Source organism: Candidatus Pelagibacter sp. HIMB1709 (genome assembly GCF_052047635.1).
GTDB lineage: Bacteria > Pseudomonadota > Alphaproteobacteria > Pelagibacterales > Pelagibacteraceae > Pelagibacter.
This window is the reverse complement of the sequence record NZ_JBNAJW010000001.1, coordinates 112,566-168,422: the sequence shown is the minus strand read 5'-3', so window position 1 is coordinate 168,422 and position 55,857 is coordinate 112,566. Positions and strand designations below refer to the sequence as shown.

Annotated in this window: 67 protein-coding genes, 1 tRNA gene and 1 riboswitch (2 of these 69 running past the window's edge); of the genes, 23 read left to right on the top strand and 45 right to left on the bottom strand. The window is 27.7% G+C overall.

Going from position 1 to position 55,857, the window contains the following annotated elements; genetic code table 11:
• Positions 1-795, bottom strand: partial view of a hypothetical protein gene (locus tag ACTTAR_RS00995; protein WP_440697454.1) — the 5' portion only. Its footprint begins 174 nt before the window's first position; 795 of the gene's 969 nt are visible here — the first part of the coding sequence; the start codon lies at positions 793-795; its stop codon lies beyond the left edge, outside the window.
• 25 nt (positions 796-820) lie between these two features.
• Between ACTTAR_RS00995 and ACTTAR_RS00990 the strand changes: the two genes are divergently transcribed.
• From ACTTAR_RS00990 to ACTTAR_RS00960, 7 genes are read left to right on the top strand one after another with little or no spacing between them, the layout of a single operon-like run.
• Positions 821-1,090 (top strand): GIY-YIG nuclease family protein, encoded by a 270-nt coding sequence (locus ACTTAR_RS00990; RefSeq protein WP_440680868.1) that lies wholly within the window; start codon positions 821-823, stop codon positions 1,088-1,090.
• The gene (locus ACTTAR_RS00985) at positions 1,077-2,117 is read left to right on the top strand and encodes a glycosyltransferase family protein (protein WP_440697453.1); all 1,041 of its coding nucleotides are present in this window, start codon (positions 1,077-1,079) and stop codon (positions 2,115-2,117) included. The genes ACTTAR_RS00990 and ACTTAR_RS00985 overlap by 14 nt, the downstream gene beginning before the upstream one ends.
• Complete coding sequence (locus ACTTAR_RS00980; RefSeq protein WP_440697452.1) at positions 2,110-3,102, top strand: glycosyltransferase family 9 protein; 993 nt, start codon at positions 2,110-2,112, stop codon at positions 3,100-3,102. Before ACTTAR_RS00985 ends, ACTTAR_RS00980 begins: the two co-directional genes overlap by 8 nt.
• Before the next feature lie 16 nt (positions 3,103-3,118).
• Complete coding sequence (locus tag ACTTAR_RS00975) at positions 3,119-4,117, top strand: glycosyltransferase (protein ID WP_440697451.1); 999 nt, start codon at positions 3,119-3,121, stop codon at positions 4,115-4,117.
• Positions 4,107-5,297: an HAD-IIIA family hydrolase gene (locus ACTTAR_RS00970; protein WP_440697450.1), complete on the top strand. Its 1,191-nt coding sequence runs from the start codon at positions 4,107-4,109 to the stop codon at positions 5,295-5,297. The genes ACTTAR_RS00975 and ACTTAR_RS00970 overlap by 11 nt, the downstream gene beginning before the upstream one ends.
• The gene (locus tag ACTTAR_RS00965; RefSeq protein ID WP_440697449.1) at positions 5,294-5,875 is read left to right on the top strand and encodes a D-sedoheptulose-7-phosphate isomerase; all 582 of its coding nucleotides are present in this window, start codon (positions 5,294-5,296) and stop codon (positions 5,873-5,875) included. Before ACTTAR_RS00970 ends, ACTTAR_RS00965 begins: the two co-directional genes overlap by 4 nt.
• Positions 5,875-6,855 carry a GHMP family kinase ATP-binding protein gene (locus ACTTAR_RS00960; protein ID WP_440680862.1) on the top strand — a complete coding sequence of 327 codons (981 nt, stop codon included), beginning with the start codon at positions 5,875-5,877 and terminating at the stop codon, positions 6,853-6,855. The genes ACTTAR_RS00965 and ACTTAR_RS00960 overlap by 1 nt, the downstream gene beginning before the upstream one ends.
• On the opposite strand, the gene ACTTAR_RS00955 is transcribed toward ACTTAR_RS00960, so the two are convergent.
• The gene (locus ACTTAR_RS00955; protein ID WP_440680861.1) at positions 6,852-7,766 is read right to left on the bottom strand and encodes a site-specific integrase; all 915 of its coding nucleotides are present in this window, start codon (positions 7,764-7,766) and stop codon (positions 6,852-6,854) included. The genes ACTTAR_RS00960 and ACTTAR_RS00955 overlap by 4 nt on opposite strands.
• 77 nt (positions 7,767-7,843) lie before the next feature.
• Here ACTTAR_RS00955 and ACTTAR_RS00950 point away from each other — a divergent pair, with 77 nt between their 5' ends.
• Genes ACTTAR_RS00950 through ACTTAR_RS00940 form a run of 3 tightly spaced genes read left to right on the top strand, consistent with a single transcriptional unit; the run spans position 7,844 to position 8,773 of the window.
• Entirely contained in the window at positions 7,844-8,044 is a 201-nt protein-coding gene (locus ACTTAR_RS00950) for a DUF6356 family protein (RefSeq protein ID WP_440680860.1), read from the top strand.
• 35 nt (positions 8,045-8,079) lie between these two features.
• Complete coding sequence (locus tag ACTTAR_RS00945) at positions 8,080-8,517, top strand: N-acetyltransferase family protein (RefSeq protein ID WP_440697448.1); 438 nt, start codon at positions 8,080-8,082, stop codon at positions 8,515-8,517.
• Positions 8,498-8,773: a methylated-DNA--[protein]-cysteine S-methyltransferase gene (locus ACTTAR_RS00940; RefSeq protein ID WP_440680858.1), complete on the top strand. Its 276-nt coding sequence runs from the start codon at positions 8,498-8,500 to the stop codon at positions 8,771-8,773. The genes ACTTAR_RS00945 and ACTTAR_RS00940 overlap by 20 nt, the downstream gene beginning before the upstream one ends.
• Before the next feature lie 534 nt (positions 8,774-9,307).
• Here ACTTAR_RS00940 and ACTTAR_RS00935 read toward each other — a convergent pair.
• From ACTTAR_RS00935 to rplM, 7 genes are read right to left on the bottom strand one after another with little or no spacing between them, the layout of a single operon-like run.
• Positions 9,308-10,159, bottom strand: a complete 852-nt coding sequence (locus ACTTAR_RS00935; RefSeq protein WP_440697447.1) for a DMT family transporter — start codon at positions 10,157-10,159, stop codon at positions 9,308-9,310.
• 16 nt (positions 10,160-10,175) lie between these two features.
• Positions 10,176-11,075 carry an AEC family transporter gene (locus ACTTAR_RS00930; protein WP_440697446.1) on the bottom strand — a complete coding sequence of 300 codons (900 nt, stop codon included), beginning with the start codon at positions 11,073-11,075 and terminating at the stop codon, positions 10,176-10,178.
• The gene (locus ACTTAR_RS00925) at positions 11,075-12,367 is read right to left on the bottom strand and encodes a homoserine dehydrogenase (protein ID WP_440697445.1); all 1,293 of its coding nucleotides are present in this window, start codon (positions 12,365-12,367) and stop codon (positions 11,075-11,077) included. The genes ACTTAR_RS00930 and ACTTAR_RS00925 overlap by 1 nt, the downstream gene beginning before the upstream one ends.
• The gene (locus ACTTAR_RS00920; protein WP_440697444.1) at positions 12,364-12,588 is read right to left on the bottom strand and encodes a hypothetical protein; all 225 of its coding nucleotides are present in this window, start codon (positions 12,586-12,588) and stop codon (positions 12,364-12,366) included. Before ACTTAR_RS00920 ends, ACTTAR_RS00925 begins: the two co-directional genes overlap by 4 nt.
• Positions 12,585-13,607, bottom strand: coding sequence for an N-acetyl-gamma-glutamyl-phosphate reductase (gene argC / locus ACTTAR_RS00915; protein WP_440680763.1), 1,023 nt, complete (start codon positions 13,605-13,607; stop codon positions 12,585-12,587). Before argC ends, ACTTAR_RS00920 begins: the two co-directional genes overlap by 4 nt.
• Before the next feature lie 33 nt (positions 13,608-13,640).
• The gene (rpsI, locus tag ACTTAR_RS00910) at positions 13,641-14,078 is read right to left on the bottom strand and encodes a 30S ribosomal protein S9 (RefSeq protein WP_440633395.1); all 438 of its coding nucleotides are present in this window, start codon (positions 14,076-14,078) and stop codon (positions 13,641-13,643) included.
• A 1-nt stretch (position 14,079) separates the two neighbouring features.
• Positions 14,080-14,538 (bottom strand): 50S ribosomal protein L13, encoded by a 459-nt coding sequence (gene rplM / locus ACTTAR_RS00905; protein WP_440680762.1) that lies wholly within the window; start codon positions 14,536-14,538, stop codon positions 14,080-14,082.
• A 142-nt stretch (positions 14,539-14,680) separates the two neighbouring features.
• Positions 14,681-14,747, top strand: a riboswitch (SAM riboswitch).
• Between the two features lie 2 nt (positions 14,748-14,749).
• Here rplM and ACTTAR_RS00900 point away from each other — a divergent pair.
• Positions 14,750-16,078, top strand: coding sequence for an O-acetylhomoserine aminocarboxypropyltransferase/cysteine synthase family protein (locus ACTTAR_RS00900; RefSeq protein WP_440697443.1), 1,329 nt, complete (start codon positions 14,750-14,752; stop codon positions 16,076-16,078).
• A gap of 36 nt (positions 16,079-16,114) precedes the next feature.
• Here the strand turns inward: ACTTAR_RS00900 and ACTTAR_RS00895 are convergent, their stop codons facing one another.
• A complete protein-coding gene (locus ACTTAR_RS00895; protein ID WP_440697442.1) occupies positions 16,115-17,086 on the bottom strand; it encodes a COX15/CtaA family protein in 972 nt (323 codons plus the stop codon).
• Positions 17,087-17,174: 88 nt separating this feature from the next.
• Here ACTTAR_RS00895 and ACTTAR_RS00890 point away from each other — a divergent pair, with 88 nt between their 5' ends.
• Positions 17,175-17,465: a chorismate mutase gene (locus ACTTAR_RS00890; RefSeq protein ID WP_440697441.1), complete on the top strand. Its 291-nt coding sequence runs from the start codon at positions 17,175-17,177 to the stop codon at positions 17,463-17,465.
• On the opposite strand, the gene ACTTAR_RS00885 is transcribed toward ACTTAR_RS00890, so the two are convergent.
• Genes ACTTAR_RS00885 through ACTTAR_RS00860 form a run of 6 tightly spaced genes read right to left on the bottom strand, consistent with a single transcriptional unit; the run spans position 17,466 to position 19,979 of the window.
• Entirely contained in the window at positions 17,466-17,657 is a 192-nt protein-coding gene (locus ACTTAR_RS00885) for a 50S ribosomal protein L33 (protein ID WP_029454666.1), read from the bottom strand.
• On the bottom strand, positions 17,658-18,020 hold the full coding sequence (locus ACTTAR_RS00880) for a MerR family transcriptional regulator (protein WP_440680758.1): 363 nt from the start codon (positions 18,018-18,020) through the stop codon (positions 17,658-17,660). It abuts the gene before it with no gap.
• Positions 18,013-18,312 (bottom strand): integration host factor subunit alpha, encoded by a 300-nt coding sequence (locus ACTTAR_RS00875; RefSeq protein ID WP_440680757.1) that lies wholly within the window; start codon positions 18,310-18,312, stop codon positions 18,013-18,015. The genes ACTTAR_RS00880 and ACTTAR_RS00875 overlap by 8 nt, the downstream gene beginning before the upstream one ends.
• Entirely contained in the window at positions 18,309-19,313 is a 1,005-nt protein-coding gene (plsX, locus tag ACTTAR_RS00870; protein WP_440680756.1) for a phosphate acyltransferase PlsX, read from the bottom strand. Before plsX ends, ACTTAR_RS00875 begins: the two co-directional genes overlap by 4 nt.
• Positions 19,314-19,326: 13 nt before the next feature.
• Positions 19,327-19,509: a 50S ribosomal protein L32 gene (gene rpmF / locus ACTTAR_RS00865; RefSeq protein ID WP_023853776.1), complete on the bottom strand. Its 183-nt coding sequence runs from the start codon at positions 19,507-19,509 to the stop codon at positions 19,327-19,329.
• Between the two features lie 2 nt (positions 19,510-19,511).
• Positions 19,512-19,979 carry a ubiquinol-cytochrome C chaperone family protein gene (locus ACTTAR_RS00860; RefSeq protein WP_440680755.1) on the bottom strand — a complete coding sequence of 156 codons (468 nt, stop codon included), beginning with the start codon at positions 19,977-19,979 and terminating at the stop codon, positions 19,512-19,514.
• On the opposite strand from ACTTAR_RS00860, the gene bamE reads away from it, so the two are divergent.
• Positions 19,978-20,463 carry an outer membrane protein assembly factor BamE domain-containing protein gene (gene bamE / locus ACTTAR_RS00855; protein WP_440697440.1) on the top strand — a complete coding sequence of 162 codons (486 nt, stop codon included), beginning with the start codon at positions 19,978-19,980 and terminating at the stop codon, positions 20,461-20,463. The two genes, ACTTAR_RS00860 and bamE, sit on opposite strands and share 2 nt — an antisense overlap.
• Here the strand turns inward: bamE and ACTTAR_RS00850 are convergent.
• From ACTTAR_RS00850 to ACTTAR_RS00800, 11 genes are all read right to left on the bottom strand, one after another.
• Positions 20,450-22,555: a sodium-translocating pyrophosphatase gene (locus ACTTAR_RS00850; protein ID WP_440697439.1), complete on the bottom strand. Its 2,106-nt coding sequence runs from the start codon at positions 22,553-22,555 to the stop codon at positions 20,450-20,452. The genes bamE and ACTTAR_RS00850 overlap by 14 nt on opposite strands.
• Positions 22,556-22,632: 77 nt before the next feature.
• Positions 22,633-23,592 (bottom strand): thiamine-phosphate kinase, encoded by a 960-nt coding sequence (gene thiL, locus ACTTAR_RS00845; RefSeq protein WP_440680752.1) that lies wholly within the window; start codon positions 23,590-23,592, stop codon positions 22,633-22,635.
• Positions 23,585-23,986 (bottom strand): transcription antitermination factor NusB, encoded by a 402-nt coding sequence (locus ACTTAR_RS00840; RefSeq protein WP_440680751.1) that lies wholly within the window; start codon positions 23,984-23,986, stop codon positions 23,585-23,587. Before ACTTAR_RS00840 ends, thiL begins: the two co-directional genes overlap by 8 nt.
• A complete protein-coding gene (ribH, locus tag ACTTAR_RS00835; protein WP_440680750.1) occupies positions 23,983-24,372 on the bottom strand; it encodes a 6,7-dimethyl-8-ribityllumazine synthase in 390 nt (129 codons plus the stop codon). The genes ACTTAR_RS00840 and ribH overlap by 4 nt, the downstream gene beginning before the upstream one ends.
• Positions 24,372-25,472 (bottom strand): 3,4-dihydroxy-2-butanone-4-phosphate synthase, encoded by a 1,101-nt coding sequence (gene ribB / locus ACTTAR_RS00830; protein WP_440697438.1) that lies wholly within the window; start codon positions 25,470-25,472, stop codon positions 24,372-24,374. The genes ribH and ribB overlap by 1 nt, the downstream gene beginning before the upstream one ends.
• Positions 25,459-26,052 carry a riboflavin synthase gene (locus ACTTAR_RS00825; RefSeq protein ID WP_440680748.1) on the bottom strand — a complete coding sequence of 198 codons (594 nt, stop codon included), beginning with the start codon at positions 26,050-26,052 and terminating at the stop codon, positions 25,459-25,461. Before ACTTAR_RS00825 ends, ribB begins: the two co-directional genes overlap by 14 nt.
• Positions 26,045-27,157, bottom strand: coding sequence for a bifunctional diaminohydroxyphosphoribosylaminopyrimidine deaminase/5-amino-6-(5-phosphoribosylamino)uracil reductase RibD (ribD, locus tag ACTTAR_RS00820; protein ID WP_440680747.1), 1,113 nt, complete (start codon positions 27,155-27,157; stop codon positions 26,045-26,047). The genes ACTTAR_RS00825 and ribD overlap by 8 nt, the downstream gene beginning before the upstream one ends.
• Positions 27,138-27,596, bottom strand: a complete 459-nt coding sequence (nrdR, locus tag ACTTAR_RS00815) for a transcriptional regulator NrdR (protein WP_440680746.1) — start codon at positions 27,594-27,596, stop codon at positions 27,138-27,140. Before nrdR ends, ribD begins: the two co-directional genes overlap by 20 nt.
• A gap of 3 nt (positions 27,597-27,599) precedes the next feature.
• The gene (gene glyA, locus ACTTAR_RS00810; protein ID WP_440697437.1) at positions 27,600-28,907 is read right to left on the bottom strand and encodes a serine hydroxymethyltransferase; all 1,308 of its coding nucleotides are present in this window, start codon (positions 28,905-28,907) and stop codon (positions 27,600-27,602) included.
• Positions 28,908-28,913: 6 nt separating this feature from the next.
• A complete protein-coding gene (gene rpiB, locus ACTTAR_RS00805) occupies positions 28,914-29,339 on the bottom strand; it encodes a ribose 5-phosphate isomerase B (RefSeq protein ID WP_075506748.1) in 426 nt (141 codons plus the stop codon).
• A gap of 1 nt (position 29,340) precedes the next feature.
• Positions 29,341-29,979: an aspartyl/asparaginyl beta-hydroxylase domain-containing protein gene (locus tag ACTTAR_RS00800; RefSeq protein ID WP_440680744.1), complete on the bottom strand. Its 639-nt coding sequence runs from the start codon at positions 29,977-29,979 to the stop codon at positions 29,341-29,343.
• 73 nt (positions 29,980-30,052) lie between these two features.
• Here ACTTAR_RS00800 and hemB point away from each other — a divergent pair, with 73 nt between their 5' ends.
• A complete protein-coding gene (hemB, locus tag ACTTAR_RS00795; protein ID WP_440680743.1) occupies positions 30,053-31,042 on the top strand; it encodes a porphobilinogen synthase in 990 nt (329 codons plus the stop codon).
• On the opposite strand, the gene recO is transcribed toward hemB, so the two are convergent.
• From recO to dapA, 10 genes are read right to left on the bottom strand one after another with little or no spacing between them, the layout of a single operon-like run.
• Positions 31,043-31,723 (bottom strand): DNA repair protein RecO, encoded by a 681-nt coding sequence (recO, locus tag ACTTAR_RS00790; protein WP_440680742.1) that lies wholly within the window; start codon positions 31,721-31,723, stop codon positions 31,043-31,045.
• Position 31,724: 1 nt separating this feature from the next.
• Positions 31,725-32,390: a ribonuclease III gene (rnc, locus tag ACTTAR_RS00785; protein ID WP_440680741.1), complete on the bottom strand. Its 666-nt coding sequence runs from the start codon at positions 32,388-32,390 to the stop codon at positions 31,725-31,727.
• A complete protein-coding gene (gene lepB / locus ACTTAR_RS00780) occupies positions 32,390-33,127 on the bottom strand; it encodes a signal peptidase I (RefSeq protein ID WP_440680740.1) in 738 nt (245 codons plus the stop codon). Before lepB ends, rnc begins: the two co-directional genes overlap by 1 nt.
• Positions 33,127-33,510 carry a holo-ACP synthase gene (gene acpS, locus ACTTAR_RS00775; protein ID WP_440680739.1) on the bottom strand — a complete coding sequence of 128 codons (384 nt, stop codon included), beginning with the start codon at positions 33,508-33,510 and terminating at the stop codon, positions 33,127-33,129. Before acpS ends, lepB begins: the two co-directional genes overlap by 1 nt.
• Positions 33,510-34,229 (bottom strand): pyridoxine 5'-phosphate synthase, encoded by a 720-nt coding sequence (locus ACTTAR_RS00770; RefSeq protein ID WP_440680738.1) that lies wholly within the window; start codon positions 34,227-34,229, stop codon positions 33,510-33,512. The genes acpS and ACTTAR_RS00770 overlap by 1 nt, the downstream gene beginning before the upstream one ends.
• Complete coding sequence (gene pyrE / locus ACTTAR_RS00765; RefSeq protein ID WP_440648546.1) at positions 34,226-34,813, bottom strand: orotate phosphoribosyltransferase; 588 nt, start codon at positions 34,811-34,813, stop codon at positions 34,226-34,228. Before pyrE ends, ACTTAR_RS00770 begins: the two co-directional genes overlap by 4 nt.
• Entirely contained in the window at positions 34,770-36,515 is a 1,746-nt protein-coding gene (locus ACTTAR_RS00760; RefSeq protein WP_440697436.1) for a RelA/SpoT family protein, read from the bottom strand. Before ACTTAR_RS00760 ends, pyrE begins: the two co-directional genes overlap by 44 nt.
• 20 nt (positions 36,516-36,535) lie before the next feature.
• A complete protein-coding gene (gene folK, locus ACTTAR_RS00755; RefSeq protein ID WP_440697435.1) occupies positions 36,536-37,054 on the bottom strand; it encodes a 2-amino-4-hydroxy-6-hydroxymethyldihydropteridine diphosphokinase in 519 nt (172 codons plus the stop codon).
• Positions 37,020-37,490: an SsrA-binding protein SmpB gene (gene smpB, locus ACTTAR_RS00750; protein ID WP_262589143.1), complete on the bottom strand. Its 471-nt coding sequence runs from the start codon at positions 37,488-37,490 to the stop codon at positions 37,020-37,022. The genes folK and smpB overlap by 35 nt, the downstream gene beginning before the upstream one ends.
• On the bottom strand, positions 37,490-38,365 hold the full coding sequence (dapA, locus tag ACTTAR_RS00745) for a 4-hydroxy-tetrahydrodipicolinate synthase (RefSeq protein WP_440680735.1): 876 nt from the start codon (positions 38,363-38,365) through the stop codon (positions 37,490-37,492). Before dapA ends, smpB begins: the two co-directional genes overlap by 1 nt.
• A gap of 43 nt (positions 38,366-38,408) precedes the next feature.
• On the opposite strand from dapA, the gene ACTTAR_RS00740 reads away from it, so the two are divergent.
• Entirely contained in the window at positions 38,409-40,595 is a 2,187-nt protein-coding gene (locus ACTTAR_RS00740; protein WP_440697434.1) for a lytic transglycosylase domain-containing protein, read from the top strand.
• Here the strand turns inward: ACTTAR_RS00740 and ACTTAR_RS00735 are convergent.
• Positions 40,596-40,687: transfer RNA gene (locus ACTTAR_RS00735), tRNA-Ser, on the bottom strand.
• A 67-nt stretch (positions 40,688-40,754) separates the two neighbouring features.
• On the opposite strand from ACTTAR_RS00735, the gene ACTTAR_RS00730 reads away from it, so the two are divergent.
• Genes ACTTAR_RS00730 through ACTTAR_RS00715 form a run of 4 tightly spaced genes read left to right on the top strand, consistent with a single transcriptional unit; the run spans position 40,755 to position 45,850 of the window.
• Complete coding sequence (locus ACTTAR_RS00730) at positions 40,755-42,008, top strand: sarcosine oxidase subunit beta family protein (protein ID WP_440680733.1); 1,254 nt, start codon at positions 40,755-40,757, stop codon at positions 42,006-42,008.
• Positions 42,008-42,283: a sarcosine oxidase subunit delta gene (locus ACTTAR_RS00725; RefSeq protein WP_075506763.1), complete on the top strand. Its 276-nt coding sequence runs from the start codon at positions 42,008-42,010 to the stop codon at positions 42,281-42,283. The genes ACTTAR_RS00730 and ACTTAR_RS00725 overlap by 1 nt, the downstream gene beginning before the upstream one ends.
• Positions 42,284-42,288: 5 nt before the next feature.
• On the top strand, positions 42,289-45,294 hold the full coding sequence (locus ACTTAR_RS00720) for a sarcosine oxidase subunit alpha family protein (protein WP_440697433.1): 3,006 nt from the start codon (positions 42,289-42,291) through the stop codon (positions 45,292-45,294).
• Entirely contained in the window at positions 45,287-45,850 is a 564-nt protein-coding gene (locus ACTTAR_RS00715; RefSeq protein ID WP_440697432.1) for a sarcosine oxidase subunit gamma, read from the top strand. Before ACTTAR_RS00720 ends, ACTTAR_RS00715 begins: the two co-directional genes overlap by 8 nt.
• A gap of 3 nt (positions 45,851-45,853) precedes the next feature.
• Here ACTTAR_RS00715 and ACTTAR_RS00710 read toward each other — a convergent pair whose 3' ends face one another.
• Genes ACTTAR_RS00710 through gatC form a run of 7 tightly spaced genes read right to left on the bottom strand, consistent with a single transcriptional unit; the run spans position 45,854 to position 52,503 of the window.
• Positions 45,854-46,381: a thermonuclease family protein gene (locus ACTTAR_RS00710; RefSeq protein WP_440697431.1), complete on the bottom strand. Its 528-nt coding sequence runs from the start codon at positions 46,379-46,381 to the stop codon at positions 45,854-45,856.
• On the bottom strand, positions 46,381-47,718 hold the full coding sequence (locus ACTTAR_RS00705; protein WP_440697430.1) for an MATE family efflux transporter: 1,338 nt from the start codon (positions 47,716-47,718) through the stop codon (positions 46,381-46,383). The genes ACTTAR_RS00710 and ACTTAR_RS00705 overlap by 1 nt, the downstream gene beginning before the upstream one ends.
• A 20-nt stretch (positions 47,719-47,738) precedes the next feature.
• Entirely contained in the window at positions 47,739-48,644 is a 906-nt protein-coding gene (trhO, locus tag ACTTAR_RS00700; protein ID WP_440697429.1) for an oxygen-dependent tRNA uridine(34) hydroxylase TrhO, read from the bottom strand.
• A complete protein-coding gene (locus ACTTAR_RS00695) occupies positions 48,644-49,294 on the bottom strand; it encodes an O-methyltransferase (protein ID WP_440697428.1) in 651 nt (216 codons plus the stop codon). The genes trhO and ACTTAR_RS00695 overlap by 1 nt, the downstream gene beginning before the upstream one ends.
• 4 nt (positions 49,295-49,298) lie before the next feature.
• On the bottom strand, positions 49,299-50,762 hold the full coding sequence (gene gatB / locus ACTTAR_RS00690; protein ID WP_440697427.1) for an Asp-tRNA(Asn)/Glu-tRNA(Gln) amidotransferase subunit GatB: 1,464 nt from the start codon (positions 50,760-50,762) through the stop codon (positions 49,299-49,301).
• Positions 50,759-52,216: an Asp-tRNA(Asn)/Glu-tRNA(Gln) amidotransferase subunit GatA gene (gene gatA, locus ACTTAR_RS00685; protein ID WP_440680722.1), complete on the bottom strand. Its 1,458-nt coding sequence runs from the start codon at positions 52,214-52,216 to the stop codon at positions 50,759-50,761. Before gatA ends, gatB begins: the two co-directional genes overlap by 4 nt.
• Positions 52,216-52,503 (bottom strand): Asp-tRNA(Asn)/Glu-tRNA(Gln) amidotransferase subunit GatC, encoded by a 288-nt coding sequence (gene gatC, locus ACTTAR_RS00680; RefSeq protein WP_075506772.1) that lies wholly within the window; start codon positions 52,501-52,503, stop codon positions 52,216-52,218. The genes gatA and gatC overlap by 1 nt, the downstream gene beginning before the upstream one ends.
• Positions 52,504-52,553: 50 nt before the next feature.
• On the opposite strand from gatC, the gene ruvX reads away from it, so the two are divergent.
• The 4 genes in view from ruvX to plsY are tightly spaced (at most 42 nt apart) and all read left to right on the top strand, a layout consistent with a single transcriptional unit that may run on beyond the window.
• Positions 52,554-53,009 (top strand): Holliday junction resolvase RuvX, encoded by a 456-nt coding sequence (gene ruvX / locus ACTTAR_RS00675; protein ID WP_440680720.1) that lies wholly within the window; start codon positions 52,554-52,556, stop codon positions 53,007-53,009.
• Positions 53,010-53,051: 42 nt separating this feature from the next.
• Positions 53,052-53,990: an aspartate carbamoyltransferase catalytic subunit gene (locus ACTTAR_RS00670; protein ID WP_262589128.1), complete on the top strand. Its 939-nt coding sequence runs from the start codon at positions 53,052-53,054 to the stop codon at positions 53,988-53,990.
• Complete coding sequence (pyrC, locus tag ACTTAR_RS00665; RefSeq protein ID WP_440697426.1) at positions 53,991-55,277, top strand: dihydroorotase; 1,287 nt, start codon at positions 53,991-53,993, stop codon at positions 55,275-55,277.
• Between the two features lie 2 nt (positions 55,278-55,279).
• Positions 55,280-55,857, top strand: partial view of a glycerol-3-phosphate 1-O-acyltransferase PlsY gene (gene plsY / locus ACTTAR_RS00660; RefSeq protein WP_440697425.1) — the 5' portion only. 1 nt of this gene lie beyond the right edge of the window; only the first 578 of its 579 coding nucleotides appear in the window; the start codon lies at positions 55,280-55,282; its stop codon straddles the right edge of the window (only 2 of its three bases are visible, at positions 55,856-55,857).

Below are 55,857 nucleotides of genomic sequence, written 5' to 3'. Positions count from 1 at the left end.
TCCTACAGATCTAATTTTGTCTCTATGTATATTAAGTATTTTTTTTGAAAAAATAAAAGTTAATAGTGTCTCTTTTACAATTCTCCATCTATAATTTTTTCCAATAAAAATTGAAGTGATATAATCTCTATCATAATAAAAAACATAATCTGATGGAGTCATAAATATATCTCTATCTGTTTGCGTGGTAATTCTAGAATAAGAGTAAAGGAGTTCTTCAATTGAGTCTATTTTAAATATATAATCATCCTCTACAAAAAAAATTAAATCTTCTGATTTTTCTGCTTGATCACAGCATTCAAGATATGTGCCTCTATTACCATTTATTTTACTCTTGATGATATTGGTTTCAAACTTATCATTTAACAAAATTTTTTTTAATTGATTATTAAATTCATTAGAGGATTTGTCATATATTAGGTTTAAAGAAATGTTTAAATTATTATATTTTAAAAAATTTAAAATTGATTTTTTTAAACTAATTAAAGATACTTTAATCAAAATTTCCTTATTTATATTTGGAATAATCCTTTTCCATTTTCCTGGTGAATTCCAAAGAGCTACATCAGGGGAAAATCTATAATAAATATCTAATTTTTTAATCTTTCTAGAAAAATCTAAATAACCTGATGAAAGTAAAATTGATTTATTATTAAATTTAAAATAGTTTTCAGCTTTTTGATTTAGTTTTGGATTAATCAATTCAAAAGTTTCTTTATCCAAAGCATAGATGTTTAATAATTTTAATAATAATCTTTTTAATTTATTTTGTTTTAATAATTTTCGTTTAAACATGTATTTTTAATAATAAAATAATATTATGAATTTTTATGTATATTTAATTTGCACTAAAAACAACAATAATTCATTGATAAGCTACGTAGGTTATACCAATGATATAAAAAAAAGAATTAATCTTCATAACTCATCTAAAGGAGCAAAATTCACTAGGGGAAGAAAATGGAAACTAATATATAAAAAAAAATTTAAAAACAAGGTTGAGGCTATGAAATATGAGTATATTCTTAAAAGAAATTATAATCTTAGAAAAAACTTAAAACAGCTTTTTTTAAAAAATGAAAAAAATTAAAATTTTACATATAACTGATTTTCATTTTAGACATAATGGTAGATTATTTTATTCTTCAGGAAAAAAAATTAATAACGGATTAATTTTAAATGGTCATAACGTTTTAAATATTTCGGATAGAGACATTACAAATCAAAGAAAATCAATTTTTGATATTGGCAGTAAGAAACATCTATTTAATTTAATTGTTGAAAATATAAAAAATTTTAGACCTAATATGATATTATTTGGTCATGTTGATAGATTAAGTTATTTAGACTTTATTGAATTAAAAAATAGATTTAAGCAAATAAAATTTGGGCAATGGTTTTTAGACCCACTTATTAAAACAGGGCCAGATTTTGAAAAAAACAAATCTAGATTTTTTTTAAAGTATCAATTTTGTGATGCTAATTTTGTTACTACATCACCAAGTTCATTAAATTTTGTAAATAATGATAGAACATTTTTTATTCCAAACCCAATAGATCCATCTATTGATGTTTATAAAAATCATTTATTTAAAAATGAAATTGATGTTTTCATTGCAATAAGTCATGGACAACATAGGGGAATTTTAAAAGATGGTTATAAGGATAAAAGAACCAAATTTATTGATAAATTAACAAAAAAAGCAACCTACAATATCTTCGGATATAACAAAAATCCAATTTGGGGACAAAAATTTTTTGATGAACTTAATAAATGTTCAATGGCAATTAATTTAAGTAGAGGTAAACCAATCAAATATTATTCAAGTGATAGAATATCAGCTTTACTAGGAAATGGTTTATTAACATTTATAGATGAAAAATATCAATATCAAAAACTTTTTACAAAAAATGAAATTGTAACTTTCAAAAATATAAATGATCTTAATAAAAAAATTTTATTTTATAAAAAATTCAAAAAATTACAAAAAAAAATAGCATCAAATGGATATAGAAAAGCACATAAGATTTTTAATAATAAATTAATATCAAATTTTATTGTTAACAAAACAATGGGGTATGAAATAAAAAAAAAATATAGTTGGATGGATGACTAGATATTTGATTTTTAGAACTGACAGAATAGGTGATTTTATTTTTTCACGTATAATAACTGATGCAATTAAAAAACAAAATTCATCGAATAAAATTGATTTTGTATGCTCAAAATATAATTCTAATTATGCGAAAAATTATAAAGATATAAACAAAATTTATATTCTTGATAAAAGTAATTTAAAAATTATGCTTAAAAACCTACTGGAAATTAACTCAATTAAATATGACAAAATATTAGTACTAGATGGAAAGAGAAGATCAATATTATTTTCAATTTTTTTAAATTCAAAATTCAAGCTTGCTGTAATCAAAGATTGGCGACCTTTATTGATTTTAAAATTATTTTTTAATAAATTTTTAATCAATTCAGAAATAAAAAGTCAGTTTGATAACTTTGTGTCTGTAGCAAACATAATTGATTTAAAAGTTAATAAAAAAATTGATTATTATCATAGCTATAAATTCAAAAAAAATAATAAAAAATGTTTAAAACCTAATTATACATTATTGCATCTGGATGAAAAATGGTTTGAAAATTATTATTATAAAGACTTTGATTATATGAATTTAAATGAAAAAAATTTTAAGTTATTTGTTGATACAATTTTTAAAAAATTTAAAAAAAACATTTTAATAACAACTGGTTCAATAAAAATACCATTGCTTGAAAAAATATTAAAAAAATATTTTAAAAAAATAGATGATAATGAATTTATCTCAATTAAACATAAAAATAAATTAAGATTTATTAACAACACAGATTTCCAAGATCTAGAAAATATAGTTAAAAAAGCTAATAATTTAATTTGTTGTGAGGGAGCAATTAGTCACGTTTCACACGCTCTTGGTATTAATACAATTGCATTAGTTAACTATACTGGAATTAATACTGGAGTTTTCTGGACAAGTCATATGAATAAAATTAAATTATTATATAGAAATGATATAAAAATTGTTTGTAAATTAATAAGCAAAATTAAGTAAAATTAATATTAATTAAATGCAAACAAAAATTTATTTTATTGAATCTTCCTCAAATTTTGATTTCACTGATTTAAATTCTCCACATATTGCGGGATCTGAAAAAACTCTCATAAATATTTCTCTTGAACTGTCTAAAAATAAAAACTTGCTTATTAAAGTCTTTAATAAAAGTGAAAATCTTAGAAATTTAGAAAATTTAATTTGGTCAAATATCAATAATATTAATTCTTTAGATGTTCCAGATTATTTAATAGCTATGTCTGATGCTAATTTGTTATCAAAAATCAATTGTAAAAAAAAATTTTTATGGTCTCATAGTGTTCAACCAATTGAAAAATTTATTAGAAAAAAGCAACTTTTTCCATTCTTAATTAATAAACCAATTTTATTACTTGAAGGAATGTATCACTTTAAAACTAGAAGTTTTTTAACATCAATTTTTGGAAAAAAAATCCTACCAATTGCTACAGATTATGATTTTATAAACACAAATGTTAACAAAGATTTTATACCTTTCAAAAGAGCAATTTTTACAACTAGATCAGATCGTAACTTAAATTTCTTACTAGAATGCTGGAAAGAAATTAAAAAAAAATCTCCAGATGCTGAATTATATATAAATCCTCCTTATGATTTATCTATGGAGGACAAAAAAAATAATATTTTTTTAAGAAACAAAGGTAATAAAAATGATTTAATTCAAGATCTACTAAACTCTAGAGTAATGTTAAATCCTGGCCATAAAGGGGAGGTATTTTGTTTGGCTGCAGAAGAGGCAAGAGAATTGTGTTTGCCCTTAATTACTATGGGGTATGGAAGTTTATATGAAAGAGTAGAGCATGATATAACTGGTTATTTGGCAAAAAATAAAGAGGAATTTATAAACTACGCTTCACAAATTTTAAATGATGATACAATTTATTTAAACTTAAAAAAAAAATTATATCAAAAAAGAAATTTCAGATCCTATAAAAATGTTGCAGTGGATTTATTAAAGATTTTAAATGAAAGTTAAAGATATCGTAATACTTGTTGGGGGTAAGGGTTCAAGAATTAGTAGATTTACAAATAAAATCCCTAAACCATTAATTAAAATAGGATCTAAACCTTTCCTTGATCAATTAATTTTAAAACTTATAAAATATAATTTTAATAATATTTATTTACTTTGCTCATATAAAAAAAAAATTTTTTTTTCAAAATATCATAAAAAAAAAATACATAACTCTTTAATTACATGTATTGATGAAGGAACTCAAAAAGGTACTGCGGGAGCACTTTACAAATTAAGAAATAAATTAAAAAATAATTTTATTTTAATGAATGGTGACACTTATTTCGATATTGATTTAAATGTAATTATGAAAATGAATATAATTAATCAAATTGGTGTGATGGCCCTTACATACTCAAAAAATTTAATAAATAATAATAAAATCAACAGGATTAGTTTAAATAAAAATGAAACAGTAGAATATACGAAAAATAAATCTAGATTATCTAATGGAGGAATATATCTTTTTAAAAAACAGATATTTGAATTCATAAAAAATAAAGAACAATCATTAGAAAATGAAGTTTTAAATGAACTAATTAATAAAAAAAAAATTAAAGGTATTTTATTTTCAGAAAAAATTATAGATATTGGTTCTTATCAAAATTTAAAAATAATAAAAAAACAATATAAACTTTTAAAAAATAAAGCTTTTTTTTTAGATAGAGATGGTGTTCTAAATAAAGATAATGGATATATATTAAATTTTTCTAAATTTAAATTTTTATCTGGTGTTAAAAAAGCTATTCATTATTTAAATGAAAAAAAATTTTTAGTTATTATTTTAACTAATCAAGCTGCAGTAGGGAAAGGGTTGATTACTGAAAAAAAATTAAAAGATATTCATCTAAAAATGTCGAAAGAAATTAATAATTACAATGAAGCTAAAATAGATGATATTTATTATGCACCTTATTATAAGCATTCAAGACATATAAAATATCGAAATAATTCTAGGGATAGAAAACCAAATATTGGAATGTTTGAAAAAGCGATAAAGAAATGGAATATTGATACTAAAAAAAGTTATTTTATAGGAGATAAAATAACTGATAGATTGGCATCAAAAAAAGCTTCTGTTAGATTTTACTACAAAAATAAAATTTCTTTGTATAAACAGATAAAAGATATCATAAAATGAATCGTAATATAAAAAATCACTATAAAGAAAGTTTAAGAGTATACAAATTATTAAGTAAAGAATTAAACAGGATAGAAGAAATTTCTAATTTTTTAACAAACATTATAAGAAAAAAAAATAAAATTTATGTTTATGGTAATGGTGGTTCATTTGCTGATGGCTCTCATTTTGTTGGAGAATTAACAGCAACTTATGAAAATAGAAAAAGAAAACCTCTTCCTTTCTATTTACTAGGTTCAAATACAGCAGCCATTACAGCGTGGTCAAATGATTTTAATTTTAACGATTATATTGAAAGAGAGTTTTCTGGATATGCGAAAAAAGGTGATTGTCTGTTTCTGCTATCCACAAGTGGTGGAAATATAAAAAATAATCAATCTTTAAACCTAATAAAATTAGCTAAATATTGTAAAAAAAATAAAATTTATTTAATTTCTCTTCTTGGAAAAGGGGGAGGGGAATTAAAAAAATACTCTAATAAATCTATTATCATTCCATCAAATAAAACGGGATCAATTCAAGAAGCTCACAAAATGATACTCCATTCTATTTGTGCTTTCTTGGATAATTTATTTTAATGATAATTTGCAAAACCCCTTTTAGAGTATCATTGTTTGGCGGTGGTACTGATTTTCCTGAGTATTATTCTAAATTTGGTGGATGTGTTATAGGGGGAACTATTGATAAATTTTCTTACGTTACTGTAAGATATTTACCAAATGTTTTTAATTACAAACATAGAATTGTTTGGTCTAAAAATGAGACTGTTAATAATAGTGATGAAATAATTCATCCTATGGTAAAAGCTGTTTTTAAAGATTTAAAAATCAAAAAAGGATTAGAAATTCACTACCAAGGTGATTTACAAAAAAATTCTGGTCTTGGAACTAGCTCATCTTTTTGTGTTGGATTAATAAATGCGATACAAAATTTACAAAATAAACATATCTCTAAAAAAAAATTAGCTAAAAAAGCTATTTTTATTGAACAAAATAAACTTAATGAAAATTGTGGCTCACAAGATCAAGTGTGGGCTTCATATGGTGGTTTTAATTTTATTAATTTTAAAAAAGATGGAAACTTTCAAGTTGATAATTTATCAATTTCCAAAAAAAATTTATTTTTATTAAACAATAATTTTTTTTTAATTTACACCGGTTTGCATAGATATTCTAATGATGTAGAAAAAGATAAAGTAAAATCTCTAGATAAAAATTTAATTACACTAGATAAAATCAAAAAAATTACTTTAAACTTTAAAGATGTTTTAAATCAAAATAATTCTATAGATATTGTCGGTGAAATGTTAAATGAATATTGGAATTTTAAAAAATCATTATCAAACAAAGTAACTAATAAAAATATAGATGAGATTTATAACTTGGCCATTAAATGTGGAGCTTCAGGTGGTAAAGTTATTGGATCAGGAGGGGGTGGTTTTGTTTTGGTTTATTGTAAAAAAAAATATCAAAAAAAATTATTTAAAAATTTTAATAAACTACCAATTATAAAGTTTAAATTTGTAAATAAAGGTAGTGAAATAATTTTTAAAAGTTAGAATTTAACTTTATTTAATGCGTTATTTTTAAATAAATTAGCTTCTTTTATGTATCTTCTAACCATTTCTGTTGATTTATGACCTGTCATATTCATTATACTTCTTTCTTCGGCACCAGCTTCGGCTGCAGATGTAGCAAATCCTGACCTCAAACTGTGACCTGCATATTTATTGCCATCCAAACCAGCTAAATTTGAGTATTTTTTGATTATTAAGGCTATAGTTTTATCTGAGACATTAAAAATTTTACCAGTTTTAATTTTTTGTTCATTCAACCAATTTTTTAAAGTTTTTACTGGACAATAAATTTCCTTATCGAAATATGGTATTGCTTTTATTGATCCTTCTCCAGATTGATCAGTTTTTGATCTTTTAATAAAAATTTTGACACCTTCATTAACGAATTCTAGATCATCATAATCAATATTTACTAATTCAGATCTTCTAAATCCTCCAGAAAAACCAATTAGCAGTATCGCTTTATCTCTTAATTTTTTATTAAAATTTCCTTTAGTATTGTCTAGTACATTAATAATTAATTTTAAATCATTGATTAATAATGGTTTTTTGCTTTTTTGATTAATACCTAATTTCCTTTTAATACCCATTAAATTTTCAACAATTATAGGATGTTTAGTGTCTAGATAATGGCCTTTTAATTTATGTAATATACCTATAGATGCAATCCTTCTTTTTAGAGTGCTGTATCTTGATGTAGATGAAAGATGAGTTAAATATAATGATAATATTTTTGGATTAGTTGGCATTTCTTTAAATCCATGTTGTCTGCAAAAATTTGAAAAATCTCTGAAATCAGCTTGGTAAGCTCTCAATGTATTTGAAGCTTTTGAGCTTTTTAAATTTTTGATTGTTTCAAATTCTAAATTTTTTATATTTATTAAATTATTCATAATTTCCGATAACCATTAATTATCGGAAATAATATATTAATAGAATTTATAAGTCAATATCTATATTTTAATTAATTATGATAAAAAAATCTAAACAACATCTTAATTCAGTTAACGAAAGTTATAGTGAGCACATGGTTGTAGCCACAAAAGTAAGTTTTATAATGCTAATTGGAGGTTTAATGGCTTTAATTCATGGATTTATACCTGCATTGTTTGAAAAAAGTGCAAGTGATAAGATTAAAAAATTATATAATTACATAAATCAAAAAAGATAATAATTACAATAATTTATAAAATATAATTAATATAAATGATTAGAAAAATTCAAAGAAAAGATAAAGAAAATTGGATAAAATTATATTGTGGATATGCTAGATTTTATAAAGTTCCTATGAAACAAGAGATTTTAGACACTTTATGGAGTTGGTTACACGACGAAAATCATGTTGTTAATGGAATTTGTTACGAAATTGAGGATAAAATTGTTGGAATTGCACACTACAGAACAATGCCAAGACCAATTAAAGGTCAATATATCGGATTTTTAGATGATTTGTTTGTGGATGAACATTTTAGAGGCCAAAAAATAGCTCAAAAACTTATCAAACACTTAGAATCCTTATCTAAAGAAAATAATTGGGATGGAATTCGTTGGATAACCCACTCTTCCAATGAGACAGCAAAAAAAATATATGATAAAATTGCAAAAAACACAGGATTTGAATTATATGAACTTAAAAGGGACTAAATTTCAGATAAAGGTTTGGAATTACTTAAAAAAAATACCTAGAGGAGAAGTCAGAACTTACCTTCAGGTGGCGAAAGCTATTGGTAGGCCAAAAGCTCATAGAGCAGTAGCAAATGCAGTTGGTAAAAACCCATATCCTCCGAAAATACCTTGTCATAGGGTAATTAGGACTGATGGATCACTCGGAGGATACTCAGGAAAAGGTGGAATTAAGACTAAACTGCGTTTACTTAGATCTGAAAAAGTAGACATTTAAGGTTAAAAAAGTGTTGAAAATAAAGGTTTTTAATCAGTTTTCACACATAATCACGTAAATAGAGCTATTCACCCTTCAGTTGTACTATAGATCTAAATATAACTAAATAAATACCCTCTATGGGCGATTAAAGAGCATATTCTATTACTGCATTGCTCTATTTTTAAATGATTTCAATCCTTTTTTAATGTCTTAAATTTGCTTTATTTTAGAGTTTTTTTTAAGCCACCTGCCCTACAATTTTTGATGAAAAAGAATACTTTAGAATTCTATTAGTAAAAAACTGTTGAAATTAAACACTTTTAGAAATTTATATTATTTTAATCGCTTTTAACTAAATTTAGTGTTTTTTTTAAATCAATGTGACCCAAAAAAAGCCTTTAATATTAATTATTACAATTAAAAAACCGAAATATTACTCTACTTCACTACATATTAATGTATTTTTATATATTAAATTTATTTAATAATTACAGTAATTTAATGTAATATATTAATGTTAAACATTAATAATTAGTATATAAATAATTACTATTAATTACTTGTTTTTAAAATGTACTCTCTTCTCGTTATATAGAGACCGCTTAAGACAATTATAAAAAGACCTAAGTAAGTCCAATTATCAGGTAATTCATGAAAGAAATAATAGCTAATTAATATGTTGGTTATGATTTCCGTATAGCCCAAAGGAGCTAATTTAGATGCATCAGCATATTTAAGTGATAAAATTAGGAAAAGATGGGCTACAGAGGCTATAAGGCCGATTAAAGCCATTAAAATCCACTGATTTGTAGTAGGATTTATCCATACAGAAGGCATAAATAAGCTAATAATGACTGTTCCAATTAAACCTGAAAGCAAAAGCGTTAAAAGAGGGTTATCTGAAGTACTTAGTTTTCTAGTTATAATAAGGTAAAATCCATAACAAATTCCATTTCCCAAAGCAGCTAAAGTAGCAAAATTAAGCTCAATAAAACCTGGCCTAATAACAATCAAAGTTCCAATAAATCCCAAAGAAACAGCGGTCCACCTCTTAACCCCTACTTTCTCATTTAAAAAAAATGGAGATAAAGCTGTTACACAAATTGGAGCTACAAATGCTAATGTTAAGGCTTTAGGGAGCGAAATTTCAGAAATCGCATAAAAGAATAAATATGTAGAAAAAACAAATATCAATCCTCTTATTAGTTGAAGACCTGGTTTTTTGGTCCAAACAAGTGATTGTCTATAAAAAATAAGCATTAACGACAAGGTAAAGACTACAGTAAAAAAATATCTGGCCCACGTTATTTGCAAAACATCCATTGATGAGCTTAAATATTTAGCAAAAGCATCCATCACTGGAACAATCATCCAAGCAGATGCATTTAAAATTATAGCCTTCATAATAGAAGGATATCCTTTAATAGAAATATTTTAAAGCAAAGAATATTGTTATAGGAACTGTTATAAATGACATTATAGTTGATACGACAATCATACTTGCTATGCTATCAACAACTTCTTTTGAAGAATACATTGAGCCAACCAAGTAAGTTAAAACAGCACTTGGCATTGAACATTGAATTAATAATACACCTGCAGCAAATCCAGATAGATTAAAATATTTAATTAATATAAAACCAATTACAGGACCAATAATTACTCTTCCAATTGATGAAATAAAAGCTGATTTGAATGAAAAAACCTTAAATCTTGTTAATGCTATACCTAAAGACATTAATATTAAAAAAATTGCAGCATAAGTTAGCATCATGGTTGTGTTGAACAAAAATACAGGAACTTCAATTTCAAAAAATAAAAATAAGACTGATATTATTATTGCATAAACAGGTGGACTTCTTAAAAGTAAACTAAGTTCAAATTTTTTACTTGCCAAAAAAACACCCAAAGTAAAATGGAAAAGAATTACTAAAGAGGAAATTGTTGCAGCAATGCCCAAACCTTGATTTCCATAAGCAAATAAACACAAAGGTAACCCCATATTACCTGTATTAGGTAAAATAAAAGGAGGTAGTTCTGTTACAATGTCTTTTTTAAGAAATTTTAAAAAAATTATTCCTATAAAACTAAAGCCAATTATAAGAATTAATGAATACCAAAAATATTCTACAAAAATGTTAAATGAAATGCCTGTGGTTGTTATTGCATAAAATACCATTGCTGGACTACCAATATTCCCAGCAAAATTTGTAATAAAATCTGTATCTAACTTTGGGTTTTTTTTTCCAAGATAATAGCCAATAGCAATGATAAAAAATACAGGAAATAAAACTTCAAAAAGCTTGAAATAAATTTCCATTAATCAAGCAATCTAATTAACGTAGGTGATTTTAAGATATTCTTATTTTTTTTAAATATAGATAAACAGCTATTACAATTTAATTCTGTGGTTTTATGAGTAACTATTACAATTGTAGCTTTATTATTTTTTTTATCTGGAGTTTGAATTAATCTTTTGACAGAAATTTTATATTTAGCTAAACGATTGGTTATTTGGGATAAAACGCCTGGTTTATCTTTAACTTCAAATCTTAAATATAAAGAATTAATATAATTATTTACATTGTAAGTCTTTAAAGTTTTTAGCTTATTTACACTTACACCAAATGGCTTTTTGATGTTTCCTCTTAAAATAGATAATAAATCAGATAATAAAGATGATGAAGTAGGACCTGGTCCAGCACCCTCCCCTTGTAATAAACTTTCTCCCACTGGTTTACCATTAAGGATCACAGCATTCATTACTCCATTTACATTACCAATATACGATTTTTTACTGACAAGACATGGATGAACAGTTTCAAAAAGTTGATTATTTTTGAGTTCAGAGATACCCAGTAGTTTAATTCTTAAGTCTAATTGATTTGCAATTTTAATATCTTTTAAATCAATCTTTTCTATTCCTTCCATTAAACATTTTTTATTTGATATTTTACTATTAAAAGCCAAAGCAGATAAAATTCTTACTTTTGCAAATGCGTCAAAACCATTTAAATCTAATTTAGGATTACCAGGTTCTGCATATCCAAGCAGTTGAGCTTTTTTCAAAACATCTACAAAATTTTGCTCAGAATTTTCCATCTCTGATAATATATAATTTGAAGTACCATTTAAAATTCCATAAACTTTAGATAATTTATTAGTAGCTAATCCTTCTTTAATAGATCTCAATATCGGTATCCCACCAGCAACAGATGCTTCGAATTCTAAATTGACATTATTTTTTTCAGCTAGTTTTGCTAAATTGTTTCCATGTTTTGAAATTAAAGCTTTGTTTGGTGTAATTACATGAATTTTATTCTTTAAAGCAGTTTCAACTAATTTTTTAGAAACTCCATCAGATTGTCCAATTACTTCAAATAATATATCAACTTTTTCTTTTTTAAAAATTTCAAAAGGATTTTTATAAAAAATTTTTCTATTAATTTTATATTTTCTTTTTTTATTTATATTTTTTGCAGAAATAGCTACTACATTTACTCTTTTGCCTGTTTTAATTTCAATATCTTTTTTTTTAACAATTAGTTCATTAAATAAATAATTACCAACTTGACCAAGTCCAACAACTGCAACATTCACTATATTATTCATTTGCTTATATCTGGATATTTACTTTTTTTAGTATAGTCATCTATATAAATCTCATATTCTTCTAATGTCATTTTTGTTATATCGTCTGACTTTTTAAGTATTTCAGTTATTTTTTTTTTATTTTTTTTATTTTCGGCAGGATGTTCTGTCCAATACTGAGAATCTTTATTTAAAGAACAACTACATAAAAAAATTAGAAAAATAATGAACAAATATTTCATTTTAAAGCAGTTCTTTCGGGAAAATTAAATTTATTATTTAAATTTTGAACAGCCTGACCTGCTCCACCTTTTATTAAATTATCTATTGCAGAAATAATGATTATTTTATTTTTATATTTTGATTTACACACTGTGATAAAGCAATTGTTTGTATTGATAACATCATTTGTGCTCAAGAGTTTATCAGAGTCTAATATTTTAACAAAATTTTCTCCCTTATAAAACATCTCAAGTGTTTTGATAATTTTTGATTGATTTATATTTTTTTCTAAATCTAGATAAATTGTACTTAATATACCTCTAAACATTGGAGATAAATGTGGAGTAAAACTAAATTGAAAATTTTTATTTGTAAATTTGCTTAAAAATTGATGAATTTCAGAATTATGTCTATGAAAACCAACACCATAAGCACTTAAAGACTCGTATAAATTCTTATCTTTATATTTTTTATGAACTCCTCTACCGGCACCAGAATATCCAGATTTTGAATCAATAATTATATTATCTAATTTAACTAATTTTTTTTTAATTAGTGGAACAAGAGGTAATAATATTGATGTTGGGTAACATCCTGGACATGAAATAATATTGTGATTTTTTAATTCATCACGATTTATTTCTGGCAAACAATAAATGCTTTTCTTCTGTAGTTTTGGGGCTCGATGTTTTTGTTTATACCATTTTAAATAATCATTAGCTTTTTTTAATCTAAAATCTGCTGCTAAATCAATTAGAGTAATATTATCATTAAGTTTTTTTGCTATATCTTGAGCTTCACCATTTGGTAGAGCTGTAAAGACAACATCAATACCATTTAACAATTTAGGATTAAATTTTACGATTTTAGGTAATTTTTTTTTGGACAGAGATTTGTCATAATAAGAAATATTTTTTCCAACAGACGAATTTCCACATAAATATCTAATATTAATATATTTGTGGCTAATTAATAACTTGATTAATTGAACGCCAATATATCCTGTAGATCCGGCAACTAATGCATTAAGCTTAGGCATTTTTTATTATAGCAGTTTAAATTGTAAAAAAAATTATCTTTTAGAAAACTGGAAGCTTCTTCTTGCTTTTCTTCTTCCAGGTTTTTTTCTCTCAACAGCTCTAGAGTCTCTGGTTGTAAGCTTTTCAGTTTTCAATGTTGTTTTTAAATTTTCATCAAAGAGAACTAAAGCTTTAGAAATACCATGAACCATTGCTCCAGCTTGACCTGTAGGTCCACCACCTTTTACACTACATCTAACATCATAATCTGTAGCTTGATTTATAATCTCAAAAGGTCTTGTAATTTGCATTTTATGAATTTCGTCAGCAAAATATTCATTATATAATTTGCCATTTACATAAATTTTACCAGAACCTTTTTTTAACCAAACTTTCGCTATTGAAGTTTTTCTTCTACCTGTCGCGTACTTACTATCTTTAAAATCTAACTTTAATTTTGGAGTTTTTATGTTTGATTGTACGTTTTCCATATTAATTTCTTGCAATGTTTTTATTGTTTAGTTTATCTAATTCTATAATTTTTGGATTTTGTGCAGCATGAGGATGGTCACTTCCAGAATAAATTTTTAATTTTGTTAATTGTTTTCTACCCAAAACTCCACCGGGCAACATTCTTTTAACTGCTAGTTTTAAAGTTTCTCCAGGTTTTTTTTCATGAAGTTTTTCTGGTGTAGTAACTTTAATTCCACCAGGATGCCCTGTATGTCTATAGTACTTTTTATTTTGAAACTTCTTACCAGTAAATTTTGCTTGTTCGATATTTTTTACTACAACAAAATCTCCATCATCCATGTGAGGTGTATATGTAGTCTTATTTTTACCTCTAATAATATTAGATACAACAGTCGCTAATCTTCCCACAACTGCATTTTTTGCGTCTATCTCGTACCAGGATGATGTGACTTGATCTTTTTTTGTGAATTTTGTCATTGTGCCAGGATTAATACTATTAAATTATTCAAAGTCAATTTTATATTTAGCTTGTAAAACATAACTAATATGCTATTTGTCTTACGCCGATTTGATCCTATTGCGGGCATAAAACTGCTAAAATGGAATTTTAACAAAATTTTAAATCGGTAGGCATTTGAACTGTATTGTGCGCCTTGCAGAAAGCAAAAGCACTAAAAAAGGAGTAAAAATGAGTACAAAAAGAAATAATCCAGAAACTATTGCGATACATGGTGGAGATTACAGAAGTGATCCAGCTACAAATTCGGTAGCAGTTCCAATTTATAGAACAACCTCGTATCAATTTAATAACACTGAACATGCAGCTAATTTATTTGCGTTAAAAGAGTTTGGAAACATCTATACACGAATAATGAATCCAACTAACGATGTGTTAGAAAAGAGAATCGCTGCTCTTGAAAGTGGTCTTGCAAGTTTAACTGTAGCTTCTGGTCAAACTGCTTCTACTTTTGCAATATTAAACGTTGCTCAAGCTGGAGACAATATTGTCAGTTCAACAGATTTATATGGTGGAACAGTTTCGTTGTTTACACATACTTTAAGTAAGCTTGGTATAGAAGTAAGATATGCAGATCCTTCTGATCCAAAAAACTTTGAAAAAGCAATAGACGATAAAACTAGAGCTTTTTATGGAGAGACATTGCCAAACCCATATTTAAGAGTTTTTCCAATTAAAGAAGTTTCAAATATTGGTAGAAAATATAACATTCCATTAATCTTGGATAACACTGCTGCCCCTGTAATTTGTAAACCAATTGAACATGGTGCTGCTGTGGTTGTTTATTCTTTAACAAAATATATAGCAGGTCATGGAACAGTAGTTGGAGGCGCACTGGTAGATGGTGGAAATTTTGATTGGACAGCAGATCCAAAAAGACAGCCACTATTTAATGAACCAGATGCAAGTTATGGAGGTGTTGTTTGGGGTAAAGCTGTGCCTGAATTAACAGGTGCAAATGTTGCCTTTGCAGTACGAGCAAGGGTAACCTTGTTAAGAGATTTGGGATCAGCACTTTCTCCAGATAATGCATTTGGTGTTATACAAGGACTTGAAACAGTTGCTTTAAGAATGAAACAACATTGTGATAATGCTGCAAAAGTGGTTGAGTACTTAAAAAATCATAAAGCTGTTGAGAGAGTAATTTATGCTACTGAACATAATGAGGAGATATCAAACAGAGCAAAAAAATATCTAAAGAATGGTAATGGTGCTTTAGTTGGTATTGAATTAGCTGGTGGTATCGAGGCTGGTAAAAAGTTCATTGAGGCTTTAAAAATGTTTTATCACGTCGCAAATATAGGTGATGCTAGAAGTTTAGCAATACATCCAGCAACAACTACTCATAGTCAATTAAATGAAGATGAATTAGCTGCTTCTGGTGTAACCCCTGGGTATGTTAGACTTTGTATTGGTTTAGAACATATTGATGATATCATTGATGATTTAGATCAAGCTTTAGATAAGTCATCAAAAGGTAATTTAAAAGCAGTTAGTTAGTTTTATTATTATGTCTACAAATAGAAACTAGTTAATTTATCTTTTGTATTGAGAACTAAATACAAGATACAAAGTTGAAAGTATTACCAAAATAGAATTTATCTGGTGTAAAGATGCAAATAACATTTTTACTCCAGATAAAATAGTTATCACGCCAAGAATAATTTGAAGTAACAAACTAAAGCCAATTATTGCAATTGGTTTAAATAAATTTTTATTTCCTGAATTTATTATTTTGAAGAGAATTAAAGCATAAATTACGAAGATTATGTATGCCAAATTTCGATGAATAAATTGAACAATCGATGGATTATCAAAAACTTTTAAATTTAAAAATTCTTTAAAACTACTATCGTCTGGAAAATAATTAACTCCCATTAGTGGCCATGTGTTATAAATTTTACCAGCATCCATACCAGATACAAAAGCTCCTATAATTATTTGCAGAAATAATAAAAATAAAAATATTTTTAGAATAAAAAAATCATTAACAACTATTTTGTTTAAAGAAGATGACAATTTTAAAAATTGCCAATACACAATTGATAAAATTATAAAGGCTGTAACCAAATGTATTGCTAATCTATAATGACTAACATCAATTCTTTCAACTAATCCACTTGATACCATGTACCAACCCAAAAATCCTTGAAAACAAACTAGTAAAAAAATAATTCCATATTTTTTAATAATCCAAAATCCATGCTTGATTGAAAAATAGATCATTGGGAGCAACACCGTTAAACCTATTATTCTTCCCAACTGTCTATGTCCCCACTCCCACCAAAATATTACTTTAAAGTCATCTAAAGTCATGTTGTAGTTTTGTTGGGTGTACTCAGGTATCGTTTTATATAAATTAAAATACTCTAACCATTTTTCATTTGAAAAAGGTGGAAAAAAACCAACAAATAATTCCCACGTGGTAATAGATAGACCAGAGTCTGTTAATCTTGTTAAACCACCCACTAATATAATTAAAGAAACCAAAACTAATAGTGATAGCATCCACAATTTAAGTTGATAATTTAAATGATTATTCTCACTGTACATGCTCAGATAAATATAATAATTATTAAGTATTCCAATAAATTAAATGTCGCCAAATAATAAAAAAAAACTAGATTTAATAAGAGTTAAATTAGACAAATTAGATAATAAGTTATTATCTCTCATAAAAAAAAGAACAAAATTAGTTGAAGAAGTTTTAAAGCTAAAAGAATTTAAAAAAGAAATAGTAGATAAAAAAAGAATCAACCTCATATTAAAGAATATTAAAGCAAAATCTATTAAACAGAGAATTGATCCTAGGATTACTAATCGAATATGGAAAAATATGATCTGGTCTTATATTGATTACGAAAGAAGAAATTTTAAAAAAAAATAGTTATTTGCTATGTGGTGGGAGTTTTTTTTCCACAAACATTTCATGCTTTCGTGTATCTGGATTGTATTTTTTAGCAGATAACTTAACTTTTGCTTTTTCACCACCAGCAGGTTTTTTTACATAATAAAAAAAAGAACTGTCGGGTTTGGCCTCAGGTACTAATCTAACTTTTACGTGGGTTTTTTTTGCCATTTATTTTAATGTTTTTAAAATTTCAGAAATCTTAGTTAATTTATTTTTCAATTTTTCAGCTTTTATAGATTTATCTGCCATTTCGTCAAGCTTTAAAGTATCTTCATTATCTAGGAGTTTTTTTACCCCATTGATTGTCATACCTTGCTCTTTGAGTAAAAATTTAATTTTTTTTAGAAGGTCTATATTTTTTTCATCATAATATCTTCTATTAGAGTTCAGGATTTTTGGTTTTAATTGTTTAAATTGTGTTTCCCAAAATCTTATTATGTGTGTTGGCAAAATACCTTTTTTATTTACTTTTAAACCTAAAATTTGCGCAACTTCACCTATAGTTTTGTAGGCTTGATCTGCTTTATCCATTGTTTTTATTGTTAATAAAGTCCTTAAATTCTTTTGAAGGTTTAAATAAAACTACATCTCTGCTTGAAATCATTTTTGTTTCTTTAGTTTTTGGATTTCTTCCTATTCTTGATTTTTTTTGTCTTACTGAAAAAGTGCCGAATTTTGATAATTTAAGTTTTTTTTCAGATATAATATTTTCTGTAATTGTTGATAAAAAATCCTCAATCAAATTATCTGAGATTTGCTTAGAAAAACCAAGCTGCATATAAATTAAATTAACTAAATCTTTCTTAGTTAAATTTATTCTCATATCAGATTCTTTTTGATCTTTTCTATCAAATTACCTTTTACAATTCTATGACAAACATCTAGTGAATTTGAAAAGCCAACAAAATCAGTACCTCCATGGCTTTTAACAACAGGAGAATCTAGACCAATAAATATAGCTCCGTTATATAATCTTGGATCTAATCTTTTCTTAAACTTATTTAAATTCGATATATTTAATAAAGAAGATATTTTTCCTAAAATAGAACTTGTCATTGTACTTTTTAATTCACTTACTATAAAATTAGCTGTTCCTTCAGCAGTCTTAAGTGCTACATTTCCAGTGAACCCATCAGAAACGATTACATTTACGTCACCATCCATTATGTGGTTTCCTTCTATGTATCCAGAAAAATTGTAATTTTCAGATTTTTTTTCATTAAGTAATTGATAAGTCTCTTTTATAGTTTCATTTCCCTTTAATTCCTCAGAGCCAATATTTAATAAAGCTACATTTGCCTTATTATTTGGAAATAAAGAGTTATAAAGAGCAGCTCCCATAATAGAAAAATCTTTTAGATTTTTTGAACTACATTCAATATTTGCACCTAAATCTAGCACAACACTCATTCCCTTTTTATTTGGCCACAAAGCTGATAAAGCAGGTTTATCTATGCTTTCAATCATTTTAAGATTTAATTTCGATACAACTAATAATGCACCAGTATTTCCTGCAGATATAACTATATCAGCTTGATGATCCTTTACACTTTGTACAGCAAGCCACATACTCGTGTCTTTACCTCTCTTGGCTCCTTCTAAAGGACTATCAGTACTTTTAATTGAATTTGCTGTATGAATAATTTCATAGAATTCATTTTTTATTTTACCTTTTAGCAGAGGTAATATTAATTTTTCATCACCAAAAATTTTATAGAATACATCTTTATTTAATTGATGATTTAGTATGATACCATCAATTGTTTTTTTAGGAGAACCATCCCCTCCCATTGCATCAACTGCAATTTTAATTTTTTCAGACATTTTAATTAATATATTATTCTTTTGGGTCTAAAACTTGTCTGCCCTTGTACATACCAGTTTTAAGATCTAGGTGATGTGATAGTCTATACTCACCAGATTTTTTATCTTCAACTATATTCTTAGTTGAAAATTTCATAGTTTGTGCCCGTCTCATTCCAGTTCTGGATGGGGTTTGTTTACGTTTTGGTACAGCCATAATTATGGGTTAATTACACTTTTTAAATAATAATTCAAATTTTTTTTTGATAAATTTTCATTAAATTCATCAAAATACTCAAGTAAATGTTCAATATTTTGAAATTCACTCAAAAATAAAGAAATTTTATTTAATTTTTCGTTTTTATTTAATGTGTCCCAAAAATGTATTTCTGAAACCATTGAATGAAAAAGATTTATATAAGCCTTCATTTTCTTATTAATTGATTGATCGCCGTAACCTATTTCTCGAATACTTAGCTCTAATTGTCTAAAATTAAAATCATAAATTTCTTGTAAAATTTCTTTATTTTCCTCATTTTTAAAATTTTTCAAAAAAAATGAAAAATGTAGTAAAAAAAGTGTTAATCGATCAGAAAAATTATCATCTCTATTTAAATTTTTATATAAATCTTTATTTCTAGTTAAATTAATTAAATTATTATAAATATTTAAATATTTTTGGTTCATGAAAAATTTATTATATATAATTTTATTTTCTTTTATAGTTTCAAATTGCTCAATAAAAACTGTTGTAAAACATCATGGTGTTCCTATGTTAGAAAAAAGACAAGAGTCTTTAATTGTAAATAAAACAAATAAAAATGATATTATTAAAGCCTTAGGTAGTCCTTCAACTAAAAGTAAATTTAATAATGACATATGGATATATATTGAGAGAAAGCAAACTCAATCAAAACTTAAAAATCTTGGAAGAATGAAAATTTATGAAAACAATGTGTTAGTTCTTGAAATTGATAAATACGGCTTATTAAAAAAAAAAGATTTATATAATAAAGATGATATGAATAATTTAAAAATTGCAAAAAACATTACTGGTAACGATTTTAAAAAAAACACATTCATTTATAATTTTTTTTCCAGCTTAAGACAAAAAATTAATGACCCTCTTAATAAAAGGGTCAATAATCAGAAAAAAATTAGCCAGCGATAACTGCTAATAAAAGCAGAGCAACAATGTTTGTAATCTTAATCATTGGGTTAACTGCAGGACCTGCTGTATCTTTGTAAGGATCACCAACTGTATCACCAGTCACAGCAGCTTTATGTGCCTCAGAACCTTTACCGCCATGATTACCGTCTTCGATATATTTTTTAGCATTATCCCAAGCACCACCACCTGCTGTCATTGATACAGCAACGAATAGTCCTGTTATAATAACACCTAGAAGCATTGCACCAACAGCAGCTAAAGCAGCAACTTGTCCACCTATGCCTAAAATTATAAAATACAAAACAACAGGAGATAATACTGGTAGCAACGAGGGAATGATCATTTCTTTAATTGCAGCAACAGTTAATAAATCCACTAATTTTGCATAATCAGGTTTCTGTGTTTTTTTCATAATACCTGGAAACTTTTTGAATTGTCTTCTAACTTCAACAACAACAGCACCACCTGCTCTACCAACAGCTTGCATACCCATTGAACCAAACAAATAAGGTAACATTCCTCCAATTAATAATCCGACTACAACATAAGGGTTAGATAAATCAAATGTTACAACAATACCTTCTAAAGCAGATCCTGCTTCCTTTGAAAAATGTTTAATATCTTCAGTATAGGCAGCAAATAAAACTAACGCTCCTAAACCAGCTGAACCAATTGCATAACCTTTTGTTACAGCTTTAGTTGTGTTACCAACAGCATCTAAAGCATCAGTTGTTTTTCTTACTTTTTTATCCAAGTTGGACATTTCAGCTATCCCACCTGCATTATCTGTTACAGGACCATAAGCATCTAAAGCAACAACCATTCCAGCTAAAGCTAACATCGTTGTTACAGCAATTGCAATTCCAAATAATCCAGCAATGGAATTTGTAATTAGAATTCCTGCTACAATTATTAGTGCTGGCACCGCAGTAGCTTCCATTGAAACAGCTAATCCCTGAATAACATTTGTTCCATGACCAGTAGTAGATGATAAAGCAACTGATTTAACTGGTCTATAACTTGTTCCAGTGTAATATTCAGTGATCCAAATTAATAATCCAGTTATAACTAATCCTATTACGCCACAATAATATAAATTCATTCCATTAAAAGTTTTACTGGCAACAGTGTATTCATTTGAAAAACCAATTACGTGATCCGTTACTGGCCAAAGAATAACTAAAGATGCTATAGCAGATACAATAAAACCTTTGTATAAAGCATTCATAACATTTTTGTCTTTTCCAAGTTTAACAAAGAATGTTCCTACTATAGATGTTAATAAACAAGCAGCTCCAATAGTTAAAGGATAAATCATCATATTAAGGTCACCAACAAAAAATATTGATGATAAAACCATTGTAGCAACAATTGTTACAGCGTAAGTCTCAAATAAGTCAGCAGCCATACCAGCACAATCTCCAACATTATCACCTACGTTATCTGCAATAACAGCTGGGTTTCTTGGATCATCTTCTGGAATTCCAGCTTCGACTTTACCAACAAGGTCAGCTCCAACATCTGCGCCTTTAGTAAAAATACCACCACCTAGTCTTGCAAAAATTGAAATTAAAGAAGCTCCAAAACCTAGAGCAACAAGAGCGTTTACAATCTCTCTTTCATCAACTTCATATTTCAATAATAAAAAATAATAAACTGCTATTGACAACAAAGCTAAACCAGCAACCAACATACCAGTTACAGCACCTGATTTAAATGCAACAGATAGACCTTGAGCTAGACCTTTTCTTGAAGCTTCAGCAGTTCTAACGTTAGCCTCAACAGAAACTAACATACCTACATAACCTGCAATACCAGATAATGTTGCACCAATTAGATAACCAAGTCCGACTAGTGGACTAAACGCAATACTAACTATAACCAAAACAGCTGCACCAACAATTGCAATTGTTTTGTATTGTCTAGCTAGATACGCTTTCGCTCCAATTTGAATTGCAGATGCAATATCCTGCATTTTTGCATTTCCAGCACTTGAATTTAAAATATTCTTACCAGTTAGAAATCCATATACGATGGACAAAAAACCAGCTCCGATTGTGTACAATAAAATAGTTTCAACAGTTGCGCTCATATAACCCTTAAGTTGTTGGTTGTTAATTTTTTAAGCCCGGACAATACAAAAAAAGTCAAAAAAGACAATAATTAACTTCAAAATTGATGGATATAACCTCTTGTATTATTGGCGATTTCCCTACCTTTTTGATCAAAAATCAAAGACATGTTTTTTCCAGATAAAATAGAACCAATTTTAGAAATTTTCACTCCAAGAGATTTACTTAACTTATCTATGATTCTGGCTTTATTAGGTCTAGCTGTAAACAAAATTTGATAATCATCACCGTTGGAAACTAAGTCTATTTTTTTATAATTTTTATCACTGACTAAATAAGCAAGGTTTCTTGATACAGGGATAAGTTTCTCATAAATTTTAAAAGAAACATCTTGTTTGTTTATTAATTTATTTAAGTCTACAATTAACCCATCAGATATATCCATTGAGCTAGTTGCAAAAGAAAATAGTTTTTTAGTTAATTTATTTTGGATATCAGGCATATAATATTTGTTAATGAAATATTTAGATTTATGTTTATTTAGTTTTATTTTATTTTTTAAAATCTGAAGTCCAACAAAGCTGTCTCCTAAATTTCCTGTAACATAAATATCATCATTGACTGTACATTGATTCCTAAAAATTATTTTATTAGAAAATCCAATTGAAGTAATTGTAAAACTAAGTTTATTAGAGAAAACTGTATCTCCGCCTCCTAAAGATAAATTATATTTTTTTTGCTCTTCTTTTAAAGATTTAGATATTTTTTTAAGATTACTTTTTGTAAAGTTTTTTTTGTTACCAGATCCAGCAATAAAATAATATTTAGGTTCAACTCCTTTACAAATTAAGTCTGAAATGGAGGATCTTATAATTTTTTTAATAACTAAATCAGGTTTTGTAAAATCAATGAAATGTGTTCCTAAATTGTATGTATCTACTGAAACAATTAATCCTTTTTTTTTATCGTAAAAAACATCATCATTTAAATTTAAAGCTGCTTTATTTTTTTTTGAAATACCAGAAAAATAATTGTTAATTAATTCAAATTCATGCATTTGTTCTTAATTTTTTCCCAATATTATCTAGTAAAGCATTTAGGTACTTTGTTTGCGAATTTTCTAAGAAATAATTTGAAGAATTTAAGTACTCTTTAATAATTATATTTAAAGATAAATTTGGTTTATACATTAATTCATAAGTTGCAGCTTTTAAAATAGTTTGAAAAACTTTATCTAAATTTTCAAAAATAAATTCATCACCTAGTTTATTTTTCAACTCATCTAAAATTAAATCATTTCTTTCGATTGTTCCTAAAACTATATCTTTTATAAATTTTTTAAATCTATGTTTGGGAAAATTTAATTCATCATCTTCATTATAAAATTTACCGTACAGTTTTTGTATTATAATTACTCTTGGGTTATTTTTTGGATTAAAATGTGTTCTCATTTTTGAGACAAAACAGAAATTACTGCTTCCGCTGCTTCTGCACCTTTTTTCTTTCTCGCTTTAGCTTGAGACATATTTAGACAGGTAATTATTCCATTTCCAATTGGTTTTTTGCTAGAGATTGATAGCTCCATTATGCCATTGGTAGCCGCTTGAGAAATAAAATCAAAGTGAGGAGTTTGACCTTTAATTACGCAACCAAGGGCTAAAAAAGCATCAAACTTTTTTATATTTTTAGAAATAGTTACCGGTATTTCAAAAGCTCCAGGAACGTTAATAATTTTTATATTATTTTTTTTTGAGATTAATTTTAAAGCACTTTTAAGCAAACCATCAGCAATATCTTTGTAATAATCAGCTATAACAATTAAAATTTTTTTCTTCATTAGATTAATTCTTGTTTGGTAATTTTTATACCATATCCATCCAAACCAATAACTTTTTTTGGAGATTTTGTTATTAATATCATGTTTTTTATTTTTAAATCTTTTATTATTTGTGCTCCAATTCCATAATTTCTAATTAATTTATCATTCCCTTTTTTATAAAAATTTTTATTTTTATAATCTTTTAGAGTTTGGGTTACAGATTTTAAATTAGAGTCTTTAATAAATACCAAAACACAATTTGTATATTTTTTAAAATAATTTAAAGTTTTGTTAAATGAGTTTGGCAATTGTTGATTTATTAAATAATTTTTAACAACATTCGAAGAAATTACCCTTACTCTTGGAGTGATACCTTTTTTAATCTTCCCTTTAATTAAAGCAAAATGTTCAGCTCCATCAATTAAATTTTCGTAAATTCGAATATTATACTTTTGATCTTTGACTATAATTGAACTTTGTTTTTTTAATTTTATTAGTTTTTCTTTTTTAAGTCTATAAGCAATCAAATCTTCAATCTTACCAATTTTAAGTTTATGTTTATTTGCAAAATTAAATAAATCTCTCCCTTTTGCCATTGTGCCATCTTCATTCATGATTTCACAAATCACAGCTGAATTATTTTTTTTTGCTAATTTTGAAATATCAACCGAAGCTTCAGTGTGACCAGCTCTAACAAGAACACCTCCATCTTTTGCTATTATAGGAAAAACATGACCAGGAGATACAATATCATTTTTGTTAGCATTTTTCTTTGAGGCAACTTTAATTGTTTTGGCTCTATCCTTCGCTGAAATTCCTGTTGTAATTCCCTTTTTAGCTTCGATAGAAATGGTAAATGCAGTTTTATTCCTTGATTGATTAATTGGTGACATTAATGAAAGGTTTAACTTTTTTGCCTGAACACTATCTAGAGCTAAACAAATTAAACCTCTGCCATACTTGGCCATAAAATTTATGTTTTTTGAATTAGTATCTGATGTGGATATTACTAAATCGCCTTCATTTTCTCTTTTTTCATCATCAACTAAAATAAACATTCCACCTTTTCTGGCAATACTGATGATAGTTTCTATTGATGCAAAATTATTTTTTGTCATTAAAATAATTTCTTACATATTTAGACAAGATATCAATCTCAATATTTACCAAACTAGATTTTTTTAAAGTAGATAAATTGGTCTCTTTATAAGTATGGGGAATAATCCAAATTTGAAAACCTTTTTTTGTAATTTTTGAAATTGTAAGAGAGATACCATTTACACATATTGACGCCTTCTCTATTAAATGTTTTCTCTCTTTTTTTGGTATCTCAAAATCAAAAAGATAAGATTTATCTATTTTATTAATACTATTAACTATTCCAACCGTATCCACATGACCCTGACAAATATGGCCAGAAATTTTAGTTCCATATTTCAAAGGTAATTCTAAGTTCAAAATATCATTTTCTTTAAGAAATTTAAATTTAGATCTAACCAAAGTTTCATTAGATAAATAAAACTCCATTATTTTTGACTTATAGGAAATTAGTGTGAGACATACCCCATCACATGCAACTGACAATCCCATATCTTTTGATGAAACCTTTAAATTACTTTTAACAAATATATTGATGCCTTTTGGTCTTCTAGTAATTCTTTTGACAATACCTTGGTTATATATAATTCCGTTAAACATAGTTTTTATAAAATTCTATTTTATCCTTTTTTAATTTAAGGTTTAGTTTTGACTTATATCTATATTTTGATTTTAAAGTATTTAAACTGTTAAATTCAACAAATTCAGTTTTTTTAGACAAATTATTTGAACTTTTAAACAAATAAAATTTATTGAAAATTTTATCATATAGGAATGATTTTGTAAGTTTATCTCCACCTTCAACCAATAAATTTCTACTACCTAATAAATAAAGTTTTTTTAATATTTCTTTTAAATTGAATTCTTTATTTTTATTAATTTTAGATTTTATTAATAAGACTTTTTTAGATTTAAATAATGAGATTTTTGATTTTGTTGCTTCATTGTAAAAAATAATTGTTTTTATTTTAGTTGCAGATTTTATTAAGTAAGAGTTTGGATTAGAATTTAGCTTATTATCTAAAATGACTCTTATAGGTGAAAAATTATTTTTGTTTTTAAGTCTACAATTTAGTTTTGGATTATCTTTGTTTAAAGTTTTGTGTGAAATTAATATCGTATCATTTTTATATCTTAAAAAATGTGAAAACTTATCAGAATAAATATTAGTAATTTTTTGCTTTTCTTTGCTATAAATTAAATTGTTCTTTGAAACTGCAATTTTACCTGTAACAAAAGGTATTTTATTTTTTCTGTTAAAAAAATAAGGATAGTAAAACCGACTGATTTCTTTTTTTAAAAGATTTTTTCTAACTTTTATTTTACTTGATTTTAAAACTTTAAAAGATTTTCCACTAACACGTTCGTCAATATCAGAATTTGAGTAAATAACTTCTGATATTTTTGATTTAATTATTAAATTTGTACAAGGTGGTGTTTTTCCTTTATGACAACACGGTTCTAATGTGACATACATCTTTGAACCAGCAACATTTTCAATAGAGTCTTTAATTGCATTTCGTTCAGCATGAGGCCTTCCATCATGTGAAGTCTGTCCTATAGATATAATTTTATTATTTTTAACAATTACACATCCAACAGATGGATTTGTGCCGGTTAAACCTTCGCGAGCAATTGCCAAATTAAGGGCAATTTGCATGAATTGTTTATCTTTACTGGTAAATTTATCTTTTTTTGTAGACATCTAATCTGTCCACGAATTGCACAAAGTCTTTTTCTTCTCTAAAATTTCTATAAACGGAAGCAAAACGCACGTATGCTACAGGATCAAGCTCTTTTAATCCTTCCATAACCATTGTTCCAATTGTACTAGTTGATATTTCTGTTTGACCCAGTTCTTCTAAGGCTCTTGAAATTTTACTAATAAATTTTTCTGCGGTTGCTGTATCTATAGGTCTTTTTTTAAGAGCTATATAAATTGATTTAGACAACTTATCTCTGTCAAAAGAAGATTTTCTTCCATTTTTCTTAACTACCATTAGCTCTCTAAATTGAATTCTTTCAAAAGTGGTGAATCTTTCTCCGCAAATGCACAGTCTTCGTCTTCTTATAGCGGTGCCATCCTCTGTAGGTCTTGAGTCTACAACTGAAGTATCACCTTTTTTTTCACAAGGACAAATCATTCTTTATAAATTTTTATATATTGGAAATGATGAAGTTAGACTAATAACTTCATTTCTAACTTCATTTTCAACTTTGCTATTATCATCTGGGTTTTCAGATAAACCTTTAATAGTTTTTGTTATCAATTCGCCTACAGTTTTAAACTCATTTAAACCAAATCCACGAGTTGTGGCTGCTTGAGTACCCAATCTAATTCCCGATGTAATCATTGGTTTCTCTGTATCAAAAGGTATTCCATTTTTATTACATGTTATGTTGGCTCTTGATAGACTTTCCGCTGCAAGATTTCCCTTAACATTAAAAGGTCTTAAATCAACAAGCATTAAATGAGTATCAGTTCCATCTGAATAAATTTTAAATCCATTGTTTTTTAAAGTTTCGGCTAAGATTTTTGCATTAGCTAAAACAGATTTTATATAATCTTGAAAATCTGGTTGAAGAGCTTCTAGAAAACCAGCAGCTTTAGCAGCAATAATATGCATCAAAGGTCCACCTTGATAACCAGGGAAAACAGCTGTGTTAAACTTTTTACCAAGCTCCTCGTCATTAGACAAAATTATTCCACCTCTTGCACTTCTAAAAACTTTATGTGTAGTTGAGGTTACAACATGAGCGTAATCACATGGATTTGGATAACCTTTACCAGCCACAAGTCCTGAGAAATGTGCCATATCAACCATTAAATAGGCTCCTACTTTATCAGCTATTTCTCTAAATCTTTTAAAATCTATTACTCGAGAATAAGCACTGCCGCCTGCTATTATTAATTTAGGTTTATGCTGTAAAGCAAGTTTTTCAACATTATCATAATCAATAAGTTCAGAATCTTTATCAACGTCATAACCTATAGCGTTAAACCATTTACCTGACATAGATATTTTCAATCCGTGTGTTATGTGTCCACCTGAATTTAAACTCATTCCCATAAATGTATCTCCAGGATTTAATAAAGCTAAAAATACAGCTCCATTTGCTTGGGCTCCAGAGTGAGGTTGTGCATTTGCATATTTACAATTAAATAATTTTTTTAATCTCTCAATTGCAAGACTTTCTGCAACATCGACATGTTCGCAACCATTATAGTATCTTTTTCCAGGATATCCTTCGGCATACTTATTAGTTAAAACTGATCCTTGAGCTTCAAGAACTGCTTGAGAAACTATATTTTCTGATGCAATTAATTCTATATGTTGTTGTTGTCTTAAGAGTTCGTCTTTTATAGCTTTATATAATTCAGGGTCTTTGCTAGACAAACCATCTTCGAAGAAACTCTTGTAACTATCGTTTAAATAACTTTTTTCACTAGACATAATTAATTATATTTTTTTTACTCTTTTTAAGTGTCTTCCACCTTCGAACTTTGTATTTAAAAAAATGCTAATAAATTTTAATGCATTTTTTTTAGTTAGTAATCTAGACCCTAATGTAATGATATTTGCATCATTATGCAATCTAGATAATTTAGTAGATTTTTCATTAAAGCATTGAGCGGCTCTAACATTTTTATGTTTATTTGCTGCAATATTCATTCCAGTACCTGATCCACATACCAAAATACCAATATTTTTTTTAGATGAATTTACTTTTCTTGCAACTTTATGTGCATAATCTGGGTAATCAACGCTATTCTCATTTGAAGGACCAAAATCTTGGAAATTAATTTTTTTCTTTTCTAAATAAATTTTAATTGCTTCTTTAAGTTTAAAACCAGCGTGATCTGAAGAGATAAATATCTTTTTCAAATTAATTGAATTTATAATCTAGCACACAAGCAACAAGGTGGACTCTATTTTCTTCACCACCATTAAATGCATTATGATATTTTGTGTTATTAGTCACCCAAACAGAACCATCTGCAGGCATATGTTTTGCAACATTATCTATAACCATTAAGCATCCAGGATTAGTTACGATTGGAATATGCAATCTTGGTTCTGGATCTCTATGCCAACTTAAAGTTGATCTTGGTTCTTTTAATAAAATTCTTACTCTACCCAATTTATATTTACTTGATAAAACATCATAAACTTCTTTAAAATAAGTATTCTCATAATCTTTTATAAATTCAGAATAAGCTGCTTCATCAATTTCTATATCTCTAGAAACCTCTTTTCCAGTTTTATCAGGTTTAGTCCAATAAACACCTCTAGCTTTATTGCCTTTGATTGAATCAGGATCACCAGGAATTTGAGTTAATGAAATAGCTCCAAAGTGTGTTATCCCAGCATCTTCGAATTTTTTTGTCTTAATAATTTGGTTATAAGCCTCTTGAAGTTTATTTATATCAAATTTCAAGTTTTGTTTTTGAAAATCACTAAAATCTAAAATTCTTTCTTCTTTTTTTAGGTTTAGGTTTACAACTTTTGTGTTATCAATGCTCATAAAAATGGTTTTGTACTTAATTTAAGAGATATTTGTATAATACATTTGTCGCATTAATAAAGTAAATTTAAACATGATTGTAGGAAAATATCCAAGCCTAAGATTAAGAAGAAACAGAAAATCTTCCTGGACTAGAAAACTAATACAGGAAAATACCCTAAGTCCTAATGATTTTATTCTTCCAATTTTTCTTATTGATGGAGTAAATAAAAAACAACATATAAAATCGATGCCTGGCGTCTACAGGTATTCAGTAGATAGAATCAGTCAAATTATCGACAAAGCAATCAGCAAAGGAATTCCAATGGTTGCTCTTTTCCCAAATACAAAAAAATCATTGAAAAATGAACTTGGATCAGAAGCACTCAATGAAAATAATCTTGTTTGTAGAGCATCAAGAATGATTAAAAAAAAATACAAAAATCAAATTGGAATTATGTGTGATGTTGCATTGGACCCTTATACCTCTCATGGACATGACGGATTAATCAAATCTGATAAAATTTTAAATGATGAAACAATTCAAGTTTTAATAAACCAATCTTTACTTCATGCTGAAATGGGTTGCGATGTCTTAGCTCCATCAGATATGATGGATGGTAGGATTGGTAAAATTAGAAAAGCAATCGATCAAAACAATTTCCAAGAAGTTCAGATTTTATCTTATGCAGCAAAATATGCATCCAGCTTTTATGGTCCCTTTAGGGATGCCGTCGGGTCAAAAAGTTCATTAAAAGGAGATAAAAAAACATATCAAATGGATTTTAGAAATTCTGATGAAGCATTGAGAGAAGTTGCTTTAGATATAAAAGAAGGAGCTGATATGGTTATGGTTAAACCAGGAATGCCATATTTAGATATAATTAAATCAATTAAAGAAAAATTCAAAATCCCAGTTTTTGCTTATCAAGTATCTGGAGAATACAGTTTAATAGAAAATGCTATTAATAAAAACCTTGTAAATAAAGATGCAGTGTATGAAAGTTTAGTGGCTTTCAAAAGAGCTGGTGCAAATGCAATTGTAAGTTATTACGCTGATCGAATTGACAAAATAATAAAGTAATCACCTTAAAGTATTAAGAAATAACAATCTATTATTTGGAAAATTAATATTGTTTGGTTTTAAAATCGTTTTATCTAGATAATCATTAACTAACTTCAAACCTTTTAATAAAATTTTAATATCTTTTACCTCTTTATCTTTTTCAATAAGAAAGTTTGGAACATATTTTTTTTCATTTGATGATGAAACATAATAAACAGTTTCGTTATTTTCAGTATCTTTCTCTACTAAGTTTTGTAATTCTAAATCATAACCTAATATTTTGAGTAATTCTAATTCCCAAAAAATATATTTTTTTAACCAATTTTTATCTTGTAAAATTAAAAAGAAATTATGAATTATGAAAAAAACTTTTTCATTTGATTGTGCGTCTGCTGTTAAAATTTTAATCAAATTCATTGCAGAGGTTAAGCATGATAATTTTTGCCTATCATCAAAATACAAAGGACTGTAAGCATTTAAAATTTCAACTTTAAAATAGCCAATCCTATTTTCATTTTTTGAGTTATAATTAACATGCAATTTATTTCCTATTTGTAGATAATTTTTAATTTTTTTTGATGTTCCGCCAAATATAATGCCTGATACTTTGCCTTTTTCTTTGGTGAAAATTTCTACAATCAAGGAGTTTTCGTTATATCTATTTTTACTTAACAAAAAACCTTCATCAGACCAATTCATATTATTTATTGAAACTATTTAAACACTCTGTGGCAGCACTTTGTTCGGCATTTTTTTTGGAATTGCCAATGCCAATAAAGTATTTTGTATTAGGTAATTTTACTCCTACTTTAAATACAGGTTTGTGTCTTGGTCCAGTGTTTGAGATTAATTTGTATTTAGGAAGACTTTTAAATTTTTTTAATGTTTGTTCTTGTAACTTGGTTTTGGCGTCAATTTCGGTAACAACGCTATCACTAATTTTTGCTTCCCACTGCTTTAAAATAAATTTTTCAACAATATTAAAACCTTTATCGAGATAAATTGCTCCTATTAAAGCTTCACAACTATCTGCAATAATTTTATCTTCAATTTTTATTTTTTTATTTCTTGGATTAAAAGTTTTTATATATTTTTCTAAATTAATTGATTTTGCAATTTCAAGACAAGATTTTTTATTAACAAGTGAAGCAAATTTCTTATCAAGTATTCCCTCTTTTTCGTTAGGATAAATTTCTAATAATTTTTTAGCCATAACCAGTCCTAGTACACGATCACCTAAAAATTCAATTTTCTCATTATTTTTAGAAGAATTAAAACTTTTATGAGTAAGAGATTGGTCTAATAAATTTTTGTTTTTAAAAACTATATTTATTTTTTTTTCTAGTTCTTGATACTTTATTTTCATTAATTAATAACATTAAAGGTTCTTTTAAATCTTATAGATTTATGCCATTTCCAAAATTCAATAAAACTTCCTATTTTTTTATCAGATGAGAAAAAAATAAATTGAGCCTTACCAACCAAGTTATCTTTATGAACATAACCAACACTTGAAAGAAATCTGCTATCTTTAGAACAATCTCTATTATCACCTAAAAAGAAATAATGATCATCTGGAACTGTAAAAACATCTGAGTTTTGATAGGTATAATTTTTTAAATAAACTGTATGAAATTTTTTACCATTAGGTAATTTTTCCTCAAACTTTAAAACATCTATTGTGCTATCGCCACAGTAAATTTTAGTTTTAAGTGGAATTTTAGATTTAAGTATTTCGCTACTATTTAAATATAGATTGGCATCAATAAACTGGATTTTATCTCCTGGTAGCCCAATTAAACGTTTTATATAATCTGTTCTATTGTCTGCTGGTGTTTTAAATACAATTACATCCCCTCTTTCAGGACTTTTAAACATTATTCTTTTACTAAGTATTGGCGGACTAAAAGGGAAAGAATGTTTACTATACCCATATGAATATTTCGTAACAAATAATCTGTCACCTACCAGCAATGTGGGTTCCATCGAAGAAGAAGGTATATAAAAAGGTTGCACTAAAAGTGATCTAATTATTACTGCAATTATCAAAGCATAAAATAAAGTTTTTATATTTTCTGAAAAAAAGTTTTTATCTAATTTCATTATGATTGAATAATAGCAAATGCTGTTGAATATTTTTTTTCATCGGAAATGGATAGAAAACAATTATATTTTTTAATTTTAAATTTATTTTGGATTATTTTGGTGATTTTTTTGTTTGTAACATAATTTGGTTTACCCATTTTATCGTTAACTACTTCTATATCCTTAAAGTTCAGTTTCATTCTAAATCCGGTACCCAAAGCTTTTGCAAATGCTTCTTTTGCTGCAAATCTTTTTGAAAAAAAGGATACTTTATTCTTTATTAAGTTTGATTGTCTTTGTTCTCTCACACTATAAACTCGATTAATAAAAGATTTATTTTTTATAGCTTCTTTAATTCTCTTATTTTCAATAATATCCACTCCAATACCTAAAATTTTCATTAATTTTTAATAATTTTTTTAAAATCTTTAATTACTTTGGGTAGACCATAAAATATCGATTCTCCAATAATAAAATGTCCTATGTTGAATTCCTCGATTTCTTTAATTTTTGTTAAAATTTTAGTCGTTTTGTAATCCAAACCATGACCTGCATGTACTTCTATATCTAGTTTAGATGCAAGTTTTGAGCTTTTTTTAATTCTATTTAATTCGCTTGAAAAATTTTTATGCGACTTAACATAATTAGCTAGTTTTCCGGTGTGAATTTCAACACAATCCACATTTAATTTTTTTGAAAGTTTAATATCATTTAAATTGGGGTTGATAAATAAACTGGTTCTAATATTCGACCTTTTAAACTTAGAAATTATGTCTTTTAATTTTTTATAATTATCTTTTAGATTTAAACCACCTTCTGTAGTTATTTCTTTTCTGTTTTCTGGAACAATACAAATGTAATTTGGTTTATATCTTAAAGCTTTTTTAATTATTTCACTATTCATTGATACTTCGAGATTCACTAACACTTTATTTAAAGCACAAATCTCTTTGGTATCTAAATCATTTATGTGCCTTCTATCTTCTCTCAAATGAATAGTTACTGAGTCTGCACCCAATTTTATTACTTTTTTTGCTGCAAAAACAGGATTCGGGTGTTTTTCACCACGTGCATTACGCAGTGTTGCAATATGATCTATATTTACACCTAGTCTTTTCACTTAATAAATCTACTTCCTGGAGTGGTAATTGGAATTGATTTTAGAGATTTAGGTATATTTTTAAGGTTATAGCTAGGCACATCTATTTTTAAATGAGAAACAATTTTATTTTTTATTTTCAAAGATTTTTTTGTTGATCTATCAATTATAGAGGCAAATCCAACAAGTTTTGCATTTGATTTTTTTATAAGTTTCACACATTCCAAACTGGATTTACCAGTTGTAATCACATCTTCTATAATTAAAACCCTTGCTCCCTTTTTTATACTAAAGCCTCTTCTGAGAGTGAATTTTCCATTCACCCTTTCGCAAAAAATTGTTTCTTTTTTTAAAATTTTACCAATTTCATAACCTATGATCACGCCACCCATTGCCGGAGCAAGTATTAAATCTATTTTTTTAAAATTTTTTTTAATTTTATTTGCTAATGATTTGCAAATTTTGTCAGCTAAATTAGGAAAGCTTAAAAGTTTAGCACATTGAATATATTTTGGAGAGTGTAGTCCTGAGGATAAAACAAAATGTCCTTCTAATAACGCATCAGTCTTTTTTAAAATATTTAAGGATTTTTTGAGTGAAAGCATTTCTTTTTTCTTCGTGTCTAATTATCTTAAATTTTATACCTTTTTGCTTTAGCTCTGCAATAAAATTTGTAAAATTTTTAAGATTTCTAATTATTAATCTGAATTTAAAATTAATGTAGTTTGGATTTTTACCTGCCATCTCTAAATTAGAAATGTTAAGTTTATGACTTCCAATTAATGAACTTATATCACCAAGTTGTCCAGGTTTGTCGGGTAATGAAATCCACAGTGTAGTGTTATATTTTTTTGTTTTTTCCTCTTTTTGCTCACCTTTATCATGCCAATATCTTCTAATAGCAGCTCTTGCTTTACCTGTTTTGGTAGTAGGTATCCAATGTAATGATGGTGAGCTATTTTTAGATGTAAGAATATTAACCCTATCACCATTTCTTAATATTGATTGCAATTCACTGTTATTTCCATTTACTTCACATCCAATTGCAGAATTACCAATTTTAGTGTGAACAGCATAAGCAAAATCAATTGCTGTTGCATCTTTTGGTAATTTAATTACAGATCCTTTTGGTGTGAAGCAAAAGACATTTTCCTGAAACATTTGAAGCTTTGTGTACTCATACGAGTCCTCAGGATTTTCATTTTTTTCAATAATCTCTACTAAATCTTTTAACCAATCATACTCTTTCCAACTTAATGAATTAAATTTTTCAGAAGATTTATATTGCCAATGCGATGCAACACCTCTTTGTGCAAAGTCATGCATTTCTTTTGTTCTAATTTGAATCTCTATAGGCTTTTTATTTGAACCAATAACTGAGGTGTGAATTGACTTATATCCATTTATTTTAGGCGAAGAGATATAGTCTTTAAATTTGCCAGGAATACAGTTCCACTTCTTATGAAATATACCAAGGGTTTTATAACAATCATCAATAGTATCTAATATAATTCTAAAGCCAATGATGTCAGTTATCTGTTCTAAAGAAACTCTTTTTTTTTGAACTTTTCTCCATATTGAAAATGGAGTTTTTTCTCTTCCATATATTTCAGCATTAATTTCATGATCATTCAATATTTCGCTAAGTTCATATGATTGTTCTTCAAAAATATCTTTTTTATCTAATTTTATTTCATCAAGTCTTTTTTTTATTAATTTTCTTGCATCAAAATTTAATATTTCAAATGACAAATCTTCAAGTTCATCACGTATTCTATGCATACCCATCCTGTCTGCCAATGGAGCATAAATTTCCATTGTTTCTTGAGCAATCCTTTTTCTTTTTTCTTCTTTCGTAATTGCTTTAATCGTTCTCATGTTATGTAATCTGTCTGCAATTTTTACTAACAAAACTCTAATATCTTTTGATGTTGCTAAAATTAATTTTCTAAAGTTTTCTACTTTAGAATTTGATCCAGCTGTATTTTCAAAAACAGATATTTTAGTAACACCATCTACAAGATCAGCAACCTCATCACCAAATTCAGCTTTTATTGTTTCGTAGGTTGCAAAGGTATCTTCAATAGTATCATGTAACAACCCAGTAGCAATTGTGGCACTGTCTAATTTTAACTCTGTTAAAATATTTGCAACTTCAATTGGATGTACAGAGTAAGGATCACCAGAAGCTCTCTTTTGACTCTTATGGGCCTTTACAGCAAAATTATAAGCTTTATCTAATTTTTCAGGATTTAAAAATTTATTATAATTTTTAACTTTATTAATTAGTTCATTAGAATTCAGCATAACTTTATTATAACATTAATTTAAATTTGTTTAATAGACCTAATGTCTGCTTCAGGGAGTGAAGAAATCAAGCTTTTAATATCTTTTTTAATAATTGGATGATGCCATTTTTTTTGAATTTCAAAAAAAGGGATAAGTACAAAATTTCTTTTGTGCATAAGCTTATGGGGCAAAGTTAATTTGTTTTTTATTTTTAAAACCTTTTTATGAAAGTCGATTATGTCAATATCACAAACACGAGGATCATTTTTTTTACTCTTTTTTCTTCCTAATAAAATTTCAATTTTCTTACATATTTTAAGGAGTCTTTCTGGATCATGATAAAATTTTGCCTTAATAACTATGTTTAAAAATTTAGGTTTTTTGGGGTCTGGCCATGAAAGTGTTTCATAAAAACTTGAGATAGATAAAAAATCCAGATTATTTTCGCTTAAGTGAGATTTTGCAATTTCTATATTTTTTTTTCTATCTCCTAAATTAGAGCCAATACCTAAGTAAACAATTTTAGCTTGATTTTCTAATATATCTCGCCTTTTCACGGTTCCAGTCCCTACTTTTTTTTGTTGCTCTTTTATCGTATTGCTTCTTTCCTTTAGCAACTGCTAATTCAATTTTGGCCTTCCCTTTTTTAAAATACATTTTTGTTGGAACAATAGTAAATCCATCTCTTTGCATTTTTCCAATTAATTTATTTATTTCTCTTTTATTAAGCAGTAACTTTCTTTCATCAGTTGGGTTATGATTGGAATAACTTGCTTGTTTGTAAGGTGAAATGTGAGAATTAATTAAAATTATTTCTCCTTTTTTTTCAACTGCATAAGAGTCTGCTATATTAACTTTTCCATCTCTTACTGATTTAATTTCAGAACCTTTAAGAACAATTCCTGCTTCTAAAATATCCTCAAAAAAATAATTAAAACTAGCTTTTCTATTTAAACAAATTATTTTTAAACCAGAATTGGTTTTTTTGTTCATTAAATCAATTTTGCTGACTGAAGAGATTTTTTAACAATTTCCTTAGTTTGTTCAGTAACTTTTACCAGAGGTAATCTAACATCATCTTCGCACAGATTTAATAATTTAGCAGCGTATTTTACTGGACTAGGATTGCTTTCAACAAACATTGAATGATGAATTGGCTGTAAAATTTTATCTAATTTTTCAGCTTCACTAATATCATTTTCAGATTTGGAAAATTTTTGAAAATCTGAACAAAGTTTTGGTGCTATGTTTGCTGTTACACTTATTGCGCCTACTCCACCTCTTTTATTAAATTCTAGCGCATTGTCATCATTACCAGTCAATTGAATAAATTCTTTACCCATTTTTGATAACTGTTGATCAACCCTGTCCAAATCTCCAGTGGCATCTTTTACACCAACTATATTTTTTAACTCGAACAGTCTTGCCATTGTATCAACATTCATATCAATAACTGATCTACCTGGAATATTATAAATTATTATTGGTATTCCACATTTGTCATTTATAGCTTTATAGTGCTGGTACAAACCTTCTTGAGTAGGTTTATTATAATAAGGTGTTACGATTAGAGCACCATTTGCACCTGCCTTTTCAGCGTGTGAAGTTAAAGAAATAGCTTCCTCAGTAGAATTTGAACCTGTACCAGCTATAACTGGAATTTTTCCATTACTTTCTTTTATGCAGAGATCAATTACTTTTTGATGTTCATCATGACTTAATGTTGGGGATTCTCCTGTTGTACCAGCAGGTACAAGCCCACTAGTTCCATTTTCAATATGAAAATGTATTAATTTAATATACGCTTCCTCATCTAAGAGATTGTTTTTAAACGGCGTAATTAAAGCAACATTTGATCCTTTAAACATAAATACTTATAACATAGTTTAAAGATTCATATACCAAAAGATTATGATTAAAAAATTATTATTTTTAATAATAACTTCCTTGATTAGCTTTAATTTCAGTTGGGCACAGATTGTACCTTTAAAAAAACCATCGCTATCCTCTGAGGAATTAAATAAAAAAATAATATTAAACACAATCAAACCTCTAAAAAAACCTTCAAAAGTTAAAGTTGAGAAAAAGATACCTAAAAAAGAAACCAAACTTAGTTTTCTTTTACCTAAAAAAAAACCAGTTATTAGCGGATTAATCAATTCAGGAACAGCAAAAATTTCTAAATTTTATAATAAAAAAGATTTTAGGATTGCAAAAAAAGCTATTGGGGAGATGCAAAAAGGCCAGTGGAAATCAGCAATTAAAATCTCAAAAAAAGCTAAGGATAGATCTATATATAATTTTATAAAGTGGAGACATTTATTAACAACAGGTAATCAAGTATCCTTTTTTGATTACCAAGTTTTTATAGAGGAAAATTCAGATTATCCAAGAATAGATAGATTGAGATATTTGGCTGAGCACAAACTTTCCACAGAAAAAGTTTCTCCAAGAAAAATAATCAATTGGTTTTCAAAAAATGAACCTTTAAGTGGATATGGTAAAATGATTTTAGGTGAAAGTCATATTTTATCTGGCGACAAAGCAAAAGGTGTTGCTCTAATTAAAAAAGGATGGATTTCTGCAGATTTATCGAAAAGTGAGTTAAGGTTTTTCAGAAAAAAATACAAAAAATATCTTGATGCAAATGACTATATAAAAAGAGCTGATCATCTAGCATGGAATAGTGATCATTGGGATTTAAAAAGATTAATTAGATATTTACCTAAAGACTATGAATTGCTCTATACAGCAAGACATATTTTGATGACCAAGGGATACGGGGTAGATCAAGCAATCAAAAATGTTCCAAATAAATTTAAAAATGATGCTGGATTAAACTATGATCGTTTAAAGTGGAGGAGAAAAAAAGGACGATTGGAGTCTTCTACTGAAATATTGCTCAAGATAAGAAATGATAAAGATTATTTAGTAAGACCTGATAAATGGTGGAAAGAAAGAGAAATCATTTCTCGAAAGTTAATTTATAAAAAACAATATGAACTAGCTTATAAAATTAGTAGCAATCACGGAATGTCTGAAGGGTCTGAATTTGCAGAGGCAGAATGGATGAGTGGTTGGATAGCATTAAGTTTTTTAAATGATCCACTTCTTGCTAAAGATCATTTTAAAAATTTTTTTGATAATGTTAATTATCCAATAAGTGTTTCTAGGGGCGCATACTGGTTAGGTAGATCATATGAAAAACTAAAAGACAAAGATCAATCGGAAAAATGGTATAAAGAAGCTACAAAATATTTAACTACATATTACGGACAACTAGCATTTTTAAAAATTAATCCTAATGGAAAATTTGAACTTGATAAAACAATGTTGGTTGACGATGAATATAGAAAAGCTTTTTTTAATAAAGAATTAGTAAAAATCACACATCTTTTAAATGAGTTAGATAAAGACAAGTATACAAAATTTATCTTAAGACATCTTGCTAATGATAACGTTTCTGAAGGCAGTGAACTTTTAGCAGCTGAACTTGCTACAAGTATCAGTAGATATGATTTTGCAATACAGGTATCAAAAATTGCTTCTTATCAAAAAAGATTTCATAACAAGTACAATTATCCATTAATAAGCACACCTAAATATATTAATGGAAGAAAGATTCCTGAAAGTGCATTAATTTTATCAATTATAAGACAAGAAAGTGAATTTGATTTAAAAGCAAATAGTCATGCGGGTGCAAAAGGTTTGATGCAATTAATGCCTTACACAGCAAAAATAGTTGCAAAACAAGCAAAGCTTCCTTATGCAAAATCTCGATTAACAACCGATCCAGAGTACAATATAAATTTAGGGTCTCATTATATTGCTGGTTTAATTCAGCAATATGATGGTGCTTATCCATTTGCAATTGCTGCGTACAATGCTGGTCCAAATAGAGTTAAATATTGGAAAAAATTAAATAAGGATCCACAAAAAAAACAAATAAATTATGTTGATTGGGTTGAGCTAATTAAATTTAGAGAAACTAGAAACTATGTTCAGCGTGTATTGGAAAATTATAATGTGTACAGATATGTACTGGAACAAAATCCAATAGTAATGAAAGATTTTTTTAAAGATCAGCCTTTATATTAGTGGCGGAGAGAGAGGGATTCGAACCCTCGGTACAAGTTTCCTCGCACGGTCATTTAGCAAACGACTGGTTTCAGCCTCTCACCCATCTCTCCATATGACATTGTGTAATAAGTGATTTTATTGAAAATTCAATATTTATAAAGTAATTATTCAATTATTATGGGAAATAAATACTCAATATTTTCATTAATCAAAAACGCTCTTTCATATCATGAGAATTGGCAAAGAGCATGGAAAGACCCTGCTCCAAAAAAAGAGTATGATGCTGTAATAGTTGGTGGAGGTGGTCATGGTCTTGCTACAGCTTACTATTTAGCAAAAAAACACAATATGAAAAATATTGCTGTTGTTGAAAAAGGATGGATTGGTGGAGGAAACACTGGTCGTAACACTACAATTATCAGATCAAATTATTTATGGGACGCTAGTGCTGGACTTTATGATCATGCGCTAAAAATTTGGGAAGGATTATCTCAAGAGTTAAACTACAATGTAATGTTTAGTCAAAGAGGTGTAATGAATCTTGCTCACAATTTGCAAGATGTAAGAGATTTAAAAAGAAGAACACACGCAAATAGACTAAATGGTATTGATGCCGTTTACTTGAGTACAGAAGAAGTTAAAAAGTTTTGTCCAATTATAAATACATCTCAAGATATAAGATATCCAGTACTTGGTGGTACATTACAAAGAAGAGCTGGTACAGCAAGACATGATGCTGTTGCCTGGGGTTATGCTAGAGGTGCTGATGAAATGGGTGTTGATATAATTCAAAATTGTGAAGTAAAAGGTATAAAAAGAAATGGTGATAGTGTTGAAGGTATAGAAACAACAAAAGGATTTATTAAAACAAAAAAAATTGGAGTTGTGGCAGCTGGACATTCAAGTGTGATTGCTAATATGGCTGGAATAAGACTTCCTCTAGAGAGCAAACCTCTTCAAGCACTAGTATCAGAACCTGTGAAACCAATTATAGATACAGTTGTTATGTCAAACGCTGTACACGCTTATGTAAGTCAATCTGATAAAGGTGAATTAGTTATTGGCGCTGGAACAGATGATTATGTTTCATACACTCAGAAAGGAAGTCATCAAATAGTCGAGGGAACTCTAAATGCTATTTTAGAATTATATCCAATTTTCAGCAGAATGAGAATGCTAAGACAATGGGGAGGAATAGTAGACATTTGTCCTGATGCAAGTCCAATATTAAGTAAAACTTCTATCAAAGGACTTTATTTTAATTGTGGTTGGGGTACAGGGGGTTTTAAAGCTACACCTGGATCAGGAGATTTATTTGCACACACCATTGCTAATGATGAGCCACACAAACTCAACGCAGCATTTAATTTAAATAGATTTGTAAGTGGAGACCTTGTTGATGAACATGGCGCTGCAGCAGTTGCTCACTAATGTTTGTTATTAATTGTCCATATTGTGGTGAGAGAGATCAGCAAGAATTTAAAGCTGGTGGTGAAGCTCATATTGAAAGACCAAAACAACCGACAGAACTTAGTGATGATGAATGGGCAGAATATTTATTTATGAGAAAAAATATTAAAGGTGTTCAATATGAAAGATGGAACCATGCTCATGGTTGTCGTAAATGGTTTAATATGATTAGAGACACTTCGAATGATGAGATTAAAGCAATCTATAAAATGGGAGAAAAACCCCCATCGATATAAAACAAATGTCAGAAAATTTAAGAGTTAAATCTAGTCAATATATTGATGAAACAACAAGAGTTTCGTTTAAATTTAATGGTACAACTTATTATGGATTTAAAGGAGACACTCTTGCTTCTGCTTTATTGGCAAATAATGTTCATTTAGTAGGTAGGAGTTTTAAATACCATAGACCAAGAGGTATAATGACATCAGGTTCTGAGGAGCCAAATGCAATTGTTCAAATTAATCCAAATACTAATAGAACTGAACCAAATGTTAGGGCAACTGAAGTTGAAATATATGAAGGAATGGTGGCATCAAGTCAAAATTGCTGGCCAAGTGTAAACTTTGATATTGGTGGAATAAATAATTTTTTATCACCCCTACTTCCAGCAGGATTTTATTACAAAACATTTATGTGGCCTACAAGCTTCTGGGAAAAATATGAATACTTTATAAGACACTCAGCAGGATTAGGAAAATCACCAACATCAAACGATCCTGACATTTACGATCACAGAAATATTCATTGTGATGTTCTTGTAGTTGGCGCAGGTATATCTGGAATTCTAGCAGCTAAAAATGCTGCGAAGAATAATTACAAAACTTTACTTTTAGATGAAAAAAATGAATTAGGAGGATCAACTATTTATGAAAACAATGAAAGTAATAAAATTGATAATAAAATTTCGTCTGAATGGTTAAAAAAAGAAATTGAAGAACTTAAAAATATTAAAAATTTAGAAATAAAAACTAGAACAAGTGTTGCTGCCTACCATCAATATAATTATTTGCTAGCAAGAGAGAACTTAACAGATCATTTAGAAAAAAAAGATAAGACAAATAAAATTAGACAAAGGTTACTTAAAATAAGAGCAAAGAAGGTAATTTTGGCAACAGGTGCTTTGGAAAGACCGATGGTATTTAATAATAATGATAGACCTGGAATAATGCTTTCTTCTGCAATTAAAAAATATAGTGATTTTTATGGTGTAGCCTGTGGTAGGAAGATTATATTTTTTACAAATAATGACAGTGCATATGAAAGTGCACTTTCATTAAACGATAAAGGTATAAAAGTTGAAGCAGTAGTTGATATTAGAAAGCAATCCGAAACAAATTTAGAAAAAAGAGTTATTGATGCAGGTATAAAAATATACTGGGAACATACAGTTGTTGATACTTCTGGTTATAAAAGATTAAGTAATGTTTCAATAATGAAACTATCAAATGATGGAACTTCAGTTACTGGAAATAAAATTTCTATTTCATGTGATTGTTTAGGGGTTGCTGGTGGATGGACACCAGCTGTTCACCTATATACTCAGTCAGGTAGCAAACTTACTTTTGATGAAGATAAAAAAATATTTATTCCAAATAAAAATAATTCAGATCAAATAAGTGTTGGATCTTGTTGTGGTGATTTTAAGCTTGATGAAATACTTAAAAACTTAAATGAAAAACTAAAAGATTTTTTAGATATAAATAAAACAGATTTTGAAAATATTACTGTTAATAACGACCAAGAGATTTCAAAAAGAAACATATGGTTATTACCATCTGATAAAGCTTTAGGCAAAACTAAGCCTTTTGTTGATTATCAAAATGATGCAACTGCAAAGGATATAAAATTAGCACTAAGAGAGGGTTTCAGATCTATCGAACATGTCAAAAGATATACAACAACTGGGATGGGAACTGATCAAGGAAAATTAGGAAATATGCATGCATTGGGAATAATAGCAGATACAGCAGGTGTTAAGATGGGAGAACTTGGAACGACTACTTTTAGACCTCCATATACTCCATTAACATTTGGAACAATTGTAGGACGTAATGTTGGTAAGTTTTTTGATATTTTTAGAAGAACACCTATGAATGATTGGCATGTTGAACAAAAAGCAGAATTTGAAAATGTTGGTCAATGGAAAAGAGCTTGGTACTACCCTATCAATGGTGAAACTATGCACCAAGCAGTTCAAAGAGAAAGCAAAGCTGCAAGAGAAAGTTCAGGAATATTGGATGCGTCCACACTTGGTAAGATTGATATACAAGGAAGTGATGCCTCAGAGTTTTTAAATAGAGTTTACACAAATGCCTGGTCTAAACTTGGTATTGGCAAATGTAGATATGGTTTAATGTTAAATGAAGATGGTATGGTATATGACGATGGTGTTACTACAAGATTAGGCGAAAATCACTATCTAATGACAACAACAACTGGTGGTGCAGCAAATGTTCTTGGAAAGTTAGAAGATTACCTTCAAACTGAATGGCCAGAATTAGATGTATATTTAACTTCAGTTACAGATCAATTTGCTACAGCAAGTTTGTGTGGCCCTAATAGTAAAAAAATTCTTAAAAAAATTATTCCAGATTTAGATTTATCTGATGAAAATTTTCCTCACATGTCTTTTAAAGAAGCAAAAATTGGAAGCATTGTTTGTAGAATTATGAGAATAAGTTTCACAGGTGAGCAAAGTTTTGAAATAAATGTACAAGCAAGTTATGGAAAAGATCTATGGGAGAAATGTATAGAGGCTGGTAAAGAATTTAATATTACTCCTTATGGTACAGAAACGATGCACTTATTAAGAGCTGAAAAAGGTTTTATTATTGTTGGCCAAGATACAGATGGAACAATGACACCAATAGATTTACAGATGGATTGGATTGTTAGTAAAAAGAAATATGATTTTATTGGCAAAAGATCTCTTTATAGGTCAGACACTATGAGAGAAGATAGAAAACAACTAGTGGGATTGTTAACTGATGACCCCAATGTTGTATTAGAAGAAGGTGCACAAATTGTTTCTGAACTAAATAAAAGTCCTGTTGAAATGCTTGGTCATGTTACATCGAGTTACTTTAGCCCTAATTTAAATAAATCTATAGCCCTAGCAGTTGTAAGAGGTGGGAAAGATATGATGGGTAAAAAACTATTTATCCCTATGGAAGATAAAACAATTAATGTAACTGTTTCAAATCCAGTATTTTTTGATCAAACTAATGAAAGATTAAATGCTTAGTTATAATCAAGTAACAAATAGTGAAATTAATAACAACGGTGTTTCTGTAAAAGAAATTGCACCAATAATGAAATTAAATTTAAGAGGCAAAACAAGAGAATTTTTTACAAATGTAGGAAAAAGTTTAAATATGATTTTGCCAACAGAAGCAAATACATCCTCATCTAGTGATAAACTTACTGCGATATGGTTAAGTCCAGATGAATGGATGATTGTATCAAATGAGACTACTAGCAAAGAAACCAATACATACCAATTAAATGATATATTATTTAACAATATTTCAAAAACATCATTGGGAGCAGTAACTGATGTAACTGACCAATTTGTTCAATTAGAGATAAAAGGTGAAAAAATATATGAACTTTTTTCCTCAGGATGTCCTTTTAATTTTAACTTATTTCGTGAAAAAAAAGGGTCAACAACTCAAACTTTGCTAAATCATATAGATGTTATTATTCACAATAAGGACAAAAATATTGTTAATTTATTTGTTAGAAGATCATTTGCTAAACACCTTTGGGAATGGATGGAAGATAGCTCTTCAAGATTATAAAGACTAATTTTTACGCCTATAATCCCACGGCATTTCAAATTTACCTTGCCAAATACCTAATTTGTTATTTTTGGCATTAATTTCATCTGAAACATATTTTTTAGAATACTTTCTATATGCTACTGCATAACCATTTGAAACCATCCAAGAATTTAAATTTATATTTCTTTTAAAACACTCGCCAATTAACCTTTTATACCTATCAACGTCTATAATATCACAATTCAATTTTTGATTATTAATCTTTTTAATTAACTTTTGAGTAGATACTGCTCCACACATATAATCTTTAGTAAAAGACATAAAAGATATTGTTAAATAAGTTTTTTTACATTTTTGTTTTTTTTCAGGTGCATCAATACCGTATAATCGAATTTTTTTTGAATTAATCTTGATTGTATCTCCATCAACAACTTTAGCAAAACCTGAGATTTTATTTATATTTTCAGATCTTACATCGTTATATGTAAGTATAAAAAATATAGATGAAATAATTATCAAAATTATTAATTTCTTTTTTGTATAAAACATTAACCGGTAGTTAATTTATTGTTAATATAATATTTAACATAAAAGAAAAGTAAGATTGATATTAACCATTGCAATATTGCCCAGATATAAAAGAAAGTTTTAAAGTCTGCATCAATAGAACGTGCTATATAATAAGATAAAAATGGAACCAAAACGTTCCTTAATATATTGTTAATCATTGCTTTCTCAGATTTTTTTAAAGCCATAAAGAAACCATTTGATAGAAAAAAAATTGGGTATGCTGGTAAGATAAATGCAGAAATTTTTAAATACATTGACCCATATTCAATAACTTCCGTGTTAGATGAGAAAAATTTTGGCATTAAATCTGCAGTTACAAATACCAATACTCCAGACGCTAACATTATAATCAAGCCGTATTTTACTGATTTAAAATAAGATTGCTTTACTCTATCATAATATTTTGCACCTATATTCTGTGCAATAATTGATATTATTGCTGTATTTATCCCTAATACAGGCAGTAAGACAACCTGCTCTATCCTTGTTGCTGCTCCATAACCAGCTACAGCATATTCTCCTGTAAATGCAACATAAGTAAATACAATCGTTGCAGCAATTGAATAACCAAGAATAGCTATTGTGATTGGCATTGATTGGAAGAAAATGTTTTTAATGTAGAAAAATTTAATCTTAAAATTTTGAATATTGATCTCTTTAATACGTTTATTTTTTAACAATTTAATTAAAACGATTATTAGAGAAAGAAATTGGGCAATCAAAGTTGCATAACCTATACCCGCAACACCAAAAGCTGGGACAAATAAAAATCCAAATATAAATATTGGATTTAATAAAATGTTTAAAAAAAAAGATAATATAAGAGCATTTCTATATGTAACTGTATCTCCCTCAGCATGAAGAAATGAATTTAAAGCAACAACCAGAATAAAGAGAATAGTTCCATAAAATATTACATTAGTATACTCAAGGCCAAGAGTAATTACCTCTCTCGATGAATTCATGGTTAAAAATAATTTTTCAGAAAAACTAAAGCCAATTATTGATACAATTATTGAAATTATTACTGAATAAAGAATGATATTTGTAAAATAACCTAATACATTTTTTTCATTTTTTTCCCCAATACTACTACCAATTAATGAAGTTCCAGCAACAGTGACACCAATAGACGTGGCAATAATTAGAAAGTAGATTGGAAAGGATTTACTTAATGCAGATAAAGCTTCAGGTGAAATTTTCCCAGCATAAAAAGTATCAACTAAAGTGTATAATGTTTGAAATAATGTCCCAACACTTGCTGGTATTGCAAGTTTTTTTATAAGTTGAGAGACGTCATCTTTTAATAAATTCATTTCTTTAAACTAAAAATATTTTAATATTCTTTTTGAAAGATATGACTTTTTCCAGTTTTTTTGGCAAGGTTAATTTGTTTTTGTCTCATTCTAAATCTTGATTTTTGATCATTTGTTAAATTATCGTGACAATTTGGACAAGAAACACCTTCTTCATATTTTTTAGATTTTTTATCTTTTGGAGAAATAGGTTTTCTACAACCACTACACATTGAGTAAGAACCTATTTTCAAACCATGCTTTAAACTAATTCTGTTATCAAATACGAAGCACTCACCTTTCCATAAACTTTTTTTTGGTTCTGTTTTTTTTAAATAGTTTAAAATACCGCCCTTAAGTTGGTAGACATTATTGTATCCTTTATTTTCCAAAAAGACTGATGCTTTTTCACACCTAATACCTCCAGTACAAAACATGGCAATAGGTTGATTTTTTTTTAATTTTTTAAGATATTTTGGAAAATCTCGAAAATTATCTACATCTGGATTAATTGAACCTTTAAAAGTTCCAACTTTATATTCAAAAGGTTTTCTTGCATCAATTAAGACTGTTTTTTTGTCTTTTATTAAAGAGTTCCACTTTTGAGGGTTAACATGACTATCTTTTTTTTTAATTCTCTTTTTTAAACTCAAATTCATTGGAACCACTTCTTTTTTAATTTTTACTTTTAGTTTATGAAATGGCTGAAAAGAGCTTTTTGAATTGTTAATGCTATCAAATTTTTCAAATTTAAATAATTTTTGTAAATAATTTTTGATCAATTTAATATCTTTGTTTTTTCCAGAAATTGTTCCATTTAACCCTTCCTTGGAAATAATAATTGTTCCTCGTATGTTTTTATTCAATAATTGATCTTGAAGTATTTTTTGATTTTTCTTTAAATAAGAAATTTTAATAAACTTATAGAATCCAAATACTTCAAACATTATAATTTTCTACAAACTGTCATACCATCACCTAATGGAACTATAATTTTTTCAACTCTCTTATCTTTAGAAATATAATTATTAAAATCTTTAATAGTTAAAGTGATTTTATCATCACTATTTTCATCTATAACTTGACCATACCATAGAACATTATCAATTATTATTAAGCCATTTTTCTTTAAAAATATTAAAGATTTTTCATAATATTCTTTATAATTTTTCTTATCAGCATCAATAAATATTAAATCAAAATCATTTTCTTTTATTTCATTCAAACTTTCTAAAGCAGGTTTAATTATTGTTTGAATTTTATGACTTTGTTTTGCTTTCTCAAAAAATTTTATTGCAATTTCGTTAGTTTCTTGATTTTTGTCTAAAGCAATAATTCTACCATCTTCTGGTAAAGCAAGAGCCATTGACAAAGCACTTAAGCCAGTAAAAGTTCCAATCTCTAGGATTTTTTTAACATTAGATGTTTTTACTATTAAGTGTAAAAATTGAGATTGTGAGATAGATATTTGCATCCTTTTAATATCTCCCAAGGACTCATTATAAGAAATAATCTCTTTTTGAACTGAATGAAGATCTAGTCCATTATTTAAAATGTACTCTTGAATTTTAGTGCTAATTTTTAGGTCAGAGCCCATGAACCTAAAGTTTTTTCTTTAAAATCTCATTTACTAACTGAGGGTTAGCTTTTCCACCTGAAACTTTCATTACTTGTCCAACAAAGAAACCAAATAATTTAACTTTACCTGATTTATATTCAGTGGCTTTATCTCTATTGCTATCAATTACTTTATCAATTAAAGCCTCTAAAGCTTTTGGATCGCTTTCTTGTTTTAAACCTTTTTCTTCAACAATTTTTTTAGGATCCTTGTCCCCTTCCATCATTTGTTCAAAAACAGTTTTTGCAATTTTTCCAGAAATTGTCCCATCCTTAATTAAATTAATTAATTTTGATAAATTACCAGCACTAATTGGACTATCGGTTATTTCTAAATTTTTTTCATTAAGGGCAGCAAATAATTCACCTATGATCCAGTTTGTTGCTAATTTAACGTCAGATTTTTTAACAACATCTTCAAAATAATTTGAGGTTTCAATGTCTGAAACCATAATATTTGCTTCATATGGAGTTAATTTAAATTGATCTATAAATCTCTTTTTCTTTTCATCGGGTAACTCTGGTATTTCTGATTGTAATTGATCGATAAATTCATCAGAAACTTCTAATGGCAATAAATCTGGATCTGGGAAATATCTATAATCATGAGCATCTTCTTTTGATCTCATGGATCTTGTTTCATTTTTTTTAGTATCAAAAAGTCTTGTTTCTTGATCAACAGATTGTCCATCTTCAATTAAATCAACTTGTCTATTTGCTTCGTATTCAATAGCCATTTGCATGAATTTAATAGAATTAACGTTTTTAATTTCACATCTAGTACCAAAATCTTTTGTTCCTTTTTTTCTTACAGAAACATTAACATCTGCTCTCAAAGATCCTTCCTGCATATTACCATCACAAGTTCCTAAATATCGCATGATTGATCTTAATTTCTTAATATAAGCATTAACTTCCTCTGGTGATCTTAAATCAGGCTTGCTAACAATTTCCATTAGAGCAACACCTGACCTATTTAAATCAACAAAGGTGTTTTTTGGATCTAAATCATGGATGCTTTTACCTGCATCTTGTTCTAAGTGTAATCTTTCAATACCAACCTCTTTTTGACCATCCGGCATATCCAAAATAACTTTACCTTCACCAACTATTGGATCCTTAAATTGAGAGATTTGGTATCCTTGTGGTAAATCAGCATAAAAATAATTTTTTCTATCAAATACTGATCTCTTGTTAATTTTAGCTTTTAATCCTATTCCAGTTTTAATTGCTTGCTTAACACAAAATTCATTAATCACTGGAAGCATTCCAGGAAAAGCAGCATCTACTAAACTTACCTGTGTGTTTGGTTCAGCACCAAATTTAGTAGCTGACGTAGAAAATAACTTTGATTGGGAAAGCACTTGAGCATGAACCTCTAAACCAATGACAACTTCGTATTGATTATCCTTTCTATTAATTAAATATTCTGACTTTTCTTTACTCACTTAATCCACCAATCTGTAATTTTATTTTTAAAATTAATTTTTTCTTCCATTGCATAAGCAATGTTTAAGATATTTTGTTCATCAAATGCTTTTCCAATAATTTGTAATCCTAAAGGGTAGCCTTTGCTGTCATGACCAGCTGGAATAGAAATTCCTGGTAAACCTGCTAAATTTACAGGAACAGTAAAAATATCATTTAAGTACATTGAAACTGGGTCATTTGTTTTTTCACCAATTTTAAAAGCAGAACTTGGCGTTGATGGAGTTAATATTGCATCTACTTTTTTGTACGCTTCATCAAAATCATTTTTAATTAGTTTTCTAACTTTTTGTGCTTTCAAATAATATGCATCGTAATAACCTGAAGATAAAACATATGTGCCTATCATTATTCTTCTTTGAACCTCGGCTCCAAATCCCTCTGATCTAGTTTTTTCATACATATCAATAAGGTTTTCTCCATCAGCTCTAAAGCCATATTTAACACCATCATATCTTGCAAGATTAGAAGATGCTTCGGCTGGTGCCACTATATAGTAAGTTGGTAAAGCATAATTTGTGTATGGAAGAGAAATATCAATTATTTCTGCACCACAATCTTTAGCATACTCGATACCTTTCTGCCAAAGATCATCAATTTCTTTTGGCATTCCATCAACTCTATATTCTTTTGGTATACCTATTTTTTTTCCTTTAATGTCTTTTGTTAATTCTTTGCTGTACTGGTTTCTTTTAAAATCAATAGAAGTTGAGTCTTTTTGATCGTATGAGCTAATTACCTCTTGCAACAAAGCACAATCTTGAACATTTTGAGCCATTGGACCAGCTTGATCAAGAGAAGATGCAAAAGCAACTATTCCGTATCTTGAACAACTACCATAAGTTGGTTTTAAACCCACTGTACCTGTAAATGACGCTGGTTGTCTAATAGATCCACCTGTATCAGTTCCAATTGTAATTGGAGTTAATTGTGCTGCTACTGCAGAAGATGAACCACCAGATGAACCACCTGGAACTAAATTTTTATCAATCGGATTTTGAACATTGCCAAAAAAACTTGTTTCATTTGAAGATCCCATTGCAAATTCATCGCAATTTAATTTACCAATAAGAATTGCACCCTCATTCCAGATATTCTGAGTAACAGTAGACTCATAAGTAGGTACAAAATTGTTTAACATTTTGCTACCCGCTGTTGTTCTTATGTTAGCTGTGCAAAATAAATCTTTTACAGCCATTGGAATTCCTGGTAATTTTAAATCCAATTTTGGGTTGTCATCAAATTTTTTCGCTTTTTCTAAAGCATTACTATAATCTTCAGTAATATAAGTGTTTAATTCTTTTGATTTTTCTGATCTATCAACAAAAGCTTGGGTAACTTCTGAAGAAGAAAGTTTTTTTTCTTTAATATTATTAACTAATTCAGAAAGTGTTTGCTTGGTTATATCAGACATTATTCTATAACTTTTGGTACAACAAAATAATCTTCATTATCTTTTGGAGAATTTTTTATTATTTGTTCCCTTAAATTTTTACTTTTAACTTCATCAGGTCTTAATTTTAAAGTCGTTTCAGCCACTGATGTAAGTGGTTCAACATTTTCAGTTTTAAGTTCATTGAGTTTTTCAATGAAATCAAAAATTGAATTCAAATCACTAGCAAGTTTTTCAGCTTTTTTCTCATCTACTGAAATTCTTGATAATTTAGATATATGCTTTATGGTTTTAAGATCAATGCTCATATGATATTTAAATATGACGCAAACTATCACTATAGTTTAAAATATACAACATGATCACAATAGAAGAATTTAAAAAAAAACAGTCAGAAAAATGTCGTTTGATAGGTTTAGATTTGGGCTCAAAAAGAATTGGTGTATCAATTTGTGACGAAAAGCAATTAATTGCTACCCCTTATAAAACTATACATAAATCAAAAAATAATGAATTAATTGAAGAGTTAAAAAACATTATTCAAGAGAATAACATCAAGGCAATTATCATTGGTTATCCTTTAAATATGGATGGATCTTCAGGCTCTTCAGCACAGTCGGTCAATGATGTATCTAAAAATATAGATAAAGAGATAGATGTTGATGTGTGTCTCTGGGATGAGAGATTGTCAACTGTTGGGGCTTTTAATTTATCAAGCCAATTAGATGTTAATGTATCTAAAAGAGAAAAGAATATAGATCAGAACGCAGCAGCTTTTATTCTTCAGGGAGCAATAGATTATCTAAATAATTAATCCTTGCCATTCATTGGCTTTATAGTTATAGAGTTAATTTTAATGGCAAAAAACATCAAGGCTATTAAAATTTCTCAAAAACATTTGTTAGGTATCCAAGATCTATCAGTTAGTGATATTAACTACATTTTAGATGAATCTGAAACTTTCATTAAATTAAATCAGAGTAAGAACAAGAAAATTGATGTTCTTAGAGGCAAAACTCAAATTAATCTATTTTTTGAACCATCAACAAGAACACAAAGTTCATTTGAGTTAGCTGGAAAAAGACTTGGTGCTGATGTGATGTCAATGAATATGAATAATTCAGCAATTAAAAAAGGTGAAACTTTAATTGATACAGCAATGACTCTAAATGCGATGCATCCTGACATTATTGTAATAAGGCATCAAGACTCTGGAGCATGCAATTTATTATCTCAGAAAGTAAATTGTGTAGTATTAAATGCTGGTGATGGCAGACGTGAGCACCCTACTCAAGCATTACTAGATGCTTTAACAATAAGAAATAGAAAGAAAAAAATTGAAGGATTAAAAATTGCTATATGTGGAGATATTCTTCACTCAAGAGTCGCAAGATCGAATATTTATTTACTAACAATGCTTGGTGCTGAAGTAAATATTGTTGCCCCAACAAATTTGATGCCAAAAGAAATTGAAAAGTTTGGTGTTAATACTTTTACCGATATGAAAAAAGGATTGAAAGATTGTGATATTGTAATGATGCTAAGATTACAAAATGAGAGAATGACAAGTTCTTATTTATCATCAAATAGAGAGTATTATGAATATTACGGTTTAACGCCTGATAAATTAGATCATGCTAAACCAGATGCACTAATAATGCATCCTGGCCCAATGAATAGAGGTATCGAAATAGATACTAGATTGGCAGACGATATAAATAAAAGTGTAATCAAAGAGCAAGTTGAACTTGGAGTTGCTGTAAGGATGGCCTGTTTAAAAATATTTTGTGAATAAATGAAAAAACAATACTTTATTAACGCAAATATAATTGATCCTCAAAATTCAATTAATGAAAATGGAGGACTTATTGTTGGAGAAGAAGGTAAAATTGAAGCAATAGGGAAAAAAGTAAATACAAATAATTTACCGTCCAGAGAAAAACCAATTGATTTAAAAGGAAAATATATATTCCCTGGTTTAGTCGATATGAGAGTTTTTGTTGGAGAACCTGGGTATGAGTATAAAGAAAATTTTAGAACTTTAAGTAATGCAGCTCTATCTGGAGGAGTAACATCTGTAGTAACAATGCCTAATACAGATCCTGTAATTGATAATGTTTCAATAGTAGATTTTTTAAAACGAAGAGGACGAGATAAATCTAAGATTAATATATTTCCATGCGCATCTCTTACACAAAATGTAGAGGGAACAAACATGACAGAATTTGGATTGTTAGCTAGTAAAGGGATTGTAGCTTTTACAGATGGTATAAAGACAATTCAAAATACTAGATTAATGTCAAGAATAATGAATTCAGCAAAGGATTTAGGATGCCTAATAATGCAACATGCTGAGGATTATGAGTTGGCAAAAAACGGTATGATAAATTCGGGTATAATCGCTACAAAACTTGGATTATCAAGTATACCAGATGTGGCTGAGAGAATAATTATTGAAAGAGATTTAACATTGTTAGAAAAAGTAAAGTGTCGATATCACATATCTCAACTATCATCAGGCAAATCAGTAGAAATCATTAAAGAAAGGAAAAATGATATTAAATTTTCTTGTGGAGTTTCAATAAATAACCTTTCCTTAAATGAAAATGATATTGGAGATTTTAAAACATTTTTAAAATTATCTCCGCCATTGAGAAAAGAAGAAGATAGATTAGCTTTAGTCCAAGGATTAAAAGATAAAACAATTGATGTCATTGTTTCAGATCATAAACCTGAAGATGAAGAATCAAAACGATTGACATTTTCGCAAGCAGCAACAGGTGCTTCTGGTATTGAAACTTTATTGTCTTTAAGTTTGGAACTATTTCATAATGGATCTGTAAAACTTGAAACAATAATCCAAGCACTAACATCTAATCCAGCTAAAATTTTAAATATCAATAAAGGAAATCTTTCAATTGGTAATGATGCTGACTTTTGTATAGTTGATATAAATAAACCTTGGATTGTAAAAAAAGAAAATTTAATTTCTAAATCCAAAAATACGTCTATTGAGGACAAAAAACTTCAAGGAAAAGTAACCAATACATTTGTAAAAGGTAAAGAATTATTTAAGATATAAAAATGGAATTATTAACAATAGGTATTATCTCATACCTAATGGGTTCTATCCCTTTTGGGTTAATATTAACTAAAATTTTTTTAAAAAAAGATATTCGAGAAATTGGATCAGGTAACATAGGTGCGACAAATGCGCTAAGAACAGGAAATAAATTTATTGGTTATTCAACTTTAATACTTGATATAGTTAAAGCAGTTATTCCAGTTTTATATGTAAAGGTAAATTTTCCTGATCTGATTTATGTATCAGCTTTATGTGCTTTTCTGGGTCATGTTTTTCCAGTTTGGTTAAAGTTTAAAGGTGGTAAGGGAGTAGCAACTTATGTTGGTATATTATGCAGTATAAATATAATGTTTGGAATAGTTTTTGGTATTTGTTGGCTTGTAACTTTTTTTATTTCTAAATTTTCATCATTAGCATCATTAATTGGATCCTTTTCAGTTCCTGTTTATTTATTTCTGTTTGAACCAACAGAAAATGAATTATTTTTTGGAATAATGTTTATTTTAATATTTTATACTCATAGAGAAAATATTAAACGACTGATAAATAAAGAAGAAAACAAGACTAAAATTTATTA

Bases quoted from the DNA above. Each gene is read 5' to 3' on its own strand.
- ACTTAR_RS00990 (WP_440680868.1), top strand. From the start codon at position 821: ATGAATTTTTATGTATATTTAATTTGCACTAAAAACAACAATAATTCA.
- ACTTAR_RS00985 (WP_440697453.1), top strand. From the start codon at position 1,077: ATGAAAAAAATTAAAATTTTACATATAACTGATTTTCATTTTAGACAT.
- ACTTAR_RS00980 (WP_440697452.1), top strand. From the start codon at position 2,110: ATGACTAGATATTTGATTTTTAGAACTGACAGAATAGGTGATTTTATT.
- ACTTAR_RS00975 (WP_440697451.1), top strand. From the start codon at position 3,119: ATGCAAACAAAAATTTATTTTATTGAATCTTCCTCAAATTTTGATTTC.
- ACTTAR_RS00970 (WP_440697450.1), top strand. From the start codon at position 4,107: ATGAAAGTTAAAGATATCGTAATACTTGTTGGGGGTAAGGGTTCAAGA.
- ACTTAR_RS00965 (WP_440697449.1), top strand. From the start codon at position 5,294: ATGAATCGTAATATAAAAAATCACTATAAAGAAAGTTTAAGAGTATAC.
- ACTTAR_RS00960 (WP_440680862.1), top strand. From the start codon at position 5,875: ATGATAATTTGCAAAACCCCTTTTAGAGTATCATTGTTTGGCGGTGGT.
- ACTTAR_RS00955 (WP_440680861.1), bottom strand. From the start codon at position 7,766: ATGAATAATTTAATAAATATAAAAAATTTAGAATTTGAAACAATCAAA.
- ACTTAR_RS00950 (WP_440680860.1), top strand. From the start codon at position 7,844: ATGATAAAAAAATCTAAACAACATCTTAATTCAGTTAACGAAAGTTAT.
- ACTTAR_RS00945 (WP_440697448.1), top strand. From the start codon at position 8,080: ATGATTAGAAAAATTCAAAGAAAAGATAAAGAAAATTGGATAAAATTA.
- ACTTAR_RS00940 (WP_440680858.1), top strand. From the start codon at position 8,498: ATGAACTTAAAAGGGACTAAATTTCAGATAAAGGTTTGGAATTACTTA.
- ACTTAR_RS00935 (WP_440697447.1), bottom strand. From the start codon at position 10,159: ATGAAGGCTATAATTTTAAATGCATCTGCTTGGATGATTGTTCCAGTG.
- ACTTAR_RS00930 (WP_440697446.1), bottom strand. From the start codon at position 11,075: ATGGAAATTTATTTCAAGCTTTTTGAAGTTTTATTTCCTGTATTTTTT.
- ACTTAR_RS00925 (WP_440697445.1), bottom strand. From the start codon at position 12,367: ATGAATAATATAGTGAATGTTGCAGTTGTTGGACTTGGTCAAGTTGGT.
- ACTTAR_RS00920 (WP_440697444.1), bottom strand. From the start codon at position 12,588: ATGAAATATTTGTTCATTATTTTTCTAATTTTTTTATGTAGTTGTTCT.
- argC (WP_440680763.1), bottom strand. From the start codon at position 13,607: ATGCCTAAGCTTAATGCATTAGTTGCCGGATCTACAGGATATATTGGC.
- rpsI (WP_440633395.1), bottom strand. From the start codon at position 14,078: ATGGAAAACGTACAATCAAACATAAAAACTCCAAAATTAAAGTTAGAT.
- rplM (WP_440680762.1), bottom strand. From the start codon at position 14,538: ATGACAAAATTCACAAAAAAAGATCAAGTCACATCATCCTGGTACGAG.
- ACTTAR_RS00900 (WP_440697443.1), top strand. From the start codon at position 14,750: ATGAGTACAAAAAGAAATAATCCAGAAACTATTGCGATACATGGTGGA.
- ACTTAR_RS00895 (WP_440697442.1), bottom strand. From the start codon at position 17,086: ATGCTATCACTATTAGTTTTGGTTTCTTTAATTATATTAGTGGGTGGT.
- ACTTAR_RS00890 (WP_440697441.1), top strand. From the start codon at position 17,175: ATGTCGCCAAATAATAAAAAAAAACTAGATTTAATAAGAGTTAAATTA.
- ACTTAR_RS00885 (WP_029454666.1), bottom strand. From the start codon at position 17,657: ATGGCAAAAAAAACCCACGTAAAAGTTAGATTAGTACCTGAGGCCAAA.
- ACTTAR_RS00880 (WP_440680758.1), bottom strand. From the start codon at position 18,020: ATGGATAAAGCAGATCAAGCCTACAAAACTATAGGTGAAGTTGCGCAA.
- ACTTAR_RS00875 (WP_440680757.1), bottom strand. From the start codon at position 18,312: ATGAGAATAAATTTAACTAAGAAAGATTTAGTTAATTTAATTTATATG.
- plsX (WP_440680756.1), bottom strand. From the start codon at position 19,313: ATGTCTGAAAAAATTAAAATTGCAGTTGATGCAATGGGAGGGGATGGT.
- rpmF (WP_023853776.1), bottom strand. From the start codon at position 19,509: ATGGCTGTACCAAAACGTAAACAAACCCCATCCAGAACTGGAATGAGA.
- bamE (WP_440697440.1), top strand. From the start codon at position 19,978: ATGAAAAATTTATTATATATAATTTTATTTTCTTTTATAGTTTCAAAT.
- ACTTAR_RS00860 (WP_440680755.1), bottom strand. From the start codon at position 19,979: ATGAACCAAAAATATTTAAATATTTATAATAATTTAATTAATTTAACT.
- ACTTAR_RS00850 (WP_440697439.1), bottom strand. From the start codon at position 22,555: ATGAGCGCAACTGTTGAAACTATTTTATTGTACACAATCGGAGCTGGT.
- thiL (WP_440680752.1), bottom strand. From the start codon at position 23,592: ATGCATGAATTTGAATTAATTAACAATTATTTTTCTGGTATTTCAAAA.
- ACTTAR_RS00840 (WP_440680751.1), bottom strand. From the start codon at position 23,986: ATGAGAACACATTTTAATCCAAAAAATAACCCAAGAGTAATTATAATA.
- ribH (WP_440680750.1), bottom strand. From the start codon at position 24,372: ATGAAGAAAAAAATTTTAATTGTTATAGCTGATTATTACAAAGATATT.
- ribB (WP_440697438.1), bottom strand. From the start codon at position 25,472: ATGACAAAAAATAATTTTGCATCAATAGAAACTATCATCAGTATTGCC.
- ACTTAR_RS00825 (WP_440680748.1), bottom strand. From the start codon at position 26,052: ATGTTTAACGGAATTATATATAACCAAGGTATTGTCAAAAGAATTACT.
- ribD (WP_440680747.1), bottom strand. From the start codon at position 27,157: ATGTCTACAAAAAAAGATAAATTTACCAGTAAAGATAAACAATTCATG.
- nrdR (WP_440680746.1), bottom strand. From the start codon at position 27,596: ATGATTTGTCCTTGTGAAAAAAAAGGTGATACTTCAGTTGTAGACTCA.
- glyA (WP_440697437.1), bottom strand. From the start codon at position 28,907: ATGTCTAGTGAAAAAAGTTATTTAAACGATAGTTACAAGAGTTTCTTC.
- ACTTAR_RS00800 (WP_440680744.1), bottom strand. From the start codon at position 29,979: ATGAGCATTGATAACACAAAAGTTGTAAACCTAAACCTAAAAAAAGAA.
- hemB (WP_440680743.1), top strand. From the start codon at position 30,053: ATGATTGTAGGAAAATATCCAAGCCTAAGATTAAGAAGAAACAGAAAA.
- recO (WP_440680742.1), bottom strand. From the start codon at position 31,723: ATGAATTGGTCTGATGAAGGTTTTTTGTTAAGTAAAAATAGATATAAC.
- rnc (WP_440680741.1), bottom strand. From the start codon at position 32,390: ATGAAAATAAAGTATCAAGAACTAGAAAAAAAAATAAATATAGTTTTT.
- lepB (WP_440680740.1), bottom strand. From the start codon at position 33,127: ATGAAATTAGATAAAAACTTTTTTTCAGAAAATATAAAAACTTTATTT.
- acpS (WP_440680739.1), bottom strand. From the start codon at position 33,510: ATGAAAATTTTAGGTATTGGAGTGGATATTATTGAAAATAAGAGAATT.
- pyrE (WP_440648546.1), bottom strand. From the start codon at position 34,813: ATGCTTTCACTCAAAAAATCCTTAAATATTTTAAAAAAGACTGATGCG.
- ACTTAR_RS00760 (WP_440697436.1), bottom strand. From the start codon at position 36,515: ATGCTGAATTCTAATGAACTAATTAATAAAGTTAAAAATTATAATAAA.
- smpB (WP_262589143.1), bottom strand. From the start codon at position 37,490: ATGAACAAAAAAACCAATTCTGGTTTAAAAATAATTTGTTTAAATAGA.
- dapA (WP_440680735.1), bottom strand. From the start codon at position 38,365: ATGTTTAAAGGATCAAATGTTGCTTTAATTACGCCGTTTAAAAACAAT.
- ACTTAR_RS00740 (WP_440697434.1), top strand. From the start codon at position 38,409: ATGATTAAAAAATTATTATTTTTAATAATAACTTCCTTGATTAGCTTT.
- ACTTAR_RS00730 (WP_440680733.1), top strand. From the start codon at position 40,755: ATGGGAAATAAATACTCAATATTTTCATTAATCAAAAACGCTCTTTCA.
- ACTTAR_RS00725 (WP_075506763.1), top strand. From the start codon at position 42,008: ATGTTTGTTATTAATTGTCCATATTGTGGTGAGAGAGATCAGCAAGAA.
- ACTTAR_RS00720 (WP_440697433.1), top strand. From the start codon at position 42,289: ATGTCAGAAAATTTAAGAGTTAAATCTAGTCAATATATTGATGAAACA.
- ACTTAR_RS00715 (WP_440697432.1), top strand. From the start codon at position 45,287: ATGCTTAGTTATAATCAAGTAACAAATAGTGAAATTAATAACAACGGT.
- ACTTAR_RS00710 (WP_440697431.1), bottom strand. From the start codon at position 46,381: ATGTTTTATACAAAAAAGAAATTAATAATTTTGATAATTATTTCATCT.
- ACTTAR_RS00705 (WP_440697430.1), bottom strand. From the start codon at position 47,718: ATGAATTTATTAAAAGATGACGTCTCTCAACTTATAAAAAAACTTGCA.
- trhO (WP_440697429.1), bottom strand. From the start codon at position 48,644: ATGTTTGAAGTATTTGGATTCTATAAGTTTATTAAAATTTCTTATTTA.
- ACTTAR_RS00695 (WP_440697428.1), bottom strand. From the start codon at position 49,294: ATGGGCTCTGACCTAAAAATTAGCACTAAAATTCAAGAGTACATTTTA.
- gatA (WP_440680722.1), bottom strand. From the start codon at position 52,216: ATGTCTGATATAACCAAGCAAACACTTTCTGAATTAGTTAATAATATT.
- gatC (WP_075506772.1), bottom strand. From the start codon at position 52,503: ATGAGCATTGATCTTAAAACCATAAAGCATATATCTAAATTATCAAGA.
- ruvX (WP_440680720.1), top strand. From the start codon at position 52,554: ATGATCACAATAGAAGAATTTAAAAAAAAACAGTCAGAAAAATGTCGT.
- ACTTAR_RS00670 (WP_262589128.1), top strand. From the start codon at position 53,052: ATGGCAAAAAACATCAAGGCTATTAAAATTTCTCAAAAACATTTGTTA.
- pyrC (WP_440697426.1), top strand. From the start codon at position 53,991: ATGAAAAAACAATACTTTATTAACGCAAATATAATTGATCCTCAAAAT.